Annotated in this window: 45 protein-coding genes and 4 pseudogenes; 12 read left to right on the forward strand and 37 right to left on the reverse strand. The window is 60.9% G+C overall.

Annotated elements, in window-relative coordinates; genetic code table 11:
• Positions 1 to 132 precede the first annotated feature (132 nt).
• The 12 genes and pseudogenes from AB4Y31_RS30820 to AB4Y31_RS30875 form a co-directional block, all read right to left on the reverse strand.
• Positions 133 to 399, reverse strand: a pseudogene (locus AB4Y31_RS30820) (IS110 family transposase); the annotation flags it as partial.
• A 120-nt stretch (positions 400 to 519) separates the two neighbouring features.
• Entirely contained in the window at positions 520 to 1,914 is a 1,395-nt protein-coding gene (gene ltrA / locus AB4Y31_RS30825) for a group II intron reverse transcriptase/maturase (protein WP_368677288.1), read from the reverse strand.
• 457 nt (positions 1,915 to 2,371) lie between these two features.
• Positions 2,372 to 3,490, reverse strand: coding sequence for an acetoin dehydrogenase dihydrolipoyllysine-residue acetyltransferase subunit (locus AB4Y31_RS30830; protein ID WP_018439706.1), 1,119 nt, complete (start codon positions 3,488 to 3,490; stop codon positions 2,372 to 2,374).
• Positions 3,490 to 4,506: an alpha-ketoacid dehydrogenase subunit beta gene (locus AB4Y31_RS30835; protein ID WP_020566083.1), complete on the reverse strand. Its 1,017-nt coding sequence runs from the start codon at positions 4,504 to 4,506 to the stop codon at positions 3,490 to 3,492. Before AB4Y31_RS30835 ends, AB4Y31_RS30830 begins: the two co-directional genes overlap by 1 nt.
• A gap of 48 nt (positions 4,507 to 4,554) precedes the next feature.
• Entirely contained in the window at positions 4,555 to 5,553 is a 999-nt protein-coding gene (locus AB4Y31_RS30840; RefSeq protein WP_018439708.1) for a thiamine pyrophosphate-dependent dehydrogenase E1 component subunit alpha, read from the reverse strand.
• A 14-nt stretch (positions 5,554 to 5,567) separates the two neighbouring features.
• Positions 5,568 to 6,668 (reverse strand): ATP-NAD kinase family protein, encoded by a 1,101-nt coding sequence (locus tag AB4Y31_RS30845; RefSeq protein ID WP_368677289.1) that lies wholly within the window; start codon positions 6,666 to 6,668, stop codon positions 5,568 to 5,570.
• A gap of 646 nt (positions 6,669 to 7,314) precedes the next feature.
• Entirely contained in the window at positions 7,315 to 8,088 is a 774-nt protein-coding gene (locus AB4Y31_RS30850; protein WP_368677290.1) for a porin, read from the reverse strand.
• Between the two features lie 780 nt (positions 8,089 to 8,868).
• Positions 8,869 to 10,623 (reverse strand): thiamine pyrophosphate-binding protein, encoded by a 1,755-nt coding sequence (locus tag AB4Y31_RS30855; RefSeq protein ID WP_368677291.1) that lies wholly within the window; start codon positions 10,621 to 10,623, stop codon positions 8,869 to 8,871.
• Positions 10,620 to 11,012 carry a carboxymuconolactone decarboxylase family protein gene (locus AB4Y31_RS30860; protein WP_368677292.1) on the reverse strand — a complete coding sequence of 131 codons (393 nt, stop codon included), beginning with the start codon at positions 11,010 to 11,012 and terminating at the stop codon, positions 10,620 to 10,622. Before AB4Y31_RS30860 ends, AB4Y31_RS30855 begins: the two co-directional genes overlap by 4 nt.
• A gap of 71 nt (positions 11,013 to 11,083) precedes the next feature.
• Positions 11,084 to 11,464 (reverse strand): cupin domain-containing protein, encoded by a 381-nt coding sequence (locus AB4Y31_RS30865; RefSeq protein ID WP_368677293.1) that lies wholly within the window; start codon positions 11,462 to 11,464, stop codon positions 11,084 to 11,086.
• Between the two features lie 96 nt (positions 11,465 to 11,560).
• On the reverse strand, positions 11,561 to 12,568 hold the full coding sequence (gene dmpG / locus AB4Y31_RS30870) for a 4-hydroxy-2-oxovalerate aldolase (protein WP_368677294.1): 1,008 nt from the start codon (positions 12,566 to 12,568) through the stop codon (positions 11,561 to 11,563).
• Positions 12,565 to 13,449, reverse strand: coding sequence for an acetaldehyde dehydrogenase (acetylating) (locus AB4Y31_RS30875; protein WP_368677295.1), 885 nt, complete (start codon positions 13,447 to 13,449; stop codon positions 12,565 to 12,567). Before AB4Y31_RS30875 ends, dmpG begins: the two co-directional genes overlap by 4 nt.
• A gap of 737 nt (positions 13,450 to 14,186) precedes the next feature.
• On the opposite strand from AB4Y31_RS30875, the gene AB4Y31_RS30880 reads away from it, so the two are divergent.
• From AB4Y31_RS30880 to AB4Y31_RS30900, 5 genes are all read left to right on the forward strand, one after another.
• Positions 14,187 to 15,860, forward strand: a complete 1,674-nt coding sequence (locus AB4Y31_RS30880) for an acyl-CoA synthetase (RefSeq protein ID WP_368677296.1) — start codon at positions 14,187 to 14,189, stop codon at positions 15,858 to 15,860.
• A gap of 59 nt (positions 15,861 to 15,919) precedes the next feature.
• Positions 15,920 to 17,710, forward strand: a complete 1,791-nt coding sequence (locus AB4Y31_RS30885) for an acyl-CoA dehydrogenase (RefSeq protein ID WP_368677297.1) — start codon at positions 15,920 to 15,922, stop codon at positions 17,708 to 17,710.
• Between the two features lie 103 nt (positions 17,711 to 17,813).
• Positions 17,814 to 18,665 (forward strand): 3-hydroxybutyryl-CoA dehydrogenase, encoded by an 852-nt coding sequence (locus AB4Y31_RS30890; RefSeq protein WP_368677298.1) that lies wholly within the window; start codon positions 17,814 to 17,816, stop codon positions 18,663 to 18,665.
• Positions 18,666 to 18,856: 191 nt separating this feature from the next.
• Positions 18,857 to 19,606: an electron transfer flavoprotein subunit beta/FixA family protein gene (locus tag AB4Y31_RS30895; RefSeq protein WP_368677299.1), complete on the forward strand. Its 750-nt coding sequence runs from the start codon at positions 18,857 to 18,859 to the stop codon at positions 19,604 to 19,606.
• 14 nt (positions 19,607 to 19,620) lie between these two features.
• Positions 19,621 to 20,568 (forward strand): electron transfer flavoprotein subunit alpha/FixB family protein, encoded by a 948-nt coding sequence (locus AB4Y31_RS30900; RefSeq protein WP_368677300.1) that lies wholly within the window; start codon positions 19,621 to 19,623, stop codon positions 20,566 to 20,568.
• A gap of 99 nt (positions 20,569 to 20,667) precedes the next feature.
• Here AB4Y31_RS30900 and AB4Y31_RS30905 read toward each other — a convergent pair whose 3' ends face one another.
• Positions 20,668 to 20,874 carry a hypothetical protein gene (locus AB4Y31_RS30905; protein WP_107154440.1) on the reverse strand — a complete coding sequence of 69 codons (207 nt, stop codon included), beginning with the start codon at positions 20,872 to 20,874 and terminating at the stop codon, positions 20,668 to 20,670.
• Between AB4Y31_RS30905 and AB4Y31_RS30910 the strand changes: the two genes are divergently transcribed.
• The 4 genes from AB4Y31_RS30910 to AB4Y31_RS30925 all read left to right on the forward strand — a co-directional run bounded on the left by AB4Y31_RS30910 (position 20,812) and on the right by AB4Y31_RS30925 (position 23,920).
• On the forward strand, positions 20,812 to 20,937 hold the full coding sequence (locus tag AB4Y31_RS30910) for a hypothetical protein (RefSeq protein ID WP_368677325.1): 126 nt from the start codon (positions 20,812 to 20,814) through the stop codon (positions 20,935 to 20,937). The two genes, AB4Y31_RS30905 and AB4Y31_RS30910, sit on opposite strands and share 63 nt — an antisense overlap.
• Entirely contained in the window at positions 20,903 to 21,130 is a 228-nt protein-coding gene (locus AB4Y31_RS30915) for an EAL domain-containing protein (protein WP_368677301.1), read from the forward strand. The genes AB4Y31_RS30910 and AB4Y31_RS30915 overlap by 35 nt, the downstream gene beginning before the upstream one ends.
• Before the next feature lie 122 nt (positions 21,131 to 21,252).
• The gene (locus AB4Y31_RS30920; protein ID WP_368677302.1) at positions 21,253 to 22,974 is read left to right on the forward strand and encodes a methyl-accepting chemotaxis protein; all 1,722 of its coding nucleotides are present in this window, start codon (positions 21,253 to 21,255) and stop codon (positions 22,972 to 22,974) included.
• A gap of 232 nt (positions 22,975 to 23,206) precedes the next feature.
• Positions 23,207 to 23,920: a LuxR family transcriptional regulator gene (locus tag AB4Y31_RS30925; RefSeq protein WP_368677303.1), complete on the forward strand. Its 714-nt coding sequence runs from the start codon at positions 23,207 to 23,209 to the stop codon at positions 23,918 to 23,920.
• A gap of 217 nt (positions 23,921 to 24,137) precedes the next feature.
• Here AB4Y31_RS30925 and AB4Y31_RS30930 read toward each other — a convergent pair whose 3' ends face one another.
• The 21 genes and pseudogenes from AB4Y31_RS30930 to AB4Y31_RS31030 form a co-directional block, all read right to left on the reverse strand.
• Complete coding sequence (locus tag AB4Y31_RS30930) at positions 24,138 to 25,322, reverse strand: acetyl-CoA C-acyltransferase (RefSeq protein WP_368677304.1); 1,185 nt, start codon at positions 25,320 to 25,322, stop codon at positions 24,138 to 24,140.
• Between the two features lie 270 nt (positions 25,323 to 25,592).
• Complete coding sequence (locus AB4Y31_RS30935) at positions 25,593 to 25,778, reverse strand: rubredoxin (RefSeq protein ID WP_368677305.1); 186 nt, start codon at positions 25,776 to 25,778, stop codon at positions 25,593 to 25,595.
• Positions 25,778 to 26,701 carry an alpha/beta fold hydrolase gene (locus AB4Y31_RS30940; protein ID WP_368677306.1) on the reverse strand — a complete coding sequence of 308 codons (924 nt, stop codon included), beginning with the start codon at positions 26,699 to 26,701 and terminating at the stop codon, positions 25,778 to 25,780. The genes AB4Y31_RS30935 and AB4Y31_RS30940 overlap by 1 nt, the downstream gene beginning before the upstream one ends.
• Positions 26,698 to 27,804: a fatty acid desaturase gene (locus tag AB4Y31_RS30945; protein WP_368677307.1), complete on the reverse strand. Its 1,107-nt coding sequence runs from the start codon at positions 27,802 to 27,804 to the stop codon at positions 26,698 to 26,700. The genes AB4Y31_RS30940 and AB4Y31_RS30945 overlap by 4 nt, the downstream gene beginning before the upstream one ends.
• 13 nt (positions 27,805 to 27,817) lie before the next feature.
• Positions 27,818 to 28,138 (reverse strand): acyl carrier protein, encoded by a 321-nt coding sequence (locus tag AB4Y31_RS30950; protein WP_368677308.1) that lies wholly within the window; start codon positions 28,136 to 28,138, stop codon positions 27,818 to 27,820.
• Between the two features lie 52 nt (positions 28,139 to 28,190).
• Positions 28,191 to 29,180 carry an acyl-CoA desaturase gene (locus AB4Y31_RS30955; RefSeq protein ID WP_368677309.1) on the reverse strand — a complete coding sequence of 330 codons (990 nt, stop codon included), beginning with the start codon at positions 29,178 to 29,180 and terminating at the stop codon, positions 28,191 to 28,193.
• 27 nt (positions 29,181 to 29,207) lie between these two features.
• Complete coding sequence (locus AB4Y31_RS30960) at positions 29,208 to 30,167, reverse strand: acyl-CoA desaturase (RefSeq protein WP_368677310.1); 960 nt, start codon at positions 30,165 to 30,167, stop codon at positions 29,208 to 29,210.
• A gap of 59 nt (positions 30,168 to 30,226) precedes the next feature.
• On the reverse strand, positions 30,227 to 32,020 hold the full coding sequence (locus AB4Y31_RS30965; protein WP_368677311.1) for a fatty acyl-AMP ligase: 1,794 nt from the start codon (positions 32,018 to 32,020) through the stop codon (positions 30,227 to 30,229).
• A 67-nt stretch (positions 32,021 to 32,087) separates the two neighbouring features.
• Complete coding sequence (locus AB4Y31_RS30970) at positions 32,088 to 33,506, reverse strand: MFS transporter (RefSeq protein WP_368677312.1); 1,419 nt, start codon at positions 33,504 to 33,506, stop codon at positions 32,088 to 32,090.
• Positions 33,507 to 33,510: 4 nt separating this feature from the next.
• A complete protein-coding gene (locus tag AB4Y31_RS30975; protein ID WP_368677313.1) occupies positions 33,511 to 34,338 on the reverse strand; it encodes a hypothetical protein in 828 nt (275 codons plus the stop codon).
• 67 nt (positions 34,339 to 34,405) lie between these two features.
• Positions 34,406 to 35,410 (reverse strand): Rieske 2Fe-2S domain-containing protein, encoded by a 1,005-nt coding sequence (locus AB4Y31_RS30980; RefSeq protein ID WP_368677314.1) that lies wholly within the window; start codon positions 35,408 to 35,410, stop codon positions 34,406 to 34,408.
• An 81-nt stretch (positions 35,411 to 35,491) separates the two neighbouring features.
• Positions 35,492 to 36,574 carry a fatty acid desaturase gene (locus AB4Y31_RS30985; RefSeq protein ID WP_368677315.1) on the reverse strand — a complete coding sequence of 361 codons (1,083 nt, stop codon included), beginning with the start codon at positions 36,572 to 36,574 and terminating at the stop codon, positions 35,492 to 35,494.
• 106 nt (positions 36,575 to 36,680) lie between these two features.
• Positions 36,681 to 38,060, reverse strand: coding sequence for an NAD(P)/FAD-dependent oxidoreductase (locus tag AB4Y31_RS30990; protein ID WP_368677316.1), 1,380 nt, complete (start codon positions 38,058 to 38,060; stop codon positions 36,681 to 36,683).
• A gap of 260 nt (positions 38,061 to 38,320) precedes the next feature.
• Positions 38,321 to 39,595: a beta-ketoacyl-ACP synthase II gene (fabF, locus tag AB4Y31_RS30995; protein ID WP_368677317.1), complete on the reverse strand. Its 1,275-nt coding sequence runs from the start codon at positions 39,593 to 39,595 to the stop codon at positions 38,321 to 38,323.
• Between the two features lie 381 nt (positions 39,596 to 39,976).
• Positions 39,977 to 40,269 (reverse strand): annotated as a pseudogene (locus tag AB4Y31_RS31000) (transposase); the annotation flags it as partial.
• 67 nt (positions 40,270 to 40,336) lie between these two features.
• Positions 40,337 to 40,929, reverse strand: a pseudogene (locus AB4Y31_RS31005) (aldehyde dehydrogenase family protein).
• 375 nt (positions 40,930 to 41,304) lie between these two features.
• On the reverse strand, positions 41,305 to 42,090 hold the full coding sequence (locus AB4Y31_RS31010) for an SDR family NAD(P)-dependent oxidoreductase (RefSeq protein WP_368677318.1): 786 nt from the start codon (positions 42,088 to 42,090) through the stop codon (positions 41,305 to 41,307).
• Between the two features lie 116 nt (positions 42,091 to 42,206).
• Positions 42,207 to 42,458, reverse strand: a complete 252-nt coding sequence (locus tag AB4Y31_RS31015) for a hypothetical protein (RefSeq protein ID WP_368677319.1) — start codon at positions 42,456 to 42,458, stop codon at positions 42,207 to 42,209.
• A gap of 180 nt (positions 42,459 to 42,638) precedes the next feature.
• Complete coding sequence (locus AB4Y31_RS31020; protein ID WP_368677320.1) at positions 42,639 to 43,721, reverse strand: porin; 1,083 nt, start codon at positions 43,719 to 43,721, stop codon at positions 42,639 to 42,641.
• Between the two features lie 903 nt (positions 43,722 to 44,624).
• A complete protein-coding gene (locus AB4Y31_RS31025) occupies positions 44,625 to 45,662 on the reverse strand; it encodes a 2,3-butanediol dehydrogenase (RefSeq protein WP_368677321.1) in 1,038 nt (345 codons plus the stop codon).
• A gap of 259 nt (positions 45,663 to 45,921) precedes the next feature.
• Positions 45,922 to 46,059: a hypothetical protein gene (locus tag AB4Y31_RS31030; protein ID WP_181322026.1), complete on the reverse strand. Its 138-nt coding sequence runs from the start codon at positions 46,057 to 46,059 to the stop codon at positions 45,922 to 45,924.
• A gap of 462 nt (positions 46,060 to 46,521) precedes the next feature.
• Between AB4Y31_RS31030 and AB4Y31_RS31035 the strand changes: the two genes are divergently transcribed.
• Positions 46,522 to 47,268 carry a Crp/Fnr family transcriptional regulator gene (locus tag AB4Y31_RS31035; protein WP_368677322.1) on the forward strand — a complete coding sequence of 249 codons (747 nt, stop codon included), beginning with the start codon at positions 46,522 to 46,524 and terminating at the stop codon, positions 47,266 to 47,268.
• A 954-nt stretch (positions 47,269 to 48,222) separates the two neighbouring features.
• Here AB4Y31_RS31035 and AB4Y31_RS31040 read toward each other — a convergent pair.
• The 3 genes from AB4Y31_RS31040 to AB4Y31_RS31050 all read right to left on the reverse strand — a co-directional run bounded on the left by AB4Y31_RS31040 (position 48,223) and on the right by AB4Y31_RS31050 (position 50,402).
• A complete protein-coding gene (locus tag AB4Y31_RS31040) occupies positions 48,223 to 48,726 on the reverse strand; it encodes a 2,4'-dihydroxyacetophenone dioxygenase family protein (protein ID WP_181322027.1) in 504 nt (167 codons plus the stop codon).
• A gap of 298 nt (positions 48,727 to 49,024) precedes the next feature.
• Positions 49,025 to 49,867 (reverse strand): alpha/beta fold hydrolase, encoded by an 843-nt coding sequence (locus AB4Y31_RS31045; protein WP_368677323.1) that lies wholly within the window; start codon positions 49,865 to 49,867, stop codon positions 49,025 to 49,027.
• A 34-nt stretch (positions 49,868 to 49,901) separates the two neighbouring features.
• Positions 49,902 to 50,402 (reverse strand): ester cyclase, encoded by a 501-nt coding sequence (locus AB4Y31_RS31050; RefSeq protein WP_368677324.1) that lies wholly within the window; start codon positions 50,400 to 50,402, stop codon positions 49,902 to 49,904.
• 187 nt (positions 50,403 to 50,589) lie between these two features.
• On the opposite strand from AB4Y31_RS31050, the gene AB4Y31_RS31055 reads away from it, so the two are divergent.
• Positions 50,590 to 51,000: a MarR family winged helix-turn-helix transcriptional regulator gene (locus AB4Y31_RS31055; protein ID WP_181321975.1), complete on the forward strand. Its 411-nt coding sequence runs from the start codon at positions 50,590 to 50,592 to the stop codon at positions 50,998 to 51,000.
• Between the two features lie 190 nt (positions 51,001 to 51,190).
• A pseudogene (locus AB4Y31_RS31060) lies at positions 51,191 to 51,774 on the forward strand (IS4 family transposase); the annotation flags it as partial.
• Positions 51,775 to 52,313: the final 539 nt, after the last annotated feature.

Consider the following 52,313-nt stretch of genomic DNA (forward strand, 5'->3'; position numbering starts at 1 on the left):
CAGCTCGTCGGGGAACAGCTTCGGCGCCTTCGGGTTCTTGCTCTTCTTGGTCACGGTTGCTTCGGTCATAGGACGTAATTTCCGTTATCGTCTCATGACCTCGACACACTAAAATTCTGACAGGCTCGCCATGTCGTTTTTATTGGTCTTCACGTAGGGCTTCACGAATTGGGGAGCCATAAGCCGCACCGTGTGTCCGAAGGCTTGCAGCTTCCGCGCCCAGAAGTGAGCGCTAGCGCAAGCCTCCATGCCGATGAGGCAAGCCGGAAGGTTCGCAAAGAACGTCGCCATTTGATGTCGCTTCAGTTGCTTCGTCAATATCGGCTTGCCGTGCTCGTTGACGCCGTGAATCTGGAAGACATTCTTGGCAAGGTCAATGCCGACTGTAGTAATGTTCATGATGACGCCTCCTCCGATGATGGTCGTGCTTCGACGCACTACCACTTTGGCACATCGATGCCGTTTCGGACGGGGGCGTCCTTCCATTACCACCGTACGTGCGGTTCCGCATACGGCGGTTCATGAACAATGCTGGAGGCGCTGCTGAGTATCGAGCAGCGAAACCAGCCCCAAGGCGTCAAACCAGCGCTTCGGGAAGGCCGCATTCATATGGCTAGCCCCGGCATTCCACCACGGACCCTGTCCGTTGCGAGCCGAGCGCCGAGCGCGATCCTCCGTGAGCCCCTGTCGACGCAGCAATGATTGGCGGCGTTGGCGGTGCTTAGCTTGCCGCCAGAGAAGGCAGCGCAAGCGCCGCCGTAGCCAGCCATCCAGTTCCTCTGTCGTTCTCTTCACCTGCGTGTAACGGAAGTAGTTGATCCATCCGCGAAGCACCGGGTTGAGCACCTCGATCGTGTGGCTCAGACTCCTTCCACGCCCCTGACGCATCAGTTCCTTCACACGCGCCGTCAATCGTTTGATGCTTTCGGGCGCGATGCGCAGCCGCGCCTGACGATGCGTTGTCAGGCTATAGCCGAGAAACTTACGTAGCCAAGGTCGGGCACACGCGCTCTTCGACTCGTTGATTTGCAGCTTTAGCCGTTTCGCAAGAAACGTCGTCATCTGCATCAACAGCCGCTCGCCCGCCACCTTGCTTCGAACGTAGATGTTGCAGTCGTCCGCATAGCGGCAGAATGCGTGACCTCGCCGCTCCAATTCGCGGTCCCAATCCGTCAGCAGGATGTTCGACAGCAGCGGCGAGAGCGGCCCGCCTTGCGGCGTCCCCTCTCGGCGCGCAGGCGCCACCCCGTCACGCATCAGGCCCGCTTCCAAGTAGCGTCGGATCAGCTTGAGCACCCGCTCGTCCTTCACCTGCCGGGCCACCCGCGCCATCAGAATGTCGTGGTTGACCCTATCAAAGAACTTCGCCAAGTCGATGTCCACCACCCAGCGACGGCCTTCTTGCACGTACCGTTGCGCCGCCAGTACCGCCTGCTGGGCGCTGCGCCCCGGCCGGAAGCCGTAGCTCGACTCGGAGAATCCGGGTTCGAAGATCGGTTGGAGTACCTGGTGCAGCGCCTGCTGTATCAGCCGATCCAGCACCGTCGGGATGCCTAGTGTCCTTACCCCGCCCGCAGGCTTGGGTATGTCCACTGCGCGCACCGCCGCCGGCATGTACCGCCCGTCCAACAGCGCTGCCTTCACGCTCGGCCAGTGCGTCTTCAGCCAGTCCTTGAACTGCTCCACCGGTAAGCCATCGACTCCCGGTGCGCCGCGGTTCCGAACTACCCGCTGATACGCCAGCCACAGGTTGCTGCGTTCAACCACCGCTTCCATCAACGGTGGTCCCTCCGCTTTCGTTTGCTCGGTGGCCGCCGCACCAGCCTCAGCACCATGTGCGCCATCCCCGAGGTTCCGCCCCGGCTCCTGCGTCATGGCCCCGTTCGCACGGGCTTGTGCTTCTTCGGCTCGCATCGAGTCTCCACCGTCCTAATCGCGGTCATTCATGTTCGGCCCTTCGGTCGTACCGCACCTACTATGGCCTCGGCTGACTTCCCCACGGCCATCCCAACGCCTCTCGACGTCGGTAGCTCTTGGCAGCCGTGTGGATCTCCCCGGGTATTGCGCACCCACCTTCACGCTTATGCCTGTCGGATATACGCCGCATCATTCCGTGCAAGTTTCGGGCTTTGGCCTTTTACGCTGCCTCACCCCAATGCGTCGCCTCGTATCCGCTTCCTGTTCGTCAGGCCAGCGCTTTGCCTCGGGCTTCCTTCAGATTCGCAGTCACCCGCGACACCCTTGCCTCCGGCTAACACTTCCCCTTGCCGGGCGTGTAGAGGACTCTCACCTCCAAGTGAGTGCGCCCTGCCGGGCGCACGTAAAACTCGCCGCGGCGCCCGCCGCGGCGGTGCGGTCTGCTGCTCGAGCGTCAGCCTGCGGACAAATGCCGTTGCAATGCGGCGTTCACCTCGCCGGCCTTTTCAAGCATGGCCATATGGCCAGTGGCGTCGAACAGGACCACCTGTGCGCCAGGCGGTGCGTTGGCCGCCTGGTCTGCGGGAATGACGCGATCGTCCTTGCCCCAGAAGACAACTGTGGGCTTGCCGAATGTCCGCAGATCGCCGACCAGAACGGCCGACTGCTTGCCGTCCTTGAACAACGCGGCGCCCAATTCGGCCAGCAACGGCTCGACCCCGTCCATGCGTTTGAACTTGAGCATGTCATCGATCATGTGGCGACTCACCAACCCCGGATCGGCGAACAGTTGTTCCAGCACCGGCTTGAGGTCGCGGCGAGACTGAGCCTTGACGAAGCCGTCGGTATAACCCGTATTGATGGCAACGTCGAAACCGGCCGGGCTGACCAAGGCCAGGCTGGCGACGCGTGCTGGCGCGTCGAACGCCATCTGGAGGGCGATTGCGCCGCCCATCGAATGCCCCACCAGATGAACCGGTCCGCTCTCGCCCACAGCATCCAAGAACTTCAACACGAAGTCGGCCAGCGCCGCGATGGACGTGCCAGGCAGCTTGGGCTGGCTTTGTCCGTGCGCCGGCAGGTCCAACGCGATCACCGGGTGTTGCTCCGCCACTGCGTCGAGATTGAACAGCCAGTTGTTCAGGTCGCCACCGAAGCCGTGGATGAACAATACGGGCCGGCCCTCGTCCGGTCCGCGCCGCGCGTAACGCACGCGGATACCATCGACGTTGGCATAGTCGAACGTCGGACCCGCCTTCTCGTCTTCGCTGTCGATCGCCGGCACCTCGAACGCGGCGATGTAAGCTTCAATCTCGGCATCGCTGACATCCGTCTCTGCCAGCACGCCCAGCAACGCCTTGACGGGCAGTGTCTCGCCGCTCTGCGCGACAATTCGGCGCAGCAGTCCGGGATCCGAGGCTTCCACCGCGTTGGAAATTTTATCGGTATCCACATCGACCAGCGCCTGCCCGACTTCGATGCGCTCGCCTTCCCGAACCAGCCAATCCTGCACCGTGCCTTCGGACATCTCCAGCCCCCACTTGGGCATCACAATCGGGATAATGTCGGCCATCAGTGCTGCCCTCCGTTCATCGTGCGGCGCGCTGCTTCCGCGATCTGTCCGGCGCTGGGGATGTACAGGTCTTCTAGCGTGGGCGAGAACGGCACCGGCGTATGCGGCGGGCAAACCATCTCGATGGCCGCCTTCAGGGCACCGAACGCGCGCTGAGCCACCTGCGCCGAGATATCGGTGGCGATGTTGCAGCGTGGGCTGGCCTCGTCCACCACCACCAAGCGGCCAGTGTTCTCGACCGTTTCCAGCACCGTGTCGATATCCAGCGGCGACAGCGTGCGCAGATCGACTATCTCGGCCTCGATGCCCTCCTTGGCGAGCGCCGCGGCCGCCTCCAATGCCCGATGAACCATCAGGCCGTAAGTGACGATCGATACGTGTTTGCCGTCGCGCACGATGTTGGCCTCGCCAAACGGGATCGTGTACGAGTTCTCCGGCACCTCGCCTTCGAGGCCGTACAGGTTCTTGTGCTCGCAAAAAATCACCGGGTCGTTGTCGCGGATGGCCTGGATCAGCAGCCCCTTGGTGTCATAAGGCGTGGACGGGCACACCACCTTGAGGCCGGGAATGTGGGTAAACAACGGTGTCAGCATCTGGCTGTGCTGAGCGGCGGCCCGAAAGCCGGCGCCGACCATCGCGCGGATCACCACTGGCGTTTCGGCCTTGCCGCCGAACATGTAGCGAAACTTCGCAGCCTGGTTATAGATCTGGTCAAAACACACGCCCATGAAGTCGATGAACATCAACTCGGCAATCGGCCGCATGCCACACGCGGCTGCACCAATGGCCGCCCCGACGTAGGCTGACTCGGACAACGGCGTGTCAAGCAGTCGATCGCCGTGCTTGGCATACAAGCCCTTGGTCACGCCGAGCGCACCACCCCACGCGTCTTTTTCGCCGTTTGCGCCGGCACCGCCGACGATATCCTCGCCCAACATGATCACGCTCGGATCACGGCTCATTTCCTGATCGATCGCTTCATTGATCGCCAGCTTCATACTCAATTTGCGGGCCATGGTTAAGTCTCCTGATTTGATTATTGGATCGTTCGTCGCAAAATGATTTCAATAGCTGACGTAGACGTCCGTGAGCAGGTCTTCAGGGCCCGGCAGCGGCGCCGCCTTGGCCTCCTGCACTGCATGCTCGATCAACCCCAAGACTTCATGGTCGATTGCGTCCAGCTCATCGCGCGAAATGAGCTCTGCACGCGTCACTGCGTGCGTGAACTTCTTGATGCAATCCTTGTTGGCGCGAATGTCGTCGAGTTCGCCGGGCGCACGGTAAGTCTGCGCATCGCCTTCGAAGTGGCCATAGAAGCGCACCATTTTGCATTCGAGCAACGACGGCCCGCCGCCCTCGCGTGCGCGCCGGATGACTTCGCCCGCAGCCTCATGGACGGCGAAGAAGTCGGTGCCGTCCACTGTCACGCCAGGGATACCGAAGCCGGCGGCGCGATCGACATAGCTATCCACGGCGGTGCCATATTCGCGCGCGGTCGATTCGGCATAGCCGTTGTTCTCGATCACGAAGATCACCGGCAAATTCCAGACTGCCGCCAAGTTCAGGCTTTCGAGAAAGGTGCCCTGGTTCGACGCGCCGTCGCCGCAGAAGGTGATGCCGACCTCGCCTTTGCCGCGAAACTTGGCAGCCAGTGCCGCGCCACAGATCAGTGGCGCACCGGCTCCGAGAATGCCGTTAGCCCCCATCATTCCCTTGGACAGGTCGGCTATATGCATTGAGCCGCCCTTGCCATTGCAGGAGCCGCCCTTGCGGCCATAAATCTCCTTCATCATCGCCACCGGATCCACGCCTTTGGCGATGCAATGACCATGTCCACGGTGCGTGCTCGCGATACGGTCGCCGTCATTCAAGTGATGCAGGATGCCGACCCCCGCCGCTTCCTCGCCAGCATAGAGGTGGACGAAGCCGGGAATGTCCCCGCGGCCGAAGTCGACGTGCAGTCGCTCTTCGAATTCACGGATCGTCCGCATCTTGCGATAGACCGCGAGCAGTGTTTCCTTGTCGAGCGGTAGCCGAACCTGCGCTGCGATGTCTGCTTCCACGTTTGTCTCCTTTTTCAGGTTTGAGTGGTAGGGGCGTCGAACTGGGGATTGGGCAGGCGTGCACCTGCACCGCTGCGCATCAGCTGCGCGCCCGCCGCATAGCGCATGCAGGCGGCCACGTCGATGCTGCGAAAGGCCTTCTCGTGCAAGGTGACGACGACTTCGTCGTGCGGGCCGAAAGCCAGCTCGCGCTCGCCGTCGAGCGCGACGATGCCGGCGTGCTGTTGCACGCGATGCGGCACGGCATGCTCAAGGCGCTGCCAGTTAGCGATCGGCACCGGTTGCATCAGGCCGGGCGCGATCGGCGCAATCAGCTCGAACGCGCAACGGCCGGGCCGACCCAGTTCGATCGCCAGACCGCCGCGTTCATGTCGGCCGACCGGTTCCAGCAGGCCCGCGATGGCAGATAGGCCAATCGCCTGCGGACTGGCGTATGACACGTAGACTGCTGCCAGCGTGTCGGTTTTCCATACGGCGCGCGCGCCGATGTATTGCTCGCGAGAGATGACGGCGTCCACTAGAGCGATATCGCGCCGCACCGCTCCGTTCGGCTCGCGAATCGTCACTTCCAGGCGCTTGTTATTCGCGAGCGCGCACCATGCCGGAATGCGGCCGGTTGCAAACAAGCCGGTCGCCAGTCCGGTGATCGTGGGCTCGCGCATTTCGGGAAAGGCATTGTTGGTGCCCGTAGAGATCCCGACGATCGGTACCTTGCCGCACTCGCGGACCACCGCACGATGCGTCCCATCACCGCCGAGCACCACGATGGCGGCTACGCGAGCTTCGCGCATCATTCGTGCGGCGCGCAGCGTATCGTCCACGCTACCGGTGACCGGCATGTCCAGGTAATCGACTGCCGTCAGCGCGGCGTCGGGCCCTTGCGAACGTGCAAGATGCCGCTGCTGCATGACCCGCAGCCCCTCCCGGTCCGGCATCATCAGAACGCGGCTAACGCCGCCCGCGGCCAACGCGGCCAGAAGGCGCAGGACGATATTCACGCGGTCTGCCAACTGCAGGCTGTTTGCGTTGGCGATCACGCGGCGGATATCGCGTGCCGAAATGGGATTGGCGATGATGCCGACTAACGGCGCACGGACTGAGGAGGGCTCGCGCATGTCAGCCTCCTAGTGTCCGCCGCCGCGCGATCGCAGCGTCAAGGCGGGCTCGTGCAGAAGCTGCTCGCGGCGCCAACGGGCAACGGTACAGGTCGGCATACAATTGCGGCTCGCCTATCATGCGGTGTCTCTAGTATATGTTCTGGTATCTGCTTGATGCGCTCTTGTAGAGCTTGATTCATCATTTCTGGAATACTGCGGAGCGCCATATTGACCGCGCAGGCAGGTAACAGCGATCGGTTTCCCACTAAGTTGACGGCCCCAAACGTCAGATCAAAACCGTTCGGGCTTCGTCATGCATCACAGTTCGGCCAATGAGCGCTAAGCGGTGCGCATAGACGGACCCTTTTGGCTCGGCGGGAAGACACACCATGATCCATCGTCGTGGCGAAAAAAGAACATGGATACATGGCCTGCCACGTTGTCAGCTTCCAAACAAACGTAGGCCCCATTTCTGGCCCGTTTGAACTGACTGACTCTTACGCTGTTGCCTGGGGCTGGCGCCAACCAATCTTCAACCATCGCTCTCAGCGACTTTCCACCGCTTCCCATCAACATCTCCCTAATGAAGTCGTGGCGATCCGTCCGATAGCGTTCGTGCAGGCCCGATGGCCGACCGAAGCGCAACATCCCGACTAGATCTCTTTTAGAAATGGTGATTAAGACCAACATTGGCGCCCACCGTCGTGCCCGTGACACCGTTCAGCGCCCCATCGATCGAGAGGCCAGTGTTCATGGCTCCGTGGTTGTTCACAACGCCCACCTGCCCATACACCGTGGTCCGTTTCGATAGGAAATATCGGGCTTGGCTGGCGGAATACTGACGGCCGGCGGAAAAATTGCCCGCCTCGCCGCCAAACGCGAACATCACGCTGCCTTGTAATCCGGCGAACACTGGGCTCGAATACGACACGGCGTTGGCGTTGAAAATCCCCGTAGCCAACACGTTGTCGACATAGTTCACAATGCTGCTGCCGAATTGCGATAAACCGCGCGGGTCGAGTTCATACAGCGATAGTAAGAATGGTGAAAACTGCAAACCGGCCTTGAACTCGCCGAGGCCGTTGCTCAGTCCGATCCACGCCTGTCGTCCGAAAAAATTGCCGTTTGAATCGTTGAATGCGCCGTTGGTCATGCTGAAGCCGCTCTCAAGCTTGAACTTCGCTTTGACGCCGTTGCCGACGTCTTCCTCGCTTGAGAGCCCGAACATCGATACAGAATCAGCACTATCGACCAGCGAAAATTCCGTGCCGGCGTTCCGCCCCGTCGACGCATTCAGCGACTTATTGGTGAAAAGCAAGCCAGTGTCAACGGCGCCATACAGCGTAACGCTGCTTTGCGCGTGAGCGGCGCCAGCCATCGCCAACGCCAATACTCCAACGCCTAAACCGTTTGTTGCTATCCATCGTTCTTGATTCATTTTGCTGTCTCCTTCGATACCATCTCGGGCCGGTCTGATTCCGTCATATCCGGATAGGGCATCGACTTTTTATTTAGTTATCCTAAGTAAATAAATGCTCCCGAAGCAACGACTTCACAACGACTGCTATCGGGTTCGGACGCGGTACAGCACCGCTTGCCCCGATACTCTAGGGCTATCTCCAATCGAACCGCACCAAGGTCTCTTCTTCGGGGGAAGGCGGCGCGCGAGCACACCGCTTTCATGCGTTAGGACCTGAGGCTAGCGCCCTCGCCGTCGATCGCCGTCAAAAATGCCTTGCCCTCATCGGTGGCTCCACGTCGCCGCGCCCCGTGCGTGCTTCAACGTCACAACACAGCGCGCCCGAGCGCTTTGACTCTAGCCGCCCATCGTCCTCAAGATTGCCTTCATGTTTGTCTCCGTCATTTATGATCGTCGCAACGCCTCTGAAAAAGCTGACGATTGTTTTATGCACGTTTGTAATAACTGGGGCTTTGTTTAACTGCTTCGCTTCTGACGATACTCAAGGGCGGCCCCCACTCGTCTTAAGCTTTTGCTACACGATTTCGCCAAAGCTACGCAGCGGGAAAGTTCGAGTCATTGCGGCTCGTCTGGAAGCAAGCCTACTTAGGCCATTGCCTATCGACTAGGACTTTTGCGCCATAGTGACCGCACGTTGGATGAACGCACCAGCGCAGCGACGGACATCGATCCGGACGACAGCTGCCTATTTCAGCACTGCTCCTTGGAAGTGTCGAATGCCTCTGTGCGCCCGGCGTCCTACGTTTCGTCCGCGCGCAGAGCAGAGCGGACCTGCGATCCTTGGAGGGGAGCCCCGCCCGCGGCCATCCGGTCGAACGCCTCGGTTGGCGTTGGGACGTTTTCGGTGCGCACATCGATCACCACGGCCGTTCGTGCCTGCAGCGCCTGCTCAAATGCATCCTCGAGGTCCGATGCGTCGTGCACGGTCATGCCGAGTGCTCCGAGCGATGCGGCGAATTTCGCCCAGTCGTGCGTCGGTAGCTCATGTAATCGCCCCAACTCTGGGCTGATCCGGTCAGCACGTAGTTTCGGATTGCCGTACGCCGAGTTATTCAGTACCACGCATACCAGCGGAATGTCATAGCGAGCAGCAGTTTGCATTTCGACGCCGTGCATCAGCATGCAGCCGTCGCCGGTCACGACCACGCACGGGTCGTTAGGACGAGCCAGCTTCGCGCCGATCGCCGCGGGAATCGCCCAGCCCATCGCTCCCATGTACTTAATCGACGTAAAGAAACGCCGCGGTTCGAATGCGGTCCAGTAGTGCCCCGCGAAAAAAGCGTGTGCGCCGCTGTCGATGAACAGCATGGTTGAGCGCGGCATCACGCGGCGCAGCACCGTGATTGCTTCAGCCGGGTGCAGGCGCATTGGTCGAGATGCGCTACGCCGGATCGGATCGGTCAGCGTGCCGTCCGGTTTCAGCGAGAAGAGCCAGTCCAGCCGGTCTCCCCGGCTCGCTCGCAGGCGAGCGGACAGCGACGGCTCTGCGTAGTTCAGCGCGTCAAGGCAGCTGCGGGCGTCGCCGAGTATCGGTAGGTCCACACGATAGTCCTGAAACACACCGCTTGCGTTGATGTCGTTTGCGATCAGCGCATGCCGAGGCCTAAATCCATCCGTCCAGATCAGCGTGTCCAGCATGTTCAGTCGCGATCCGAGCACAAAAAGCACATCGAGATTGCCGGAAGTGAGCGCATCGATCGCCGGTCTGTTACCCGGCCAGCCCATTACACCGAGACTAAGGCGATGATCCTCGGGAAATACACCTTTTGCTGGCAGAGTCGTAGCCACCGGTATGTCAAAGCTTTCCGCAAACCGAACGAGCGCTTCGGCGGCGTCCGACTGCACGCATCCGGAACCGGCAAGCACAGCCACCTTGGCCTTTGTCCCGACCTGCTCCCAGAATGCGTCGCAACTGCCGATGTCCACGAAGCGAGGCTGATACAGGGACCGAGGAAGCCTCGCCCACTCGCCCGTGGCCTGGGCTCCTTGAACGTCGGAGGGAATCGACAAATGAACCGGGCCTCGCGACGCATGATCCAGCATGCTGTGCAACAGACGCGCGAGGTGATGCCAGGTGAGCGATGGCGCAGTCAGATCCAGCTGCAGCGCGGTGATCGAAGCCGCCATATCGGCACCCCGGATTCCCGCCCCGCTGGAGTCCTGGAACGCGCCCCGCCCCGCCCGCTCCTGCTTCACTTCTCCCGAGATCGCCAGCAGCGGCGATCGGTCCGTGCAGGCCGTCGCCAGCGCGGTTAGCGAATTTGTGAAGCCTGGCCCGCTCGTCGTCGCGTAGACGCCGAAGCGGCCGCCTGCGCGTGCATACCCATCGGCCATGTAGGCTGCGCCGGCTTCATGCGCGCAAATGATGGGTTTCACTTCATGCTGGCGCGTCAGGCTTTCAAGCAGGGGGTCGATCGTTTCCCCCGGCACGCAGAAGAGATGCCGGATGCCTTCCTCGCGCAAAGCGCTGACGATTGCATCGGCGACGTTCATGCGACCTCCGCCAGTTCGGATCGAACAATCTGGATCGCGTTCAACGTGCGCGGAACCCCGACGTAGACCGCGAGCAGGATGATGCACTCGAGAATCTCTTCGAACTTCATGCCTCGTTTCAACGCGGTGTGCACGTGCTGACGCAACTGGACTTCGGTATCGCCCTGTGTGATCAATGTCGAAAAAACCACGAGCTCCTTGTCGCGCGCCGTCAAGCCTGGTCGTTGCCACAAGTTGCCGAGCCCGAACTCCTCGATAATCGAGAAATAGTCGGGGCAAAACCCCTTCAGTGCTCTCAGGGAGGCAAGGTGCGCCGGATGATAGCTTTCATCCAGCTCCCGCTGACCGGCGCTCACGCCGCTCGAAAGACTGCCTTTTTCCTGTTCCATGAATGATTTCCTCTTAGCGAGTGAAAGTACCGCCATGAATGTTGGGCGTCCCTTGCGCAGCGGCAATGCGGTCAGTGGTTGTGGAAATTGTCCTCGCCGCCGGGTCTCATCCAGTCGGTTCGCCGCGGCGAGAAGATATCGAGATCGAGCGTGTCCTCCAGCGCATGCGCGCTATGCGGGACGTTGGCGGGAATATGCAGCATCTCGCCGGCCCTCACCGTAAACTCGTGCTCGAGCGCTTCGCCCACGCGAAATGCCACCGTGCCTTGCATGATGTAGGTCAGTTGCTCGTGCGGATGAGCATGCCGGGCAACAGTTGCTCCGGATTTCAGCGTCAACAGGGAAAGCGTCAGATCTTTTCCGTTGACGATCTGCTGCGTGATGCTTTCGCCGAGGGCCTTGACGGGCAGGTCGCCCAGGCTGTAATGCGCTATTTCGCTCTTAGTTACCATGATCCATGGCTCCGCAATGGTTGTTCAACCGGCACAGGGACGGTAAACGTCGGGAAGTACTCTCTTTGTCAAACACAACTACCTGACGGCAACGCCTTAGGCGTTCCTTGCCGCAAGACGGTACGCTTCCTCGACGATCACGTCCTCTTGCCCCGCCACCAGCTTTCGATGCGCAAGCGCCTGGCACAACTCGAACGAATCGATCTTCAGCTCGGACGCAAGGCGCTCGATGTGCGGAACGTAGCCCGAAAAGAGGCCGAAGACGCCCGAGCTGATGTTGTCGATGGCGATGTGAGGGGTGCGGATCGGCAGGACCTTGTCCGCGCCCCTCGCGAGTCTGACCGTACGCTCGAAGCTCGTACCCGTCCGGTATCCATAGCGCTCGAGAACTGGAACGAGCGTTTCGAGCTGCGTGTTGCCGGCGCCGGCGCCGAAGCCGCAAACACATGCGTCCAGTAGCGTCGCACCGCTCTCCGCCGCGGCAATCGAGTTCGCCACCGCGAGCCCCAAGTTGTTGTGAGCGTGATACCCGACCGGTATAGAGAGACCGTCAATCAGGCGCTCGACCTTTTCCTTAACGAGATCCGGGGTCGAAAAGCCCGCGCTGTCCATCAGGACGATCGCGTGGGCGCCGTACGATTGCATGAGGCGGGACTGTTTCAGAATCTCGCCGGCATCGGCCATATGCGACATCATCAGCACGCCATAGGCGGTTTTCGCAGCATGCCTCACATACTCGATGAATTGCCGCGTGATATTGGCCTCGGTGCAATGCGATGCCAGCCGAAACACGTCGACGCCCGCTTCGAGCGCAACTTCGATGTCGGATATCTTGCCGAGTCCGGGCATAAAATGTATGCCGAGCTTCGAGTGCCCGAGTATTGCGCGCACGGACGCCAGCATCATCACATCGGTGCTGGCAGCCTTACCTTGCTGGCACGACGAGGCGCCCAGCCCGTTGCCGTGTCCCACTTCCACAATATCGATGCCGGCCTCGTCCGCTGCCTGTGCGTAGCGGACGATTTGCCTGATCTTCAACTGGTGGTGCACCGCGTGATTGCCGTCACGCAAGGATGCGTCGGTCAGGGTGATGTAGCCTTTCACGATTGAATGCTCCTGGTCAGACGGCCCCTGTGCTTCGCCACCGCGACGGCCGCGCAATTTATGATGTCGAGATTGCCCGCATAGATCGGCAAATAATGTCCGCTACCTTGCACCGTCACGCTGACGGTGATTCGTCCCGCATCGAGAACCGGCGCGAGCACGATCTGAAACCCCGGCACGTATTCCTGTACGGACGCGACGGCCATCCCGATCGCGTCCTCGATCTCGGAAAAATCACCGAATTTCGCGTACGCATAGATCGTCGTTTGCATGGAGACGCCCGGTTCGGCGGGGTTGATATTCAGAATCGCCTTGACCGCATTCGCCGCCGAAAAACGGGACAAGGCTCGCTCAGTCGTCATGAGGTAATTGTTGAGATTCTCCCGCGTCGCGATGCCGGCGCTCGCAGCCGCGATCGTCGAAACGACCTCGAGGTAGTCGATCTGCTGCGTCACCTGCCTTAGCGCATGCACGAGTGGCACACTCGCCTGTCCGCCGCAGGTAATTAGGCTAACGTTTTGCTGCCCGGCGACGTCGACCAGGTTGACTGACGGCACACACGCCATACCGATGCAGGCCGGCGTCAGATCGACGGCAAATTTCCCCGAAGCGGAAAAGAACGCATTGTGCTCGACATGCGCATAGGCGTCGGTCGCATCGAAGACGATGTCGTACGCATCGCTGTGCGCCTGAAGGAAATCGATTCCATCCGCCGACGTCTCGACGCCACGCTCTTTTGCGATGGCGAGCCCGCGGCTCTTCGGATTGCGTCCGACCACGAATGCCAGGCTCAAATCTTCCGACTCGAGAACCTTGCACATCAGATCCGTGCCGATATTTCCAGGGCCAATGATGGCTACGGTCGTGCGTGAATCATTCATATCGCATTCCTCTTTCTGAAAACGCAAACATTGGCGCCCTCCAGTTCAGGAAAAGGTCAGAAATCGGAGGTTGCAAATCGCGGCTGCAAATCCGCGCCATACGCTCTTTCTGCGGTAGGCATATGGTCTTTAGCTCCGGATTCGAGCATCGGCCAGACGTCACCGCGGACCGCTCTCACGCAGATTCCGCGCCATGTCGGCCCGCCGCCCCCGGAAAGCCGACAGACCGGGCCTCCGGGGCACTTGCAGAATTCGCGCCGGCCGAATGACGTCGGCTTCCCGACAAACCGCGTGCGTTTTGTCTCAAACGTAAGCGGCGAGGGTATTGGGCCGCAAATCCCTCGCTTGCAGCTTCTGGGTAGCCGCTGGGGGCAGGGGGGCCAGCGTAAAGGCGCGTCCAACGAACTGGCGACGCATAAGCAACTCGCTAGTGAGATGACGCGCCGCCCGAAGGCCGCCTCGTCCGGCAAGCGCTGCGTGTCACGGCTATGCCTCAGGCGTGGCCGACGTTCGGCAAAGGTGGTTAATCTGGTCACGGCCGAATGCGCTCAGCCGGTGGACGTCGAGTACGTCGAGCGGGGCGGACGGGCTGTCTGGAACGTCATTCATGGACGGATTTGGGAGAAAAAGAGGATATGGTGCGCTCGGGAAGACTCTGTCATCGCAATGACAGACGCTCAACAATGTAGGTTGCTAGTCTTTGTTGATCAAGATCAGCAAAGCTAGGAAGCGATGTCATGACGCACATGTTCGATGAGGGCCTTCGCCGCCGGCAGGCCAACTATGTCCCCCTCACGCCTATCGAATTTATCGCGCGAACAGCCGACGTTTATGGAGACCGCCTTGCGGTTATCCATGGCGGCATGCGCCGCACCTGGCGCGAAACATACGTGCGCGCAAGGCGCCTCGCCAGTGCGCTCGAGCGGGCGGGTGTCAGCCGCGGGCACACCGTAGCGGTATTGCTACCGAACATTCCCGCGATGATCGAAGCGCATTTCGGTGTGCCGATGTCGGGTGCGGTGCTCAATACGCTGAACACGCGGCTCGATATTGCGTCGCTACTGTTCATGTTGCGGCATGGCGAAGCAAAGCTTCTGATCGTCGACACGGAGTTTGCCGAACTTGCGCGTCGCGCGGCCCTCGAGCTCCCGCAGTTGCGCATCATCAGTGTAAGCGACGTGATGCCCGCCGATCCCAACGCATTTGCTCGCGCTACCGACTACGAAGCCTTTCTTCAAGAAGGCGATCCGCAGTTTGCGTGGAAGCTGCCGGCCGACGAATGGGACTCGATTGCACTTAACTACACGTCCGGCACGACGGGCGACCCCAAGGGCGTTGTTTACCATCATCGTGGTGCTTACCTGAATGCGCTCAGCAATATCCTCGAATGGGATATGCCGAAGCATGCAGTCTACCTTTGGACATTACCTATGTTCCATTGCAACGGCTGGTGCTTTCCGTGGACGATCGCGGCGCGCGCTGGGGTCAACGTTTGTCTTCGAAAATTTGATGCCAGGACTGTATTCGACCTGATCCGGCGCGAGCGCGTTACCCACTACTGCGGTGCGCCGATCGTCCAGAGTGCTCTTGCAAATGCCTCTCCAGAATGGCGCGCAGGCATCGATCACGGGGTGTCGACGATGGTGGCCGGAGCGGCACCATCCCCTTCCATGATCGCGAGTATGAAGCAGATCGGCTTCGATTTGACTCACGTGTACGGACTGACCGAGGTGTATGGTCCTGCATCGGTCTGTGCAAAACAGGAAGCCTGGGAGACGCTAGATGACGACGAGCGAGCGCGCCTGACTGCACGGCAAGGCGTGCGCTATCACCTCCAGTCAGCGGTGACCGTGCTCAATCCAGACACGCTCGAACCCGTGCCACCCGACGGCGAAACAGTCGGTGAGATCATGTTCCGCGGCAACATTTGCATGAAAGGCTATCTGAAAAACGAACGTGCAACTGAAGACGCCTTCCGCGGCGGCTGGTTCCACACCGGCGATCTGGGAGTGCTCGCTCCAGACGGTTATGTGCGCATCAAGGATCGCAGCAAGGACATCATCATTTCCGGTGGTGAAAACATTTCGAGCATCGAGATCGAAGACACGCTTTACCGGCACCCCGCGGTGTCGGTTGCGGCAGTTGTCGCAATGCCAGATCCGAAATGGGGTGAAGTTCCGTGCGCGTTTGTCGAATTGAAGGAGGGGATAAACGCGACCGCCGAAGAGCTCATCACACATTGCCGTCGGTATCTTGCCGGGTACAAAGTTCCCAAGGCGGTACGCATTGGAGAGGTGCCCAAGACATCGACCGGAAAAGTCCGGAAATTCGATTTGCGCGCAAGTGTTGGATCAGGACGCGCCATCGACCTGGTCGGGGATACGCCGTGCGCCTCCGCGAACAAGACCTAGGGATGTGGCATATCCATATCCATACGCCCCTACATGACTGCACGATTGAATGACCTACCATGACTTACACTGCCCCTGTGAAGGAAATGCTGTTCGTGATGAAGGAACTGGCCGCTCTGGACGAAATCGCAGCGCTACCGGGTTTCGAGGACGCGACTGGCGAAACGGCCTGGGCCGTGCTCGACGAATCGGCGAAGCTGTGCGGCGAGGTGATCGCACCGATGAACTTCGAAGGAGATAAGAACCCGAGCAGTTGGAGCAATGGCATTGTCACTGCGACGCCAGGCTTCAACGAGGCATTCCGGCAGTACGTAGAAGGTGGCTGGCAGGGGCTGCAGCATCCGACCGACTATGGGGGGCAATCTTTGCCAAAGCTGGTCGCGACGCCCTGCATTGAGATGCTCAATGCCGCGAACCTCTCGTTCGCCCTGTGCCCGCTCCTGACCGACGGCGCAATCGAGGCGTTGTTGACCGCCGGCAGCGAAGAACAGAAGCAACGCTACGTGCCGAAGCTCATTTCGGGCGAGTGGACAGGTACGATGAACCTTACCGAGCCGCAGGCCGGCTCTGACCTCGCATTAGTGCGCACACGCGCCGAGCCGCAAGGTAACGGCACCTACCGCATCTTCGGCACGAAGATCTTCGTCACGTGGGGCGAGCACGACATGGCCGAAAACATCGTGCACCTCGTGCTTGCGCGCCTGCCCGCCGCGCCCGATGGCGTGAAGGGCATCTCGCTCTTCATCGTACCGAAGTTCATGGTCAATGAAGACGGGTCGCTGGGCGCGCGCAATGACGTACATTGCGTGTCGATCGAGCACAAGCTCGGCATCAAGGCGAGCCCGACCGCGGTGCTGCAATTCGGCGATCGCGGCGGCGCGGTTGGCTATCTTGTCGGCGAGGTCAACTGCGGCCTCGAGTATATGTTCATCATGATGAACGCGGCACGCTTCGCGGTCGGCGTACAGGGGGTTGCCGTCGCCGACCGTGCATATCAGAGAGCGGTCTCGTATGCGAAGGAGCGCGTGCAGAGTCGGCCCGTGGACGGCTCAGCGAAAGAGGCCGTGACAATCATCCATCATCCAGACGTGCGCCGCATGCTCGGGACGATGCGCGCGTTGACCGAAGGCGCCCGCGCGCTCTCCTATGTCGCCGCCGCTCACACTGACATCGCGCATCGTCACCCCGACAATGCCGTGCGCGCCGACCATCAGGCGATCTACGAATACCTCGTGCCGGTGGTGAAGGGCTGGAGCACGGAGTTGGCGATCGAGGTAACGAGTCTGGGCGTTCAGGTCCATGGCGGGATGGGCTTCATTGAGGAGACTGGCGCCGCGCAGCACTACCGCGATGCGCGCATTCTGCCCATCTACGAGGGCACAACGGCGATCCAGGCCAACGATCTGGTCAGCCGCAAGACGCTGCGCGACGGCGGCGCGGTCGGGAAGCGAATCCTCGTCGCCGTGTCGAAGACCGTCGACGCGCTCGCGGCACACGAAGGCGCGGCCTTTGTCTCGATGCGCGAGCAACTCGAGAAAGGCCGGCGATCGCTTGAAACGGTTATCGACTTCATCCTGGCGAACGCGAGTCACGACCCGAACGCGGTGTTCGCCGGCAGCGTCCCGTACCTAAAGCTTGCGGGCATCGTCCTCTGCGGTTGGCAAATGGCGCGTGCGCTGCTGGCGGCGTCGACCAATGAGACGCGCGACCCATCATTTTGCAGTGCAAAGATTGCGACCGCGCGTTTCTATGCCGAGCATGTCCTGCCCCAGGCGGCGGCGCTCGAAGTCTCGATCACGAGTGCGAGAGGCGCAGCGGGCGTGCTGGCATTGTCCGAGGAACAGTTCTGACACGATCCCCGTCACGCTGCAGTACAAGAAACTTTGGCGGACGATATGCGTCATGCGAGCCTTGAATAGACATGAAGCACACTATCGCAATCGAGGAGCAGCAGTGACAATCAAATCCGTGGGTATCGTCGGCGCGGGCACGATGGGTAACGGTATCGCGCAAACCGCGGCTGTCGCCGGCCTGAAGGTCGTGATGATCGACGTCGCCGACGCCGAGCTCGCCAAGGGCGTCGCGACGCTGACCGCGAGCCTCGAGCGGCTCGTCGCGAAAGCGACGCTCGACGCGGCGGCGCGCGACGAGGCGCTCTCGCGCATCGAGACCTCGACCGAGTATCAGCGTCTTGCGGATGTTGATCTGGTGATCGAAGCGGCGACCGAAAATGTCGAGCTCAAGCAACGGATTCTGAAGCAGATTGAAGCCGTGGCGCGCCCAGACGCGGTCATTGCAACGAACACGTCATCGATCTCCATTACGGCGCTCGCGGCGACGCTTGCCGATCCTTCGCGCTTCATCGGCATGCACTTCTTCAATCCGGTGCCGCTCATGCCGCTCGTGGAGATTATCCGTGGCTTGCAGACGAGCGACGCGGTCGCCGAGGCGATTTACGCGCTGACGCAACGCTTCGACAAGTCGCCCATCGGCGTCAGGAATTCGCCGGGGTTCGTGGTCAATCGGATCCTCGTGCCGATGATCAACGAGGCATTCTTTGTGCTGGCCGAGGGCGTCGCAAGCGCCGAGGAAATTGACGCGGGCATGAAGCTCGGCGCGAATCATCCGATCGGCCCGCTCGCGCTCGCGGACCTGATCGGACTCGACGTCTGCCTGTCGGTGACAGAGGTGCTCGTCAAGGACCTTGGCGACCCGAGGTACCGGCCTTGTCCACTGCTACGCGAGCTGGTTTCCGCTGGGCGACTGGGGCGCAAGACGAACCGGGGCGTCTACCACTACGGTTAGACGGCTTGGCCAACGACGAGGGGCCGAGCGGAATTGCGCATTATCGTCACCCGCATGACTGGCCAATGACTCGGCGCTTTTGGATGTGCCGAGGAATAGTCATGCTTTTATTTCTGACAGGCAATGAGATTTGGACCGACTGTCGCGATTTGAGTCGGGAATAAGCCGCAAGTGCAAAATGGAGAAAGGAGATGAAGGTAGTTGTCGCAGTCAAACGCGTAGTCGATTACAACGTGAAGGTCCGCGTCAAGTCGGAAGGGACGGGTGTCGACATTGCGAATGTGAAGATGTCGATGAACCCGTTCGACGAGATCGCGGTGGAAGAGGCGGTGCGGTTGAAGGAGGCCGGTGTGGCAACCGAGGTCATCGCGGTGTCGGCAGGCGTGGCCCAGGCGCAGGAAACGCTGCGTACGGCGCTGGCGATCGGTGCGGATCGCGCTGTGTTGATCGAGTCGAACGAGGATGTGCAGCCGTTGGCCGTCGCTAAGCTGCTCAAGGCGCTCATCGATAGAGAGCAGCCTTCATTGATCATTCTCGGCAAACAGGCCATAGATGACGATTCGAACCAGACCGGGCAGATGCTCGCCGCGTTGGCCGGTCTGCCGCAGGCGACGTTCGCCTCGAAGGTGACAATCGAAGGCGGAAAGGCGACAGTCGCGCGTGAAGTGGACGGCGGCACGGAAACGCTGTCGCTGACGCTGCCGGCAGTGGTCACGACTGACCTGCGCCTCAATGAGCCGCGCTACGTGACACTGCCTAACATCATGAAGGCGAAGAAAAAGCCGCTCGAAACGCTGAAACCCGAACACCTCGGTGTCGACGTGACACCGCGCCTCAAGACGCTAAAGGTGGCCGAGCCGCCGAGGCGCAGCCCCGGTGTTATGGTGCCGGACATGAAAACGCTGGTCGAGAAGCTAAAGACCGAAGCCAAGGTGCTGTGAGGGAGCAAATAAAGATGACGATTCTGGTAATTGCAGAACACGACAACGCTGCGATCAAGAGCGCGACGCTGAGCACCGTGGCGGCCGCTGCGGTCATTGCCATGTTTACGGGCGACGAAGTCCACGTGCTGGTTGCCGGCCGCGATGCAGACGCGGCGGCCGAGCGTGCCTCGACGATCGCAGGCGTGAGCAAGGTGCTTTTGGCCGACGCGCCGCAACTGGCCGAGGGCCTCGCAGAGAACGTCGAGGCGACGGTGGTGACCATCGCGAGGGGTTACTCGCACATCCTCGCGCCGGCCACTGCCTACGGGAAGAACATCGCGCCGCGCGTGGCGGCCAAGCTCGACGTTGCCCAGATCTCGGACATTACTGCGGTCGATAGCGCGGACACGTTCGAACGCCCAATCTACGCGGGCAATGCTATCGCGACCGTACAGTCGTCGGATCCACTCAAGGTGATCACGGTGCGCGCGACGGGGTTCGATCCGGTCGCGGCCGAAGGCGGCAGTGCGTCGGTCGAGAAGATCGACGCCGCTGCCGATACGGGCATTTCGCAGTTCGTGAGCCGCGAAGTGACGAAGCTCGATCGTCCGGAACTGACAAGCGCGAAGATCATCGTCTCGGGTGGCCGGGGTCTGGGCAGCGGCGAGAATTACACGAAGGTGCTCGAGCCGCTGGCCGATAAGCTCGGCGCGGCGCTGGGCGCCTCGCGCGCAGCGGTCGATGCGGGCTTCGTGCCGAACGATTACCAGGTGGGGCAGACGGGCAAGATTGTTGCGCCGCAGTTGTATGTGGCAGTGGGTATTTCAGGTGCAATCCAGCATCTGGCGGGCATGAAGGATTCGAAGGTGATCGTAGCGATAAACAAGGATCCCGAAGCTCCAATCTTCAGTGTGGCAGATTATGGTGTCGTCGCAGACCTGTTCACGGCGGTTCCGGAACTCGTGGATCGGCTCAACTGATTAATTTTTTCGCGATCGAAGCTGCACCGAATAAGCTTCACGGCGCGAACAACAACCAAGCTTGTCTTGTGAGACCGTTCAAAAATGACGCGAACCTTTTCAGGACCGAATGGGCTGGAAGACATCGATCGACTGTGCATCTTTCTCTTCGATAGTTGGTGTGAACGCCGAAGCCTCATACCGCTTTCCTATCTCATGCACGCATGGCCGATATTGAAGGCTGCCCCGCTTGCGAGGACGCACTTGCTGAACACCTTTCGGGAACTGCTGCAGTTTCATCCTGATTCGCTGAGCGATGGTGATCATGAGGTGATCGGGCAGGTTTTCGCGATCGATGCCCTCACCGATCCGAAAGGTTTGGTCTCGTGACGCTCGAATCAAGCGGACGCTGGCCGTCGTCGCCGAGGGCGTCGAGCGGGACGAGCAGTGCGAACATCTGCGCCAGCTAGGTTGCGATGCGGTACAGGGCTACCTGATCAGCCGGCCGATGCCAGCAGCCGAAGTGAGCCAATGGATGTCCCGGGCGGAGGCTCCGCACGACATTGCCGACGATGAGCGATAAACACCGAACAGTCATGAGACCTATCGATCATCGGCGGAACGTTGATCGCGGGCATCGCCAGAGGCGCGCGCGCGGGTCGCGATAGCCGCCTGAATCATTGATCAAATGGAATGTGGAAAAGAATGCGGATGAATTTTAAAAATCTAAAAATCGGTATGCGCCTGGGCGCGAGCTTCGGGCTCGTGTTGATGCTCATCGCAATGTTGATTGCGGTCAGCCTGGACGGAATGACCAGCATCGGCGAGATCATCGACAGCATCATCTACAAAGAGTGGGTGAAAGCGGACGCAGCCCAGGCTATCAATGCGATGACGCGTGCCAATGCGCGCCACACCATGGAGCTATTCATCGCAAGCGACAAAGACAAGGCTTCGATTTATCAAAAAATCGAGGACAACAAGAAGACCATCGACAAGGCGCTCGAAATGCTCGACCAGTTGGTCGAGCAACGCGAAGGGCGAGCGATGCTGGCTCAGATCAAGGAATCCCGCGCCGCGTACGTCGCTTCATTCAGCAAGGTTTCACAGTTGCTGCGCAACGATAAGCGTGACGAAGCAGCCAGCACGATGCGCGGCGAAACGCTTCCCTTGTTGGACGTCCTGCAGGAACACATCAAGGCACTGGTGGATTTCCAGAAAAAGCGGGTTGCCGATGGCGGTGTGCAAGCCAGACAGGACATCGACTCTGCCCGAAACCTGATGGTCGGACTGGGCTCCGCGGCTCTCGTGATCGGCTTCGGCCTGGCGCGTGCTGTCACGCGCTCGATAACCCGTCCATTGCGTGATGCGGTGCGAGTTGCCCAGGCTGTTGCCTCCGGCAATCTAACTAGTCGCATTCTAGTGCATTCCAATGACGAGACTGGTCAACTGCTGCAATCTCTTAAGGACATGAACGAACGCCTTAAAGAGATTGTTGGAGAAGTACGTCTGGGCACCGACACCATCGCCACTGCATCGAGCCAGATCGCGAGCGGCAATCTGGATCTGTCATCTCGCACGGAAGAGCAGGCCGCGTCGCTCGAGGAGACCGCCGCGAGCATGCAAGAGCTGACGAGCACCGTTCGTCAGAACGCGGACAACGCGAAACATGCGACGATGCTGGCCACTACGGCGTCGGGGATCGCACGACGCGGTGGCGACGTGGTCGAACGCGTCGTCGACACGATGCATGGTATCTCCGACAGCTCGACCAAGATCGCCCAGATAATCAGCGTGATCGAAGGGATCGCGTTTCAGACCAACATCCTTGCCCTGAATGCCGCGGTCGAGGCGGCCCGCGCCGGTGAGCAGGGCCGCGGGTTTGCCGTCGTGGCCGGCGAGGTCCGCACACTCGCGCAGCGCAGTGCCACGGCGGCCAAGGAAATCAACGAGCTAATTAGCGAGTCGGTCGCGCAGGTTAACACCGGCTCGAAGCTCGTCGAGGAGGCGGGCCAGACGATCGGCGAAGTTGTCCAGTCGGTGAAGCGCGTGACGGACATCATGAATGACATCGCAGCGGCATCGGAAGCGCAGAGCGCCGGCATCGAGCAGGTCAATACGGCGGTCACGCAGATGGACGAGGTGACCCAGCAGAATGCCGCACTAGTCGAACAAGCCTCGGCGGCAGCGCAGTCGATGGCTCAACAGGCGCAGGCCTTGCGTGAAGCCGTGGCGGCCTTCAAGGTTGGGGACACTGGAGTACCAGGCGAATTTTCTATCGTCACAGCAGGCCGAGTGCGGGCCATTGCCGCTGTGACGGACCTCGTGAAGCCGCTGCCAGCCCGTCGCGCACTGCGTTGCCCGAAGGGGCCCGCAGCCGCCGAATCATCTGTCATCGCAACAGAGCCTGACTGGCAGACGTTCTGATGGCCGACGGGGGAGCCTCACCATGAACGCACAAAAACAAGACTCTGCGGACCCAAAGCGCGAGTACCTCCTTTTCGCGCTCCGTGCCGAGCAGTATGCGGCCTATATCCAGCAAGTTCGGGAAATTCGAGGCTATTATCGGGTTGTAATTTGCAATAGTTAATGGAACTCGCCCCGTCCCGCAAATTGTACTGCCCGTTTGGGCATCGTTGATTGCGAAGGTGGTAGCGATATGCATGCATGGAGAGAGACGTATCTGAACAGTGTCGCTGCGGCGAAGTCCGAGGCGGATATGTTCCGGGAGCTCGCCGCGGCGGCGCGGGAACTGGGTTTTGATCACTGTTCGTTCGGCATCCGCGTGCCGTTCCCGGTCAGCAAGCCACAATTCACGCTTCAGTCGGACTATCCGGACGCGTGGGTCGAGCGCTATGTTAGCCACAACTATTTTGCCGTCGATCCCACGGTCCGGCATGCGCTCACTCAGTCGCACCCCTTGATCTGGAGAGCCGACAACCAAACGCAGAGCGCAGAATTCTGGGAGGAGGCGGCCCACTTCGGATTGCGCCACGGTTGGTGCATGCCCTCAATCAGCCGCACGGGGGCGATTGGGCTGGTGACGATGGTGCGGTCAGGCGAGCCGATCGGCGAGCGTGAACTCGCCGACAAGGAATATCGGATGTCGTGGCTCGCGAGCGTGGCCAGTTGCTCGATGAGCATGCATCTCCTCGCGCAGTTTGCACCGGAATATGCGGTCGAGTTGACAGCGCGCGAGCGCGAGACATTGAAATGGTCCGCCGCGGGAAAGACCTACTCGGAAATTGCCAAGATCATGTACGTCGACGAGCGGACCGTGAAATTTCACCTCGTCAATACAATGCGCAAGCTGAACGCGATGAACAAGACCGAAGCCGCTGTCAAGGCGGCGATCTTGGGCCTGTTATTCTAGATGCTAATCGTGGCATCGCTTATCTACATGTCCGCGCCGATCAGTCGGCGCGAACATTGGTTCCGTCTAGAGTTGTTCTATTGCGCAATAACCGCAAGATTGCCGTCATGAGGCGTCCCGCTGGGGGACGCCTCGACATCGCGTTGCAATGTAACGTCCTCTCGACTGGCCCCGACCCTGAACCCGGACACGTTGCCGCGATCTATGGAATTCCCCGTCAAAGTATCTCGATGGCGAGCGCGATCCCCTGCCCGCCGCCGATACACAGCGTGACAATGCCGCGCGTCAGGCCATCGCGGCGCATCGAATGGATCAGGCGCGTGGTCAGTACTGCGCCGGTCGCTCCGATCGGATGGCCGTGCGCGATCGCACCGCCTTCCACGTTAATTTCGTCGTGCGCGATGCCGAGTTGTTGTGCGACCGCGAGCGGGACGGCGGCAAACGCCTCGTTGATCTCGAAGCGCTCTACGTCGCCGAGTGTCCAGCCGGCGCGCTCGAGTGCGAGACGCACCGCCGGCACTGGCCCGAGTCCAAACATGCCTGGCTCCACCGCGGCGACGCCGAAGCTCACGAGCCGCGCAAACGGCTCGATGCCGCGTGCTTCCGCGAAAGCGCGCTCCGCGACGATCATCGCCGCCGCGCCGCTGTTCAGGCCGGGCGCATTGCCCGCCGTGATGGTGCCATCCGAGCGGAACGCGGGGCGCAGCTTCGCGAGCGACTCGACGGTCGTGTCAGGACGCGGCTGCTCGTCGCGCGTGAACGCTACCTTCTCCTTGCGCCCCTCGACCTCCACTGCCACTCGTTCCGCGTCAAACCTGCCCGCGTTCTCCGCAACCGCGAAGCGCTGCTGCGAACGTGCGGCCCAGCGGTCCTGTGCATCGCGCGTGATGCCGAGCATTGTCGTCAGGTCTTCGGTGTGCCAGCCCGAATGCTCTCCAGAGAACGCATCGACTAGGCCGTCGCGCAGCATGCTGTCGTGTACCTGCGCATTGCCCATCCGGTAGCCGAAGCGGCTGCCGTCGAGCAGGTACGGTGCACGCTCCATACTCTCCATGCCGCCCGCAAGCGCAACGCCCCCCAAACCAAGCATTAGTTCCTGCGCGGCGGACACGATCGCCTGCGCGCCCGAGCCGCACACGCGGTTCACGGTCAGAGCCGGCACGGCGATCGGTACGCCGCCGCCCACCGCCGCCTGGCGCGCCGGATTCATCCGGTTGCCCGCCTGGATCACGTTGCCCATCGTCACCGATGCAAGTTGTGCTGCGTCGAGACCGCTACGCCGTAGCGTCTCGCGCACTGCGAGAGCGCCGAGCTCCGTCGCGGGCACGTCCTTCAGCGAACCATTGAACGCGCCGATCGGCGTACGCACCGGATGGCTCAATACGATTTCTCGAGTCGTCATTCCGAATTCTCCTTTCATTGCGATCTTAGAGCGTTACACGGACTCTGGTGGTCAGCGCCAAACCTACAGCGGCGAGCCACGCGTTCCACACACGTCATACGGCAATCGATCTTTCACGCGACCACCGTCACATCGACGCTGGCGTAAAGGTGCAAACAGCTATTCGCGACATCAAACGTTCCTCCGCACGGTTCCTAGAAACGGGCATACCGAGCATGCGGTCATTTCCTTATGTTTGCCGACGCCCAAAGCGGGCATGCCTCGATTCCCTCAGATCGACACCATCTCGAAATCTTCCTTGCTGACGCCGCACTCCGGACACTTCCAGTCGGCCGGAATGTCTTCCCAGCGCGTGCCCGGCGCGATGCCGTCGTCCGGCGCACCGCTTGCTTCTGAGTAAATCCAGCCGCACACCAGACACATCAGCGTGCGCATCTCAACCGCAGTCGTGCTCATCAAGCCAGCTCCCCAGAATTCGACGTATGTCGCGTCACGAATGCGCACACCTGCTCGCGCACCTTCGCATCCGACAGAATCCGCCCATGTCCCGTACCCGGCGCCGGCGACAGCGTCGCACCAAGCAGGCTCGCCACCACCCGCTGCGCTTCGCAGTACGGCACCACCGGATCGGCCGGGTCGTGCACGACTAGCACCGGCACAGCGAGCGACGCACCCCGCGCCGGAATGTCCCAGTGGCTCACCGGCACGCCATTGCGCACGAGCAGTTCCGCATAGATGCGCTCGACCACCGGCCGCGGCAGCGCCATATCGCGGCTCGCCCAGCGCTCCAGTACCTCGGTCAGCGCGCTGGTCGGCGCGATCAGCACGATGCAGCGCAACGGCGCGAGGTGCGAGCGTTCCGCCAGCGCCGCAATTGCCGCGATCGACCCGAGCGAATGCGCGATAACGACCTGCGCGCCTTCCATCGCATCCAGCACTGCGCCTGTCGCCCTGGTGAACTGAGTCATCGTCGTATGCTTGCCCGGCGAGATGCCGTGCGCGGGCGCGTCGAACGCCGCCACCGAGAAACCCAGCGTCTGCATCGGCTTGACAAAGCTCAGCATGCTGCTGCTGTCGGTTCCCCAGCCGTGCACAAGAAGCACGCGCGACGCTCCGCCCGCCCAGTAATACGCCCGATCGATGTCCGCATTGCCCTTGATCGATGCCACCTTCGCGCCGAGCGGCACCCGATCGCTGACAGGCAGCCCGTAGCCGCGCGTGAAGCCGAATGCATCGGCGGCACGCCGTCCCGCAGTACGCGGCGCGAAGGTGTTCAATACTTGGTACGCTCGACGGCCGAGCCGCACGCCCAGCGACGGCGCCTGCGCCGTCTGCCGCGCGATCGGAGAGACTTCGGTGAGATTTTCCGCCGACATCATGAGCCCTCCCTCGCCGCTGTGGTCGCGCGCGCGCCGACGGGCACCGGCTCCCGGGACAGGCTCCGGTAGTAGCCTGACTCGGTGTCGTAGAAGTGGCAGTGACGGATCACGTGCCACAGCTCGCCGAACGTGAAGTCCTTCTCGCGGATCATCCCCGGAAACGCTTCCTTGAGCGCCGCCTGCGCCTTCAGAAGGTTGTAGAACGGCACGATCGGCGCGACATGATGCGCGGTGTGCACCGAGATGTTGTGCGTCAGGAAGTGCAGCCACTTCGGATACCGGTAATCAGTCGTCACGAGCAGGCGGCCCGCGTTCGGCGTCCAGTGCTGCGACGGCAGGAACGGGATATCGTCCGACGTGTGATGCATCAGTGTCGTGGCGCTGAACCACGCATGAATCGCCAGCCAAGGCGCGACGAAGTACAGGAACAGGCCCGTGATGCCAGTGAAGTAAATCAGCGCCGGGAAATAGATCGCTGACATGAGCAGCACGAAGCCGATCGAGCGCTTTACGTCGCGCCGCATCTCGCGCTTCGGATAGAAGCCAGGACGGAAGCCAGATTCCTTCCAGTAGCTCACCGTGCCCGCCCAGAAAAACCACTTTCGGGTGCCGGCGTACTCGAGACGCTTGAACAGCGACATGCGGTCGTAAAGCGGCGCGGGAATCGGCCGCCAGTCGGTGTCGAGCTCCAAGTTGTTGGTGTTCGAGTGGTGCAGGTTGTGCGTGTGGCGCCAGGCGTGGAACGGATACAGCAGCGGCAGCAGCGACAGATGCCCGATCATTAGATTGAACGACCGGGAACGCGAGAACGAGTTGTGCCCGCAATCGTGCGCGATGCAATGCAGTCCCCAGCCTCCCAAACCGGCGATCAGCCACAGCGGAATGTAGAACAGCCAGTGCGGCGCATACGAGATGCCGACAATCGCCCCGGTGTACACCGCATAGCTGACCACGAAGCCGAGCACGCCGCGCCACACGCGCGGCTCGTACAGCGACTTTGGAATTGCGTCGGCAAGTCGCACGCCCTCGAGCGCCTTCGACTCCTGTAGGAATTCGTCGAAACGTGCGGGCGGCGCGCTCGGAATGGTGTAAGTGTTCGCCATGTCGATCTCCTGCTCAGGAAGCCTGCAGGCCGAGCTCGGTTGCGAGGTGACGCGCCAGCTCGTTGATGCTGCTGTATTCGAACAGCAGGGCCGGGGACAGGCGTTGCTCGACGACCTTCTCCAGATCGCCCGACACCTGCACTGCGACGATCGAATCGAGGCCATACGCTTCAAAGCGTATGGCCGGATCGATCGCGGCGCGATCCACCTTCAATTGCTCAGCGAGCCGGTCCACGAGCCAGCTGCGGATCGACGCTTCCGTCAGCGGGCCGGCGTCGGCGGCCGCCGCTTTCTTGCGGCCGAACAGGCCGCCCAGGATTCCAGCTTGAGACATTGTGAATACCCCTTAATACGATAGAGACGAACGAAATCACGACGGCAGTTTTTCAATGCGGTTGCTTGGCGAGCTTGCGAATTGCAGCGGGCCCCGGCGAGCGCAGGTCCCACACGATGCCAGCCTTGCCGAGCGTCCAGAGCATCCATGCGCTGAGATCCGGCTCGTACCACTTCACCGAGTGGCGGTACGACGCTGGGAACGCGTGGTGGTTGTTCTGCAGGCCTTCACCGAACGTCAAGACGGCGACCAGCCAGTTGTTCGCGCTGTTGTCGTCGGTCCTGAACGGCCGTCCGCCGAACATATGGCAAATCGAGCCGACGCACCACGCCGCCTGATTCGCTAGAAAAATGCGCGCGAAGCCGCCGAACAGGAGACCGTTCCACACGCCGTGCCACGACCACGAGCCGCTCACGGCGCCATCGATCGCGGCGGGCAGCACGAGACCGAGCAAAATCCACCAGGCGTAGGTACGGTGATAGAAGAAGAGGCGGCGATCGCGCAGCACGTCGGGGGCGAAGAAAGTCCAGCCTGACACATCCGAAGCCAGCATCCATGGCATATGCGCATGCCAGAGGCCGCGCAGCTTCGCGAGCAGCCCCACGCCGGCTAGGTTCGGCGAATGTGGGTCGCCTTTCTGGTCGCTGTAGAGGTGATGGCGGCGGTGCGTCGTTACCCAGAACATGATCGGCCCTTGCGCCGCCATCGAACCACAAATCAGCAGCAGCCCCTCGAACCACGTCGATGTGCGAAACGTCTTATGCGCGAGATACCGGTGGAAACCCATCGTGATCCCGCCCATGTGCAGAAAATAAAACACCGCGAACAGCACCAGATCGGTGACGGCGAACTCGCCCAGGACGAGCTGGCGCACCGCCAGCGCGAATCCGGCGAGCGGAAACAGCATCACGGCCAGTGCGGTGTAGCGTTTGGCGCGCGCCCCGCTGCCGTTTAACGGCGAAACGCCGGGGATCTGCCCCTCGGCGGCCGATAGCCCGCCGGCGGCAGTCACGCCGGGTGCAACCTGAATCGACGATGTCATAGGAGTCTCCAAGCGCTTATGAAAGGGTTACAGCGATGTTGAGGAGTCGGCCGCGCGGCACTTCGGGGCATATCGCACCTCCGTGACGAGGCCCAGTGCATCGAGTAGGCGTATGAACCAGGCGGACGGATCGAGCTGCCAGAACGCGTGGTCGTTGTTGGCGAAGGCTGGTTGCGCGTGATGGTTGTTGTGCCACGCTCCGCCCACTGACACGATCGCGAGCAGCCCAAAATTGCGGCTGTAATCGCGCGTTGCGTGCGGGCGGGTGCCGATCGTGTGGCAGAGCGAATTAACGGCCCAGGTCGATTGATCGAGCAGGAAGATCCGCGCGAGCCCGCCCCACAGGAGGCCGCCTGCGGCCCCACCTAGGACATGCCCGGCGGATGCTAGCAGCGCGCCCGCGAGCGCTGGAATCGCGAGGCCGAGTAGCACCCACCAGCCGTAGCGCAGATTCAGATTGACGATCAGACGGTCCCGCAGCAGGTCGACCGCAAAAGCGCTCCAGTTCCCGCGGCGTACCGTGAATAGCCAGCCCACGTGGCCGTGCCAGAGGCCAGCGAACCGGCTCGTCTTGCCATGCCGGTTCGCTCGCGGGCGCGGCGAATGCGGATCGCCATCACTATCGGTGAACGCGTGGTGCATCCGGTGCGTGGCGGCCCAGAAAAGGATCGGCCCCTGGGCGGCCATGCTGCCAAGCACGCCGAGCAGCACGGTGACGATCGGGCGACCTTTGAATGCACGGTGCGAGAAATACCGGTGCATGCCGGTTTCGACGCCAATCGCGGTCGAGAAATACATCACCGCCAGCAACACGAAGTCGGTCGCGCGCACCCCGTAGATCCACGTGTAGGCAATCGCCAGCGCGAAGCCGAGCGCGGGAATGCAAACAGTCAGATAGGCAAGCCGGCGGGCGCGCGTGTCGGTATCGGCTTCCGCCGCAGGGGCGGCCGCCGGGGCGTGCGAAGACAAAGAATCCACGTCAGCCATGACTGGCTCCGAAGAAAGAAAACGGCAGTGGAAAACGACGATGCAGGTTGCGGTACTGCTTACGGGCTGGCCTCAAGCGTGCTCAGGCTTCCTTGCTGGAACGCCTGCTTGCAGGCTTGCCGGCGCAGCTTGCCACTCGTCGTAAGCGGAATCGCGCCAGTCGGCCCTAGGTGCACCACCGCGGGCGAGACGCCATGGTCGCGCGTGACGGCGCGCGTGATCGCTGCGCGCACCTCGCGCATTTGTTCGTGATTCAGACGGCGTGTGCGTTTGAGTTCCGCAACGATAATGAGCAATTCCTGCTGCACGCCGTCGATCGAAAACGCCACCACGCCGTTAGTGCGGATCGCTTCGTGCGCCAGCTGCGCCGATCCCTCGATGTCGTGCGGGTACAGGTTGCGCCCCGCGACGATCACCACGTCTTTAATCCGCCCCGTCACGAACAACTCGCCGCGGTGCAGGAAGCCGAGGTCCCCCGTACGCAGGTAGCGCGACGGATCGCCCTTGCCGTCGTCGATCGTCGCCGCAAAGATGTCGTTGTTATCTCCGCGATTAAGATAACCGGCCGCGACGTTCGGGCCGGTGAACCAGATCTCGCCGATGGCCTGCTCCGGCAGCACGCGCTTCGTTGCGGGATCGACGATCAGCAGTTGATGGCCCGCCGCCACCGACCCGCAGCCGATCAACGTGGCGCGTCCGCGTACGTCCGATTCCGACTTGTGCGGCTTGCAAAGGCCGCGCGCGAGCGCATCCTTGTCGACATCGACCAGCGTGATCGGCGAGCGGCCGACCTTCCCGGATACATAAAGCGTCGCCTCCGCCATGCCGTAGCAGGGCACCACGGCGTGGCGCTCGAAGCCGTGCCGGCAGAAGCGCTCGAAGAAGCGTTCGAGCGTCGCGAACTTCACAGGCTCCGCTCCACAGAACACGTACTGCAGGGAACTTAGATCGAGTGTGGCCGCTTCTTCTTCGGTAACGTGGTCGACGCACAGATCGAACGCGAAATTCGGCGCGACGCTTGTTGTCACCCGATAGTCGGTGATCGCCTTCAGCCAGCGATACGGACGCTGAACAAAATGCTGCGGTGACAAAATCACGAGCGGAAAGCCGCTGAACACCGCCAGTAGCAGCGCGCCCATCAGCCCCATGTCGTGATATGGCGGCAGCCACGTGCAACCGACGCGATCTGGATCGTCGCCGAGCCGTTCGGCGATTACCGCGCAGTTGCTGACAAGGTTCTCGTGCGTGACAATCACGCCCTTGGGCTCGCCCGTCGATCCCGACGTGTACTGGAGCAAGGCGGGCCGCTCCAGGTTCACGCCCTTCGCGATCATGCTTCGGATGTCATATGTGTAGGCGTTGACATCGTCGAATAAATCTTCATCAACTGTCAGCACAGCAGGCGCGGCGGGCCGGCCAACATAAAGCTCGTCGAGGTGCTGCTGCAGCGAGCGATGAAAATCGCCGACGATGATCACGTCGGGATGCGCGTCGCGGCAAATCGATCCGAAGCGCGCGATCGCACGGGAACCGGCCGGCGGAAACGATGGCACGGCGGTGGCGTCTGCCAACAAAATGCCGAAAAGCGCGGCGACGTAGTTCAGGCCGGGCTGGAGTAGCAGCAGTACGCGCCGTTCGTGCAGAGGGTACTGCAGCAACTTATCGCGTACGTGGATGGCAGCGGCGGCAAACTGGCGATAGGACCAATTCACGACATCCTCTTCGCCGTCGCTCAGGAACCGGAATGCGATCCGCTCCGGCGTATGTTCGGCACGCTCTCGAAGAATATCGAGCAGGGATACAGACCTGCGCTCGGCCTGCAGGACGGCGGCCGGGATGCTACCGGTCATCATGAAAGCCTCGGATAGTCAATTTTGACACTGATTGTTGACGAACAAGCGCTGAGCACGCCGTGCCAGATCAATGCGCCGCCGCAGGGGCAAGCGCTCGGGGGCGCGTGTCCACCGGCGCACACAACATTGCAGTGGCTAAGCCAAGCGCGATTTGCAGGTAACAAAGGGTGTGAAATTCGGCGAGGTGTACCATCGCGTCGCCGGTTATGGCGACCGTGAGCGCCACTCCAAGCACCGATCCGACCTGGCGTACCGCCTGATTAACGGCAGAGCCTACGCCGAATCGCGTCGGCGGCAGATGCGCAACGGCTGCCGCCGAGAGCGAAGGCATGACCATGCCCACGCCCAGTCCGGTGAGTAGCGCCCCCGGAAGCCACGCGTGCACATAGTCGGGATGGGCCCCTGGCACCAGCGCGAACCATATGCTCGCCGCCGTAGATATCAGACTGCCGGTCACCAGCAGAAGCTTGTGTCCCGCGCGCGCCGCGAACCGCCCGCACACGATCGCCGTGGGGACAACGAGCAACGGCCCAGGGCTGCCGGCTAGTCCCGCGCGCGTCAGCGAATACGACCAGACTCCTGTGGTGAATAAGAATGTCTGGAAAAACATCATGGCGAAGCCAATCGCGAAGCACAGTGACGCCAGATTGATGTAGCAGTACGTCCGGTCTTGGAATAGCGAGAGATCGATGGCCGGCGCACGCACCGTGCGTGCCCATGCGACGAACGCTACCAGCATTCCCAGCCCACCCGCGATCGCCAATTTCACCAACGGGGAAGTCCAGCCGACGGCCTCGGAATGCACCAGGCCGAAGGCGATAGCGCCAACGCCGAGGATCAGCATGACGACGCCCATGACGTCAATCGGCGCTCCGCGTTCAGGGTCGTGCGACTCGTCAAGAATGCGCCACCCACGCCATAGCGCAATCGCTCCAAGCGGCAGGTTGAGAAAGAAGGCCCAAGGCCAGCCGAAGCGATCGACCAGGAACGAGCCGAGGCTCGGCCCCAGCGCACCAGCGACGCCGCTCACTGCTCCCCACAAACTCACGGCGATCGCACGTTTGCTGGCGGGGAACGCCGCCAGCAGGATCGACAGTGATGCGGGTAGCAGAAGCGCCGCGCCTGCTCCCTGCACGGCGCGCATCGCACACAGAATCTCGACGTGCCCGGCGATACCGCAGCCGAAGGAGCCACCCAGGAACACGGCAAGTCCGAGCAAGAATGTACGCTTGCGCCCGCGCAAATCGGCGAGGCGGCCGGCCGGCACGAGCAACGCGGCAAACACCAGCGTGTACGCGTTCAAGACCCACGATATGTCGACCGAACCGGCCTCGGCAAACACCCGTCGCAATGCGGGAAATGCCGCGTAGAGCACGGTGACGTCGATCGAAACGAGGAAAACCGCCAAACTTGCAATACAGAAAACCGGCCAGGGCGAAATCGAGTTTGACTGCGCTTGCAGAGCGGGTACGCGGGGTCCGTTCATGTATTTATTCCTCTCCAAGCCCGAGCCGGGCCACTCCTTCGCCAGATTCGGATGCGAAATACGACGTATCGAGAAACGGGAGCGTTCGCGACTGCATCCGGGCTTGAAACAGGGCAACGACCGGCCAAGGGCGCATCGCCATTGCCATGCCCTTTACATGCTGCGCATCTTGCCAGTGGATAACGTTCGCCACTTCTAACGGCAGCCCGCAGACCTCTCCGGTCCAGAGGCTCAGCGTCGTGCGGTCCGCCGTGAGGCGCGGCCCGCTCGCGCGCCCCCCGTAGACGGCGATCGAGTGGCCACAAACGCGTTCGACGTCGGCGCGGCCGCGAATCGGTTTGCAGGCCACCGGACTGGTCAGGAACATATCGGCGGTGAGGCCGAACGGCAACTTGGCGTCCAGCACTTCGTCATCGGGTATCGGCGGCAACGCGGTATCGATGCCCGGGGGGAGCGTCCACGCATGGATGTCGATGAGATCCCGGCTTGCGTTGTGCAGCGCCTGGCGAACCGGCGCGGGGAACGAGCCGAGGAAGATGTCGACATCTATGCGATTGCCGGAGCGGCGCGCCACCGTCACCCCGCGAACGTGGCGGTCCTGGAAGCGACCGTGCCATTCGCGCCCGCCGATATCGGCGCCGCTCCACACGTGTTTCGGCTCCACTTCGGCGAAGATGCCCTCGCAGGCAGCCGCGAGATCCTCGACCCGGCCACGGCCGACGACTTCTCCAAACGTCATGGGATGCCGCAAACTGACCTCGTCTTGCGCCGACGTCTCAAGCTCGCGCAGCAACTCACCGACATAGAGACCGGCACGTCCTTGGTGACTCATCGTCGTTTCCTTCCCTCTCATTGTCGTTTCATCCTTTGCGCCGGGTAGGCGCGCCCTTCGACGTGCGTCATACCTTCGCTCGAATGGAAGCGTTTGCCCCCATTCGCTCCAATATCCGCCGCGCGGCGAATGCTGGTCGATCGAGCTGGATGTCGATCATCGGAGCTGTGGGACTCCAGTTCGCCTGAAGGCTCTCTGCGACGTCCTTGTCCTCCATGACGGTCGAGAACACTTCTTTCGCGGTGAAATCGGTAAATCTCTGGTTGTCGACGTCGAAATCGCGGTGCATGCCTACAAAGACATGGCTGGTGACATCTGTGGCAGGCGTGAAGATCGTGGTCGTATAGACATGGAAGACGTTGCCGCTTGAATCGTCGCAGGCGTGCGCCCTCGTTTCGACCCGCGTATTGCCGATGGGCCAGTAGAGGACCTCCTGGAAGCGGTCGATGTAGTCGAGCTTCAGGATATGGGCGTACAAGGGAGGCGTCTTCTCACGGCGCAGGTAGCGGCGCACGCGGACTTCGTTGTCGTTAATCACGATTTCAGGGGGAGTCTGGACGATGTCGAGCGAGCCCAGCGTCTTGGCGTGCACGAAGGCGGCGTGCGAGATGTCGAGGATGTTGTCGATGCCGAGCAGGTAGCTGCAGGCGATGGTGCAGTAACTCATCGTCCCCGCGAGCTCGGGCGCTGAACACACCCAATGGTTCGGGATCGACGCCTCGTCGGCCTTGTCAGGCTCGCCGGTCCATAGCCAGACGAAGCCGTACTTCTCGACGGCAGGGAACGTCCGCACACGTGCGCCTTTCGGGACCGTGCTCTGGCTGGGGATATTGACGCACTCGCCCGAGCAGTTGTACCTGAGCCCGTGGTACCAGCACTGGAGCTCGTCTCCGACAAGGCGTCCCCGAGACAATGGAACCTGTCGGTGCGGGCACCGGTCCTCAAGCGCGACGACCTGGTTCGTTAAGGTGCGGTACATGACGATGTTCTGATTCAGCATCGTCCGCGCAAAAGGCTCCCTTTGTATTTCCCCGGAAAGAGCTGCTGCGTACCACGCATTTTGGATAAACATGGTTCCTCACTTTGCTACATGGATGGCGTTGTGGCCCACCCGACGCGAGCGCGGGTGGGCGTGTCCGTTCTAGGATGGTTGCTACTTGCGCGCGACTGCCACAAACGGGTCGCCGTCCCGAGCATCCGCCTCGGTCGCTTCGCGATCGAGACAACCGTCTGCCATCCGCTCGAGGAATTCATCCGTCGCGGACTGCAGATTGATGCAGGGATACTGGTAACGCCCCGTCGTATAGCGCAGTGCACCAAAAAAGGATGGCTCCACCGGCGCGCCTGCCGCTCCGAAACGTCCCTGCGACGCCAGGTATGCGTGCAGCGCCGGCAGCCGGTAGCACGGGACGGCCGGATATTGGTGGTGCTCGAGATGGTAGTTACTGCCGAAGAAAAGAGCGGTGTAGATCGGCGACGTGTAGCTGCGAGCGTCGCGGTATCGACCCGGTACAGTATCCGTGTGCTCGATGTATGCGCGCAGGGTGCTGAATACGTACACTCCGACATAAGGAATGAGCATTACCGTGAATCCAAGCCATAACGAGCGATACCAGATGAACCCGTATCCTGTCACGGCACACAGATTCAGCGCGATGTTGATCCGCGATATCCAGCGCATTTCGCGCTGAGTGAACGGGAGTCTTGTGTTTTCTGGCCAGGGCAGGCCCAGCGCCATGCGCACCGCGTTCTGCGTATAAATTCGAACGCCCTTGGAGCGCGCAAGAAAAAAGCGCGACAGGAAGTTCCGGTACTGCGAGTAAATCTGAACATCCGGGTCGATATCCTGACCGGTAAAGCGATGGTGCTTCCAGTGCGTCATGCTGAAGCCCACGATCAGGAAGCCCGGCACGAGCGACGAAAAGAGCAGCGCCAGCGCGGCGCTCACATACTTGTTCCGGTGCAGGTTCGTGTGCATTCCCTCGTGCCCAACAAAGGTCAAGAGGTGCATGCCATGACCGCCGATCACGCCCAGGACGACTGCCATGCCAATACGCGCCGGCGTCGACGCCGGAAGATCGACGATGGCGAAGGCCACCATGGCCGGAATCAGGAAGAATGCGAGCGCGTGCGCAAGGTAGAGGACCGTGGCTATGGAGCCAATCCGATGAAATTGTCTTGGAAGCTTGAGCCGCGAAAACGCGACGTGGGTCTCCAACGTGGCTTCGATGGTCATAGCTTCTCTCCTCCGTTGATTGGACGTAGGATCGGCGAATGCCGGATCTGTACTGGCAGGGTGGGGAATCCTGTGCCCGATGACCGGACATCGATGGTCCTCACGGTCATATCGGCTCCCTGACAGCGCAATCGCCACCGGGCGCGAACGATCCGGAGTTGCCCGACGCGCACGCCAGAGCCGGAGCCGCATTGGCCTCCTCGGCCAGGCGCTGGCGAAACGCCATCTCGGCCCGAATCTCCTGGCTTCGCTGAGACATCTCCATCAAGGGCTTGATGACGCCAATCTCGCCACGCAGAACGGCGTCGTCCGCCCACTTCTTGATATCGCTGGGATTGAATACGTCAAACGGCGAGCACTGGCGATTCTGTGAAGCCAGCAAGCGAGCCTGCAGTTCAGGGTCGGCCGCCAGCTTGCCGTACAGAATCCGGCTGAGCGGATTGTTGTGGCCGAGCGCGCCCCTGTTGCGCGAGTATTCAAAGAGGTCGATCGAGCTCGCGTCTCGCTGGCGCCAGTAGCGCACCAGTGCCTGGTCCTCGCCCTCGATAATTGCCCGCCCAAGCGCCCGGGCGTCGCGGAGCGCGTCGGTGATCCCGAAGCCGGGAGAAGGGTCCATGAAAAGGCCTGCATCGCCGACCAGGGCCCAACCCGGTCCCGCTGCCTGACGAAAGAAAAAGCGCAGCTTCAATGCGCCGATCACCTTACTCACCGGCTCTCCCGCGATCAGCGGCGCCGTGTAGCGGTTGCGCTGGAGCGTCTCTATGAGCTTCTCTTGTGATCGCCCCCGCCACTCAGGCAACTGCGCTTTTGAGAAAGCTACCCCGACGAGCAAGAGATCACGGTTTGTCGGGAAGATGAAGATGACGTCGTCGCCGAAGCTACAGTTCATCGCCCCGCCCTGGAAGCGCGGATCGTCGTCGAACCAGTCCGGTCTCGGCCAGTACGCCCAGTACATCGCACGAGGACAGTCATATCCGTGGTACTCCTCGGCGCCCACGAGCTGCGCCGTGGTCGACTGATGGCCATCCGCACCGACCACGACTCGCGCATGAATCTCTTCGCGCGTGCCGGCATGTTCGACCGCGGCTCCGGTGACCCGCTCGCCGTCGCGAAGCAGTTCGACCAGCCTCGTTCGAGTACGGACCTCGGCCCCGGCGGCACGCGCTTCGTACAGCAGCAGCGCATCGAGATCCATACGACGCGGGCAGGAGCAGCGCCCACCGACCGGATACTCGATACGGCCAGTCGCGTCGTCGATTCCGTACATCATGCTGGGCACGGGCGGCGCGAAGCCGCGCACCTTATCGCCGATGCCCAACTCGTCGAGCATCGCCATGCCGGCGGGCGAGATCCAGTGGGTGGAAAGCGGCTGGTCGCTCGGGAGATTGCTAGGGTCGATAGCCAGGACGCGCTTGCCGGCGCGCGCAAGGTGAATCGCAAGAGTGGAACCGGCGCAGCGGGCACCAACGATTAGGGTGTCTAACACGGAAAGATTCCCTTTAGAGAATGACTGGAACTCGCGTTCACATGACGCGACCTCGACATCCCGCCCACCATCGACCGATGGACGCGATCGGAACTGGCGGTGAGTGCACTCGCACGCGCTGGCGGCAAACCGAACGCCGTGGGCGTATCCGAACGCGCGATGATGTCGACGGTGCCCGAATCTGGATGGACTATCGCCCGTCGATCAGTTTTCCGCCCTCGCGTTCGGCATAAACGGCGCGATCAATGCGCCCCCTCCATCTACCCAACGTGGAACCGCTGCAACAGTATCGAGGCATTGACTCCGCCAAACCCGAACCCGTTGGACAGCGCGATCTTGATTGGGGCGCGGCGCGCCGACGGCCCGATCAGGTCGAGGCCGGCCGCGGAGTCGTCGGGATGCTCCAGATTCAGCGTTCCAGGAAGCACTCCATCCCGGAGAGCAAGAATGGAAAACGCTGCCTCGATAGCGCCCGCCGCCCCCAACAAATGCCCCGTCGCAGACTTTGTAGAGGAAATAGCCGGACCCCTTCCTGTTTCGAAGACAGTCTTTAAGGCCGCAATTTCTCCGGCATCGCCAACCGGCGTCGATGTAGCATGGGCGTTGACGTAGTCGACACGATCTGGGGCTATGTCCGCCATCGCCAGGGCCAGCTTCATCGCCCGCATGGCGCCAGCTCCATCGTCTGGGCCGGCCGTCATGTGATAGGCATCTGCGGTGGTTCCATAGCCAATGATTTCGGCGATCGGGCGGGCGCCGCGCGCTATAGCATGGTCCAGCGCCTCTACCACCAACATTGCGGCGCCTTCACCCATCACAAACCCGTCACGGTTGCGGTCGAATGGGCGCGAGGCGCGAGTCGGCTGATCGTTGAAGCCCGTCGACAAAGCCCGCGCCGCCGAGAACCCGCCAAGGCTGACTTTGTCAAAAGCAGCTTCGGCGCCGCCTGCCAACACAATGTCCGCTTCTCCCGCCCGTATCAAACGCATCGCATCACCGATCGCCTGTACGCTGGCCGCGCAGGCGGTCACAGGGCAGCCGAGCGGCCCCCGAAACCGATGCTTAATCGATATCTGGCCGGCCGCCAAATTCGACAAGAAGGACGGAATGGTGAAAGGCGACAGGCGCCGCACACCGCGCGTTTCGCCTGTCCTTACTGCATCGGCCAGCCCGAGAAATCCGCCGATGCCCGACGCAATGACGGTCGCAGTGCGCTCGCATTGATGTTCGGTCTGCGGGACCCATCCGGCATCTGCTAACGCCTCGTCGGCTGCGACCATCGCCATTTGGATGAACCGATCCATCTTTCTCAACTCTTTGCTCGGAATCGAGATTTCGGGATCGAAACCACCCTCCGGATCGATTGTCTTTTCTTGCACCGTCCCGCCGACCTTAACAGGAAGATCGCCGACTATTTCATCCCCAAGCAGGCGAAGTCCGGAGCGCCCGTCAATTAGGCGCTGCCATACCAGTTCCGCACCGCAACCCAGTGGAGAAACAATGCCGAGGCCCGTCACAACCACTCGAAGTGTCATTCCATCTCCCTTTCTCGGACCAAGACTCGCTGAGCCGCATCGTTCAAGCTTTTCATCTTTCGACGCACTTCTCCCGACAATAAAGTCAGCATCGCGACTGCCCTCTCTCATATCCCGATCTCCCGCACTTTTTAGGCGATTTAACCCAATATTTCTCGTTCAAAAAAGCTGCCCGAATGGGCAGGGTGACGTCTGTAGACACAGCTCGTAGGGCTACGACACCGACAGAGGGAAGAACATTCGAGAACCGCAGACTTTCTGCGAAGCACAGGCAATTACGGCGGTTCGCTATGACCGGGGTCTGGCGTGAACACCACTAAGCGGTGGGTAAGGAAAACGATCGGAGAGACGTTTAACCTAGCGACCGAATTTCCGTCCTCATGGTCCGCTGGCGAATGCATTCTGTTCCGCCTGCGCCGCTTTGCACTTGTGGCCGTATCGATCCAGTGAATTGTAGTGACGAGCGACTTGCGGTCTTTTCAGGTCGCATAACCCAGACTGTTGCGGGTCAGATGGGCGATGCAGGTTTGCAGCGTGGTCGTGGGGAACAGGGCCGGCGCTTCCGGCATGCCCTTTAGGCCGTCGGCCACGGCAATCAGGATGTCGTTGACGCCGCGCGTTTTCAGGTCGATGAACACCTTCATCCAGAACTTGGCACCCGCGGTGTTTTCGATCCGCTCCGCTGAGGCGCGACCTCGCCGGAGCGCCGCTCTCGTCTCGCTCCGGCTCTCCTCTACCACGTTATCCCGACGATGCTGCTCGGGAACAAGCGTCCTCCTGGTCGTGCCCGTCGGCAAAGAAAATGTTCGGGCTCTTGCCGCCCAGTTCGACCGTCGACGGGATCAGATTGTCGGCGGCGGCGCGCAGGATGTGCTTGCCAACCGGGGTCGAACCCCTGAACGCGATGTTCGCGATTCGCCTGCTTCCTTGCCGAAGCCGTTCACAATATTGATCACGCCGACCGGAAACAGGTCGCCAATCAGCTCCATGAGCACGAGCGCCGACACGGGCGTCTGCTCGGCCGGCTTTATCACGACGCAGCAGCCGGCCGCGAGCGCGGGCGCAAACTTCCATGCGGCCATCAGCAGCGGGAAATTCGACGGGATGATCTGGCCGACGACGCCGATCGGCTCGTGGAAGTGATACGCAACCGTGTTGACGTCGACCTCGAAATCGCGCCTTCCTGCGCGCGGATATTGCGCGGTACCGCGAGCTTTCGTGCATCCCCCGGCGGTCTCCAGGCGGGTTGAAGCGTCCGTCGCAAAATGAGCCTTCCACCGCCTGCCAATGAGTTTGAAGCCCCAACGTGCCCAGCGCCTCACGCAGGATTTCACACAGATGCCTATAGACCACCTCGGAAAATGCGCCCACGGTGCCCCGCACCGGATAGGCCAAGCTTAGGTTGAGAATGCCCGGCCCCTGCGCCACCAGCCCACCGCCAGACATATGCAGAAACACCGGGCAGCCGCGCCGTGCGAACTCGGCGCGGGCGCTCTCCAGGGCAGCGAAGCGCTGGCAACTGCGCGGCACCACCAGCGACATCGGCGCCTGCCACAGATGCGCGACGCATTGGCCCGCCGCGGCCAGCGACAGCAGCGCCGTCTCCGCCACGAGGGGATCGTCGGCGTCGGCATCGAAGTCGACGATGTTGGATGGCATATGCACGTGAAACGGGTTGGGAACGAGGGACCAGAGCGGCACTTTGCGGCCTAGTGGAAGGTAAAGCCGCCGTCCACGTTGACCGACTGGCCGGTGACGTTGTCCATCGTCGCGAAGAACAGCGCCAATCGCCCCATGTCCTGCGGCGTCTGAGCGCGACCTTGCGGAATGAGTGTAAGCTGGTGGCGAGCCCACGAGTCCTCAACCGATTCTCCGTCGTTCTTCCATTCGTCGGCCAGGCGATCCCACATGTACGTACGGACGATCCCCGGGCAGATGGCGTTCACGGTGATGCCCTCCTGCGCCACCTCCTTGGCCAGCGCGTTGGTAAAGCCCACCACCGCGAACTTGGAGGCACAGTAGTGCGCGAGGTTCGGAAAGCCTTCCTTGCCTGCGACGGATGCGACATTGATGATGCGCCCCGACTGCCGTGCTCGCATCGGCCCCAGCGCGGCTTTGCAGCCCAGGAAGGTGCCTTTGGCGTTGACGTCTATCACGAAATCCCAGTCTTTTTCAGTGAGATCTGCGACCGGGTGGATGTCGATGACGCCCGCGCAGTTGACCAGGATGTCCAGCCCGCCAAATTCCGCCACGGCCTGGTCGACCATCGCCTGCACCTGCGCGGCATCGGTCACGTCCACGCGTCGGGTGACAGCGCGCCAACCCAGTTCACGCACCTCGCCGGCAGTGGCCTGCATCTCGTCATCCAGCAGATCGGCGATCAGCACGTCGGCGCCAGCCCGAGCGAGTTCCAGCACGATGCCTTTGCCGATACCGCGCGCGCCGCCGGTCACGATTGCCGATTTGCCGGCCAGCGGAAGTGAAGTCGATACCATGTAGTGTCTCCTTGGACGTTGTACTGCGGGTAATAGTCGCCGCGGCGCCGGGCTGCGGCGGTGCGGCCTGAAGCTTGGGCGCCGGCAGGCTAGCGGAGCGGGACGTCATGGGTGTGCTAGCGCCTTCCTGAGCATGCGCATTTGAGAGGGATCAAGGTGGCCAGCGCTAGGCCAAAGTAGGCCTCGACTGCTTGCGCCGGCGTAAGGCCTGCGCGATAGTATTGACGCAAACGCGCGACCACGGCGTTATCTGCCTGGTACGGGTAACTTACGAAATTGGCAGCGCGGGCCTGTTCGTACCAGGCGCTTGTCCATTCGACGATCTTGTGCAGTTCATCAACGGCGATGCGATGTTGCGTTTCAGGCACGTTATACTCCATTCGATTCTATCTCTGCGCACCGTGCCACCAGCAAATGCTGGTCTTCAGCACGAACAAAATGCTTATTTGCACTGCGCGGGTCGGTACCGATTTGCGACCGGGAAGTACCAATCCGCGCAGCTCCGTCAGTGGTAGCCGTGACGCAATGCCGACGAATAAAGATATCGTTTAGAAAACGTGGCGAACGCCAAGGTTCGCCCCCACTGTCGTGCCCGTGACGCCGTTCAGCGCGCCGTTGATCGAGAGACCGGTGTTCATCGCTCCGTGGTTGTTCACGACACCCACCTGTCCATACAAGGTGGTCCTTTTCGATAGGAAATATTGGACTCCGACCGCGCCCATGACCGAGTGATTTGTCGTCTGATTTCGATCGCTCGTGACCCAGACGCCGCCGTTCAGATCGAGATCGGGCAGAAGCAGATAGTCAACACCACCACCATAGACGTTGTTGTTGAACGAGCCGGCCACCTTGTAGCTTGTGAACGATGCCTTGACCGTTACCTTGCCGAATTTGTATGCGGCGCCAAGCATTCGACCGAGAAACGGCTGCGTGGTCGGAACGGGTGTCTGAGCATTGCCGCCGGCATTGCCGTTGTATAACGACGCATTGATCGTCAGGCTGCCGTTGTCGTATTTCAGGCTGGCGGAATATTGGCGGCCGGCAGAAAAATTGCCGGCCGCGCCGCCGAACGCGAACATCACGCTGCCCTGCAATCCGGCGATCACCGGGCTCGTATAAGACACAGCGTTGGCGTTAAAAATCCCTGTAGCCACCACGTTGTTGACATAGTTTACGATGCCGCTGCCGAACTGCGATAAGCCGCGCGGGTCGAGTTCGTACAGCGATAGTAAGAAAGGTGAGAACTGCAGACCAGCCTTGAACTCGCCGAGGTCGTTGCTCAGGCCGACCCATGCCTGCCGGCCGAACATATTGCCGTTTGAATCGTTGAACGCGCCGTTGGCCATACTGAAGCCGCTCTCGAGCTTGAACTCCGCTTTCATCCCGTGGCCGAGATCTTCCACGCCTAAAAGCCCGAACTCCGATACCGAATCGCCACTATCGATCAGCGAAAATTGCCTGCCTGCGTTCTGCCCGGTCGACGCATTCGGCGACTTATTCGTGAACAGCAAGCCGGCGTCGACGACGCCATAGAGCGTAACGCTGCTCTGCGCCTGCGCCGCACCCGCGAGCGTCAACCCGAACACCGTGGTGACTAATCCCTTTGCTGCCAACCATCGTTGTTGATCCATACTTTGTCTCCTTCTATGTAATATTGATCCGGTCGGAGCCTTTTCGGTCCAATACGGAACTTATTTAGGACTACTTAACAATTTAATAAATTTACGTTATTGACTCCATGAGCAATATTCGGCTTACAGCGATCCCGATAATGATTTATACGACTTGACTTTCAGCTGACTCAACGCCTTTTGCGCTGCCCATGCCGCAGTTCAGATGCCCCCCGTAAGACTTATGACACAGTAAAATCCAATATTCTGACAATAAGTCTGGATCCGCACCAAATCTCCGTGTGCCGGATTAGCAACCAGCGTTTACTGGCCGAACTCCTGGTGCGATCAGGTTCTGCGCTAATTCGCGCAGAAGGTGCTCGATGAGTGCACCGCGAACCGGCATGCTGGCGAGTTCCAGAAGGTCTTGAGCGAGCAGTGACAATCTTGTCTCCTTAAGTAAGGTGCGTGTGCCGGTGGCTAGAGATACCGGTCAACGCCGGAAGCGTGCGAAGGACAGGGAAACCTGGTGGCCGAGAAGTCGCTGGTGCGCCGCCCAAAACGAACAGCGTCTGTTTTGAGAGCGATTGAGACCAGTCATATAGTCGGAAACCGGGTTCACTCGAGTCGAAGCCGGAGACCTCCATGCCCATCGAGACTCGGCCGAGCGCAATTCCCGCGGCGATAAGCCTTCATGGATTCGCCTTTGCCGACCTTTTTGATACCGCAGGACTCGATCTCTTTGCGCGTAGCTTCCAGTTCTTCCGCCATCCAAGGCGAGTCCCAAACCGCGAAGCGGTGACCGCCCTTAGCCAAGTCGCAGCGCGATCGCTTTGCCGATGCCGCGAGCCGCACCAGTGATATCGAGCAACCGCCATGGCTCTTCCTCGTAAATATGTTTCGAAGCCGAACGTAGTGGCGCGCTCAAGCGGACGGATCGATCAGGATCTTCATCTTGCGCCCGGCTCGTAACTGTTCGAATCCTTCGGTTACGATTCCTTCCAAAGGGATAGTCTCGACCCAGCCGGTCATGTTGTAGTGCCCCTTGGCCATGAGATCGATGACGGCCCGATAGTCGTCGGCGGTATAGCAAATCGTGCCCTGGATACGCCGTTCCTTGAGTACGAGGTTGAGTAGCGGCGTAGGCATCGGCCGGTCGTAAACTGCCACGCTGACGAGCGCACGGTGCTCGCCGATACAATCGAGCGCCGAAGCGACCGCAGCCGGTACGCCGGCTGCATCATAGGCAGCATCTACGCCGTTTCCATTCGTCTTCTCGGCGATCAGATCGGCGACGTTCACGGTCGTGGGGTCGATCGTGCGCGCACCTAGTGCCTCGACGGCCTGGCGCCGCGCCACTGACGGCTCGACAAGGTCGATCTCGGTGAGTCCCATGCCGCGCAAGGCGAACCACAGGCCAAGGCCTATGGGCCCAGCGCCGAAGACCAGCGCCCGACTCTGGTCATTCACACTCCCGAGTTTGGCCGCGTGATAGGCCACCGGCATCGGCTCAACGAGCGCCCCCATCTCCACCGACACGCTGTCCGGAAGCTTGTGAACCATGTTGTGCTGCACGACGGTATATTCCGCCATGCCGCCATCGGCCATCAGTCCATGGAAGCCGATGCAGTTGCAAAGGTTGTAATAGCCGGTCCGGCACGGACGACAATCCCCGCACCGGTAAATTGGCTCAACGGCGACTTTGTCGCCTTCCCGGACGTCCGTTACGTCCGCACCTACCGCGGTTACGATTCCAGAGAACTCGTGGCCAAGCACGAGAGGCATCGCCTTTCCAGTCAGGGGGTGGGGCTCCGCCTTCGGAACGAAGATCGGACCGTCGTAGTACTCATGGAGGTCGGTGCCGCAAATGCCGTTGCGACTGACCTTGATTTTGACCTGGCCCGCCGATACGGATGGTTCCGGCAGGTCTTCGATCCTTAGTTGATTATTGCCGTAGTACACTGCAGCTCGCATTGTTTGTCTCCTCTATGGATTGATGTGGGGTCGGCAAGAGGCCTGCCTCGTGCTTCTACCGACAGATGGAAGGCTCTCGCCTTCGATACAAAAAGCATTCGTACATGCCAACTTCTTGAGCATGCCGGCTCATCGAGGCGCCGCGCTTGCACCTCCCCCGTCTTGCCTTCCACATTCAGAACAACGTCGCGACCTGGAACGGCATATCTATCGCCGCTCAATGACTAGTCCAGATACGCTCTCCTCCCTACACTTCGCCGTGTGCCTCGCGGTGGACTTTGAGACCCGAGCCGCGGGCATCAGTGAGGCCGCGCATGTGCTTGATGATGCAGTCCAGTCGCAGCGCTATCCGCTCGGCGTCACCCAGCTTGTTGATGGTGCTCATCTTTTGTCTCCGATGGGTTCGGGCGCGCGCCTGGATCGACGCGACATGGCGGTTAGGCCATAGACCGAATTGTATAAACACATATGCTTTTGTCAACGACATTGACACATGCATACATGAGTACAATCCCTACGTGAACTCACCCGCCCGCTCGAGCGCACTGGCAAGGCACCTTGCACGCACTTATGTTTCGCGTCAGGTGCGGCGCACGTCACCATGGACAACCGCAAGGCGGTCTCCATAAACGTCGGCCGCTCGCGCGATAAATTCGATAGGCGTGAGGGGGCATAGCTGGCCTGCCGGCGGTCAAGGCCCTCATCGAACATGTGCGTCATGACATCGCTTCCTAGCTTTGCTGAACTTGATCAACAAAGACTAGCAACGTACATTGTTGAGGGTCTGTCATTGCGATGACAAAGCCTCCTTGAGCGCACCCTATGCTCTTTTTCTCAAAATCCGCCCATGAATGACGTTCCCGACACCCCGTCCGCCCCGCTCAGGGATAGCACGTCTGAGGAGATCGGACAGGCTGAAGTGCCCCGGTTATTTGGACGCTGCACGTGGTTTCGCGCACTTGCAAGTGAACACCAGACCCTCGTACTGGAGCACGCGCAAGCCGAATACCGCGAGACCGGGGCGCTGGTCGCTCGCCGGCAGGCGCCGTCCGACTACTGGATTGGCGTTCATTCCGGCTTGCTCAAGCTTGCCCTCTACACCCCGTCCGGCCGCAGTTGCACCTTTTCAGGCGTACCCCCGGGGGGCTGGTTCGGCGAAGGCAGCGTCATCAAGCGGGAACTCCGCAAATATGATGTGGTGGCAATTCGGCCGTCCGTCGTCCTGCTCGTTCCGTCAGCGACCTTCCACACGTTGCTATCGTCCAGCCTGCCATTCAATGGATTCGTGATCCGTCAGCTGAACAACCGTATGGGAGAATTCATCGCATCAATCCAAAACAGCCGTCTGCTCGACGTCGACGCGCGAGTAGCTCAATCACTTGCGCAACTATTCAATCCCGATCTTTACCCCGAGACAGGACGAACGCTCGCCATTTCACAGGAAGAAATCGGCCTGCTGGCGGGAGTCTCGCGCCAGCGAAGCAATCAGGCATTGCAAAACCTCGAAAGGCTCGGCATTGTGCGGGTTTCGCGTAACCAGATCGACGTACTCGACGTCCACCGGCTGAGCGCATTCGGCCGTGACCAGATATAACCGCCTTTGCCCAACGTCAACCGCGCCCGCGGCGTAGCTTTAGCCGGAGCATCAGTCCACGCGAATTGGGCACGCGCAGTATCGAAGAACCCGGCTACTGCAGGCCCAGGCAGCTACTGCCGTAGTTCGATGCAATACGCCTATCGCGGGCCACGCGGCATTCCGCACTCCGAAGACCGTGCGTGCGCGCAATCCGCGCCAGGATGGCGCTGCCCCAGGCGCCCCGACAATCCCATTTGAATACGTCCCTCAGTGCCCATCAGCGCTGCAGTCAGTGGATGATAGTCAGTAAGATTGCGGCAGAACTGGTTGCCTAGAATCCAACGCCAGATTCCGGTGCCCAATTCGGGCACCGGGCACCTACTTCGCGTGTTTGACGGCAAGGCGCTGGTCGAGGCCGTTTGCGGCAAGGGCGTCAAAGGCCGGATCGGCGAGCAACGCGGTGGTGTGCTGGGGACGCTGTCGAGGGCGTGCTCGCGGAGGGCATTCGCATCGTCATGCTCGCGGGCGACAGCGAGCCCACGGCCAAAGCCGTCGCGACTCGTCTCGGCATCTACGAGATCGTAGCGGGCGCAGCATGCATATTGTTCCAGAAAAGCGGCGGCATCCCCAATGTCGTAATTGCCGTAAACACGATGTCTCGGCGCAACGGACTAAGTTTTCTCTTGTGACCATTCGCAGCTCGAGTACCTCTTGCTTTGATTAGCTCAGTTGCTACGACGGCTAGCGCAGTAACCAGCCCAAATAGCATTGCGGCGCCAACGGCTGTCCACTTCTTACTGATTGCATCCAAACCGAAAAGAATGGAGTGCATGACGGTCACTGCGCCTACGTATATTCGCCTCCTTGTCTCTTTTCTGCTATGTATGACGGGCTCACACAAACGCCGGCTCAGCCGGTGCGGCCCCGTTATTCACCGGGGCACCTAAAGTCCGCCCCGGTGCCAACATTGGCTCAAGCAGCGCGTACCATGCTGTTCAGATCGACGAGTGGCATGTTGTTTTCGAGGCAATGGTCGATGTACCTTTGTTGAAACGTCGTCGCATTTTCAAATCCGACCTTGTTGCCGTTTTCGTCGAGGAACGCGATCGAGCCCTCCAGGATGATGAAAAGTACCACTTCCTCTCCGGGGACCGTCTTGAACGTGTGCTTCGAGTTGGCGACTTCATAGATGAAGTCGCCAGCCTTCGCCACCCAGTCCTTCTCGTGCTCCTCATAGTACCAGCCACCGCTCACCGTGTAGACGTGGATCGTCCCGTAGTGGTCATGGACGCCGAGCGAGCAACCTCCAGGCGCCTTTAGAAGCATCGTCACCTGTCCGCTAACGGGATCGATGTGAAGCATCTTCAGCTGGACGTCGTTCGAGTAGGGCGTGAACGGATGCCATGGCGACTTCGTGCTGTCGAAGTGCAGTGGTTCGTATTGCGGGATTCGGGTGAGTTTTGTTGCCGCTTCCATTGTTGTCTCCATCGGTTAGTGGTGTTGTCAGGTCATATGGCTTTGACATATCGCGAGGTGGAATCGCCACCCAGTCATCTCGCGACAGTGAGCAAATATGCGCATCGGCGAAGGGGACGTCTTCCACATTCAGAACCACGTCACGACCTCGACCGACATATCTATCGCCGCTCAATGACTAGTCCAGATACGCTCTCCTACCTACACTTCGCCGTGTGCCTCGCGGTGGACTTCGCACAACTCAGCATCGGTGGGCCGCGATTTCTCACATGTGCGCTCTGCGGCCCAGTGCCTCAGTTCAGCACCCGTTCGCTTTCACAAAATCACGCAGCACCTGATCAAACACTTCGGGTGCCTCGCGAAAGAGGCAATGCCCAACCCCCTCAAGCATCGAGACCCGAGCCGCAGGCATCAGCGAGGCCAGCCGCTTAGCCGCCGCGGGCAGCACGACGTCGTCGGCACTGCCATGGAGCACCATCGTGGGGATCTGTAGTTCACGCAGCAGGTCGTCGTTGTTCACCTGTCGCGAGAACAGCGCGGCGCGCACTTCGGAAGGAACGATACAGTTATAGCCCAGCAACTCATACAGCTCGCGCTCGTTCACTGGGCGAGCGTGGCACTCCTGGATGAACCGCAGGAGTGCCGGCACGACGGTGGCCATGTCGGGGGCGAACAGACTGCCCACGTAGGACAGAACCTGCGGGCCGAGGAGGCTCAGGGCGGTTTCATCGCCGAGTCGCGTCAGTGCACCTGCGAACACTAATCCAGCCAAGCGAGCACCGCCGTGCTGGCGCAGGTAGTCGCAAGCCACCAATCCACCGTACGACCACGCCACCAGCACCACTGGCCGATTGCCCAGAGCATCGATAGCGGCAGCAACGTCGTCCGCCCACAGCGAGCCATCGCTGTAAGCCGTGGGCTCCAGCGGTTTGGCCGATCCGCCGTGGCCGCGCAAATCCAGTGCCGCCAGCCGATGGTCTGCAGTCAGCTCGCCCTCAAATTGGCGATGCCAGATCGCCCCCGACTGGGAGAAGCCGTGAAGAAACAGGATCGTGGGACCGGAAGCGGGACCTGTCTCGAGAAGGCGAAGGTCAAGGCCCCCGCCGCCCCGTATTTCCCGAATGGAAAGGGTGTGTGTCATGGGAGATAGCTCGTGGCGTTGCCGCGGGTCTTGGTTAATGGGCGCGATCCACGAGGCCGACCCCGGTGGGAGCGTTCGCTTCGCCGCGCAGCTGGCGCAGCACGGTCTCCAAATCAAAATAAATGCGCTCTGCAAGCAGGCGACCCGCCTCGTCACCGTCACCAAAGAGATAGAACGCTGCGAGCTCGAAAGTGACGGGTCGGCCAGTGGCCGGGATACCGCAGAACTCGCTGCGGTGGGTGCCGGTCACTGTGACCTCCCGGATCGAGCAACCAGGCACGTCGTACGCGGAGGTAGCGCGCAGCACGAAATCGGGGAACGCAGCGTCGAATGCAGCGTAGAACTCCTGCACGCCCTTGAAGCCGCTGAACACGGTCGACATCGGAACGACGTCGTAAGAGGAACGCTCGTCACGTATGAAGGTATCGTAGACGGCGTCCCAGTCATGCGCGTTCTCGGCGCGCATGTGCTCGATGATGCAGTCCCGTTGCAGCGCTATCCGCTCGGCGTCACTCAGCTTGTTGATGGTGCTCATCCTTTGTCTCCGGTAGGTTTGGGCGCGCGCCTGGATAGACGCGACATGGCGGTTAGGCCATAAACCGAATTGTATAAACATACGTGCATTTGTCAACGCCATTGACACATGAATCAGTGGGTATAATCCCTACATGAACTCACCCGCCCGCATCCCCATCGAATCCGTAAGCGAACGCGCTGTCCCCATGGACGGCATCGACGAGGCCATCGTGGCTTTTCATCAGGCCTATCAGGTGGTCATCGCTGGCGCAGACGAGCGACTCGCCGAGTTAGGCTTGGGCCGAAGCCACCACAAGGTGCTCTACTTCGCTGCGCGGCACCCACGCTGTTCGGTCAGTGACGTGCGCGAATTCATCGGCGTGTCACGACAGGCCCTGCAGCGGCCCCTCAACGACCTGCATAAGCACGGCCTGATCGAAACCCTGGTGTCGCCCAGTAACCGGCGCGTCCATCAGTTGTTGCTGACCGTTGAGGGTGCCGCGCTGGAATTCGAGGTCACTCAACTCATGCGTAAGCGCTTCGAACATGCGTTCGAATCTGTACCAGCAGCCAGCCGCAAGCACTGGAGCGCGGTGATGCGCGCATTTGTGGCTTGAGGCGGGCGCAGATTCAAATACGCTTCCCCATGCCAGGGTTCGATGTGCTGTTTGACGTCCATCGGAGGGGGCTGACTGCATGTCTCTCCCGAATTGCGAAGGCAATGGCGCCGTCGACTTCGCAACGTTCGATAGCCATATCGACTCTCTTCCGTCGAACGGCATCGCGGCGCTGCTCGAGGGGGGCGACCAGCGCGTGCAGTTGCCCGCGAGCAAGGGCAAAAGCGTCGCTGCAACGTGCCTGGTCGCGCGCGAGTTTGATGCACCAGCCGGTGTGAAGCCGATCGAATGGCGCTTGCTGACTAACCGCACGGCGACCACGCTGGAAGAAGCGACCGAATTGATCGAGTGGTATCGGGCGAGATGGGAAATCGAGATCCTGTTCAACGTTCTGAAGAACGGCTGTCAGGTCGAAGAACTGCAGCTGGGCACGATTGAGCGACTCGAGCGTGCGTTGGCGCTGTTCCTTGTGGTGGCTTGGCGCGTGACTATCTGATGCGGCTGGGCCGGACCTGTCCTGATCTGGACGCGCGTCTGTTCTTCGATTCCGATGAAATTCGGGCTGCGTACTTGCTTACGAAAACGCCCAGATCTGTGCAACCCAAGCTCAACGAAGTGTCGCGCTTGGTCGCACGCCTCGGTGGTTTCCTCGCTCGCAAGGGCGACGGCGAACCCGGCGCGGAGACCATCTGGAAGGGACTTACGAAAGTTCATATCGCCGCGGAAACCATGCGCCTATTGCGCGATGACGGTGATGCCGACACTTCTGTATAACGACGTGGTTTAGAAGTGCTCCGACATCCAGGGCCGCGGCGCTCACGCCTGGCCCGTCTGTCGCTCGTTGAGCGGCCGCCTCCTTGCACTTCGCCGTGTACACGCAGCTCCTACCCGGACATCTCTTTTTCGTTCCTTTGCCGAGTTTATGCGCGGCCTGCTGCAAGGCAAAATTTGAGGGAGGAGACTCAGCTGTGTCTTGAGGTCACAGGAAAAATACAAACGTCTAAGATGCATCGAGAAGCCTCATGGTGATCTCCTAATTGTTTAATCCACTGAAAAACCAGTGTCGCCTGAATTTGAATCCCATCGGATCCGACTAGCCATAGCCGGCTATTTACTATTTTTAAGATGAAAAGCAATGGTTTCCTTCAGCTGTCACCCAAAGCGTACGTTTCGTCTACCGAACGTTCTAGGGATGGTGTTCAAAACACGGTCGGCGACGCCGACGTAACGACGCAAGTAACGCCAGGTGAAATCAATGAGACGACGCGCGCGAATTCGATGTTCGAATGAGCATAGATGCAGCTCTGCAATCC

The sequence above is a fragment of the Trinickia sp. EG282A genome, from assembly GCF_040965455.1.
GTDB classification, from domain to species: Bacteria; Pseudomonadota; Gammaproteobacteria; order Burkholderiales; family Burkholderiaceae; genus Trinickia; species Trinickia symbiotica.

Bases quoted from the DNA above. Each gene is read 5' to 3' on its own strand.
- ltrA (WP_368677288.1), bottom strand. From the start codon at position 1,914: ATGCGAGCCGAAGAAGCACAAGCCCGTGCGAACGGGGCCATGACGCAG.
- AB4Y31_RS30830 (WP_018439706.1), bottom strand. From the start codon at position 3,490: ATGGCCGACATTATCCCGATTGTGATGCCCAAGTGGGGGCTGGAGATG.
- AB4Y31_RS30835 (WP_020566083.1), bottom strand. From the start codon at position 4,506: ATGGCCCGCAAATTGAGTATGAAGCTGGCGATCAATGAAGCGATCGAT.
- AB4Y31_RS30845 (WP_368677289.1), bottom strand. From the start codon at position 6,668: ATGCGCGAGCCCTCCTCAGTCCGTGCGCCGTTAGTCGGCATCATCGCC.
- AB4Y31_RS30850 (WP_368677290.1), bottom strand. From the start codon at position 8,088: ATGAATCAAGAACGATGGATAGCAACAAACGGTTTAGGCGTTGGAGTA.
- AB4Y31_RS30855 (WP_368677291.1), bottom strand. From the start codon at position 10,623: ATGAACGTCGCCGATGCAATCGTCAGCGCTTTGCGCGAGGAAGGCATC.
- AB4Y31_RS30860 (WP_368677292.1), bottom strand. From the start codon at position 11,012: ATGGAACAGGAAAAAGGCAGTCTTTCGAGCGGCGTGAGCGCCGGTCAG.
- AB4Y31_RS30865 (WP_368677293.1), bottom strand. From the start codon at position 11,464: ATGGTAACTAAGAGCGAAATAGCGCATTACAGCCTGGGCGACCTGCCC.
- AB4Y31_RS30875 (WP_368677295.1), bottom strand. From the start codon at position 13,449: ATGAATGATTCACGCACGACCGTAGCCATCATTGGCCCTGGAAATATC.
- AB4Y31_RS30880 (WP_368677296.1), top strand. From the start codon at position 14,187: ATGACGCACATGTTCGATGAGGGCCTTCGCCGCCGGCAGGCCAACTAT.
- AB4Y31_RS30885 (WP_368677297.1), top strand. From the start codon at position 15,920: ATGACTTACACTGCCCCTGTGAAGGAAATGCTGTTCGTGATGAAGGAA.
- AB4Y31_RS30895 (WP_368677299.1), top strand. From the start codon at position 18,857: ATGAAGGTAGTTGTCGCAGTCAAACGCGTAGTCGATTACAACGTGAAG.
- AB4Y31_RS30900 (WP_368677300.1), top strand. From the start codon at position 19,621: ATGACGATTCTGGTAATTGCAGAACACGACAACGCTGCGATCAAGAGC.
- AB4Y31_RS30905 (WP_107154440.1), bottom strand. From the start codon at position 20,874: ATGATCACCATCGCTCAGCGAATCAGGATGAAACTGCAGCAGTTCCCG.
- AB4Y31_RS30915 (WP_368677301.1), top strand. From the start codon at position 20,903: ATGCCCTCACCGATCCGAAAGGTTTGGTCTCGTGACGCTCGAATCAAG.
- AB4Y31_RS30920 (WP_368677302.1), top strand. From the start codon at position 21,253: ATGCGGATGAATTTTAAAAATCTAAAAATCGGTATGCGCCTGGGCGCG.
- AB4Y31_RS30925 (WP_368677303.1), top strand. From the start codon at position 23,207: ATGCATGCATGGAGAGAGACGTATCTGAACAGTGTCGCTGCGGCGAAG.
- AB4Y31_RS30930 (WP_368677304.1), bottom strand. From the start codon at position 25,322: ATGACGACTCGAGAAATCGTATTGAGCCATCCGGTGCGTACGCCGATC.
- AB4Y31_RS30935 (WP_368677305.1), bottom strand. From the start codon at position 25,778: ATGAGCACGACTGCGGTTGAGATGCGCACGCTGATGTGTCTGGTGTGC.
- AB4Y31_RS30940 (WP_368677306.1), bottom strand. From the start codon at position 26,701: ATGATGTCGGCGGAAAATCTCACCGAAGTCTCTCCGATCGCGCGGCAG.
- AB4Y31_RS30945 (WP_368677307.1), bottom strand. From the start codon at position 27,804: ATGGCGAACACTTACACCATTCCGAGCGCGCCGCCCGCACGTTTCGAC.
- AB4Y31_RS30950 (WP_368677308.1), bottom strand. From the start codon at position 28,138: ATGTCTCAAGCTGGAATCCTGGGCGGCCTGTTCGGCCGCAAGAAAGCG.
- AB4Y31_RS30955 (WP_368677309.1), bottom strand. From the start codon at position 29,180: ATGACATCGTCGATTCAGGTTGCACCCGGCGTGACTGCCGCCGGCGGG.
- AB4Y31_RS30960 (WP_368677310.1), bottom strand. From the start codon at position 30,167: ATGGCTGACGTGGATTCTTTGTCTTCGCACGCCCCGGCGGCCGCCCCT.
- AB4Y31_RS30965 (WP_368677311.1), bottom strand. From the start codon at position 32,020: ATGATGACCGGTAGCATCCCGGCCGCCGTCCTGCAGGCCGAGCGCAGG.
- AB4Y31_RS30970 (WP_368677312.1), bottom strand. From the start codon at position 33,506: ATGAACGGACCCCGCGTACCCGCTCTGCAAGCGCAGTCAAACTCGATT.
- AB4Y31_RS30975 (WP_368677313.1), bottom strand. From the start codon at position 34,338: ATGAGTCACCAAGGACGTGCCGGTCTCTATGTCGGTGAGTTGCTGCGC.
- AB4Y31_RS30980 (WP_368677314.1), bottom strand. From the start codon at position 35,410: ATGTTTATCCAAAATGCGTGGTACGCAGCAGCTCTTTCCGGGGAAATA.
- AB4Y31_RS30985 (WP_368677315.1), bottom strand. From the start codon at position 36,574: ATGACCATCGAAGCCACGTTGGAGACCCACGTCGCGTTTTCGCGGCTC.
- fabF (WP_368677317.1), bottom strand. From the start codon at position 39,595: ATGACACTTCGAGTGGTTGTGACGGGCCTCGGCATTGTTTCTCCACTG.
- AB4Y31_RS31010 (WP_368677318.1), bottom strand. From the start codon at position 42,090: ATGGTATCGACTTCACTTCCGCTGGCCGGCAAATCGGCAATCGTGACC.
- AB4Y31_RS31020 (WP_368677320.1), bottom strand. From the start codon at position 43,721: ATGGATCAACAACGATGGTTGGCAGCAAAGGGATTAGTCACCACGGTG.
- AB4Y31_RS31030 (WP_181322026.1), bottom strand. From the start codon at position 46,059: ATGAGCACCATCAACAAGCTGGGTGACGCCGAGCGGATAGCGCTGCGA.
- AB4Y31_RS31035 (WP_368677322.1), top strand. From the start codon at position 46,522: ATGAATGACGTTCCCGACACCCCGTCCGCCCCGCTCAGGGATAGCACG.
- AB4Y31_RS31040 (WP_181322027.1), bottom strand. From the start codon at position 48,726: ATGGAAGCGGCAACAAAACTCACCCGAATCCCGCAATACGAACCACTG.
- AB4Y31_RS31045 (WP_368677323.1), bottom strand. From the start codon at position 49,867: ATGACACACACCCTTTCCATTCGGGAAATACGGGGCGGCGGGGGCCTT.
- AB4Y31_RS31050 (WP_368677324.1), bottom strand. From the start codon at position 50,402: ATGAGCACCATCAACAAGCTGAGTGACGCCGAGCGGATAGCGCTGCAA.
- AB4Y31_RS31055 (WP_181321975.1), top strand. From the start codon at position 50,590: ATGGACGGCATCGACGAGGCCATCGTGGCTTTTCATCAGGCCTATCAG.